The 57,671-nt window shown below is 74.0% G+C and carries 43 protein-coding genes, 1 pseudogene and 1 CRISPR repeat array (2 of these 45 cut by a window edge); of the genes and pseudogenes, 21 read left to right on the top strand and 23 right to left on the bottom strand.

Annotation, left to right across the window (positions count from 1 at the left end; genetic code table 11):
- Both hydA and ACZ4M8_RS24105 read left to right on the top strand, forming a co-directional pair.
- A protein-coding gene (hydA, locus tag ACZ4M8_RS24110) for a dihydropyrimidinase (RefSeq protein WP_467610553.1) crosses the window boundary here: on the top strand, positions 1-984 show its 3' portion. Its footprint begins 408 nt before the window's first position; only the last 984 of its 1,392 coding nucleotides appear in the window; its start codon lies off the left edge, out of view; its stop codon occupies positions 982-984.
- A gap of 84 nt (positions 985-1,068) precedes the next feature.
- Positions 1,069-1,833: a MerR family transcriptional regulator gene (locus tag ACZ4M8_RS24105; RefSeq protein ID WP_467610551.1), complete on the top strand. Its 765-nt coding sequence runs from the start codon at positions 1,069-1,071 to the stop codon at positions 1,831-1,833.
- Between the two features lie 434 nt (positions 1,834-2,267).
- On the opposite strand, the gene ACZ4M8_RS24100 is transcribed toward ACZ4M8_RS24105, so the two are convergent.
- The gene (locus ACZ4M8_RS24100) at positions 2,268-2,801 is read right to left on the bottom strand and encodes a GNAT family N-acetyltransferase (protein ID WP_467610550.1); all 534 of its coding nucleotides are present in this window, start codon (positions 2,799-2,801) and stop codon (positions 2,268-2,270) included.
- 790 nt (positions 2,802-3,591) lie between these two features.
- Here ACZ4M8_RS24100 and ACZ4M8_RS24095 point away from each other — a divergent pair.
- The gene (locus ACZ4M8_RS24095; RefSeq protein ID WP_467610548.1) at positions 3,592-4,914 is read left to right on the top strand and encodes a transferase; all 1,323 of its coding nucleotides are present in this window, start codon (positions 3,592-3,594) and stop codon (positions 4,912-4,914) included.
- Positions 4,915-4,926: 12 nt separating this feature from the next.
- Here ACZ4M8_RS24095 and ACZ4M8_RS24090 read toward each other — a convergent pair whose 3' ends face one another.
- Positions 4,927-5,424 (bottom strand): hypothetical protein, encoded by a 498-nt coding sequence (locus tag ACZ4M8_RS24090; protein ID WP_467610546.1) that lies wholly within the window; start codon positions 5,422-5,424, stop codon positions 4,927-4,929.
- A 41-nt stretch (positions 5,425-5,465) separates the two neighbouring features.
- Entirely contained in the window at positions 5,466-5,984 is a 519-nt protein-coding gene (locus ACZ4M8_RS24085; RefSeq protein WP_467610544.1) for a RipA family octameric membrane protein, read from the bottom strand.
- A 390-nt stretch (positions 5,985-6,374) separates the two neighbouring features.
- Here ACZ4M8_RS24085 and ACZ4M8_RS24080 point away from each other — a divergent pair, with 390 nt between their 5' ends.
- A complete protein-coding gene (locus ACZ4M8_RS24080; protein ID WP_467610542.1) occupies positions 6,375-7,376 on the top strand; it encodes a TIGR03842 family LLM class F420-dependent oxidoreductase in 1,002 nt (333 codons plus the stop codon).
- A gap of 339 nt (positions 7,377-7,715) precedes the next feature.
- Here the strand turns inward: ACZ4M8_RS24080 and ACZ4M8_RS24075 are convergent, their stop codons facing one another.
- The 3 genes from ACZ4M8_RS24075 to ACZ4M8_RS24065 form a co-directional block, all read right to left on the bottom strand.
- Positions 7,716-8,594 carry a hypothetical protein gene (locus ACZ4M8_RS24075; RefSeq protein ID WP_467610540.1) on the bottom strand — a complete coding sequence of 293 codons (879 nt, stop codon included), beginning with the start codon at positions 8,592-8,594 and terminating at the stop codon, positions 7,716-7,718.
- Positions 8,594-9,865, bottom strand: a complete 1,272-nt coding sequence (locus ACZ4M8_RS24070) for a VWA domain-containing protein (protein WP_467610538.1) — start codon at positions 9,863-9,865, stop codon at positions 8,594-8,596. Before ACZ4M8_RS24070 ends, ACZ4M8_RS24075 begins: the two co-directional genes overlap by 1 nt.
- Positions 9,866-10,049: 184 nt before the next feature.
- Positions 10,050-11,114, bottom strand: coding sequence for a lipoate--protein ligase family protein (locus ACZ4M8_RS24065; protein WP_467610536.1), 1,065 nt, complete (start codon positions 11,112-11,114; stop codon positions 10,050-10,052).
- A gap of 237 nt (positions 11,115-11,351) precedes the next feature.
- On the opposite strand from ACZ4M8_RS24065, the gene ACZ4M8_RS24060 reads away from it, so the two are divergent.
- The 3 genes from ACZ4M8_RS24060 to ACZ4M8_RS24050 are packed head-to-tail and all read left to right on the top strand — an operon-like array spanning position 11,352 to position 13,804.
- The gene (locus ACZ4M8_RS24060; protein ID WP_467610534.1) at positions 11,352-12,302 is read left to right on the top strand and encodes a hypothetical protein; all 951 of its coding nucleotides are present in this window, start codon (positions 11,352-11,354) and stop codon (positions 12,300-12,302) included.
- A 19-nt stretch (positions 12,303-12,321) separates the two neighbouring features.
- On the top strand, positions 12,322-12,981 hold the full coding sequence (locus tag ACZ4M8_RS24055; protein ID WP_467610532.1) for a hypothetical protein: 660 nt from the start codon (positions 12,322-12,324) through the stop codon (positions 12,979-12,981).
- The gene (locus tag ACZ4M8_RS24050) at positions 12,962-13,804 is read left to right on the top strand and encodes an inositol monophosphatase family protein (protein ID WP_467610530.1); all 843 of its coding nucleotides are present in this window, start codon (positions 12,962-12,964) and stop codon (positions 13,802-13,804) included. The genes ACZ4M8_RS24055 and ACZ4M8_RS24050 overlap by 20 nt, the downstream gene beginning before the upstream one ends.
- Before the next feature lie 108 nt (positions 13,805-13,912).
- Here the strand turns inward: ACZ4M8_RS24050 and ACZ4M8_RS24045 are convergent, their stop codons facing one another.
- Positions 13,913-15,100, bottom strand: a complete 1,188-nt coding sequence (locus tag ACZ4M8_RS24045; RefSeq protein WP_467610528.1) for an ArsB/NhaD family transporter — start codon at positions 15,098-15,100, stop codon at positions 13,913-13,915.
- A gap of 216 nt (positions 15,101-15,316) precedes the next feature.
- On the opposite strand from ACZ4M8_RS24045, the gene ACZ4M8_RS24040 reads away from it, so the two are divergent.
- The 11 genes from ACZ4M8_RS24040 to ACZ4M8_RS23990 all read left to right on the top strand — a co-directional run bounded on the left by ACZ4M8_RS24040 (position 15,317) and on the right by ACZ4M8_RS23990 (position 37,266).
- Complete coding sequence (locus tag ACZ4M8_RS24040) at positions 15,317-21,142, top strand: WD40 domain-containing protein (protein WP_467610526.1); 5,826 nt, start codon at positions 15,317-15,319, stop codon at positions 21,140-21,142.
- A 490-nt stretch (positions 21,143-21,632) separates the two neighbouring features.
- Positions 21,633-26,906, top strand: coding sequence for a type I polyketide synthase (locus ACZ4M8_RS24035; RefSeq protein WP_467610524.1), 5,274 nt, complete (start codon positions 21,633-21,635; stop codon positions 26,904-26,906).
- 233 nt (positions 26,907-27,139) lie between these two features.
- Positions 27,140-29,026: a gamma-glutamyltransferase family protein gene (locus ACZ4M8_RS24030; RefSeq protein WP_467610522.1), complete on the top strand. Its 1,887-nt coding sequence runs from the start codon at positions 27,140-27,142 to the stop codon at positions 29,024-29,026.
- A gap of 121 nt (positions 29,027-29,147) precedes the next feature.
- On the top strand, positions 29,148-30,044 hold the full coding sequence (locus ACZ4M8_RS24025) for an inositol monophosphatase family protein (protein WP_467610520.1): 897 nt from the start codon (positions 29,148-29,150) through the stop codon (positions 30,042-30,044).
- 51 nt (positions 30,045-30,095) lie between these two features.
- Complete coding sequence (locus tag ACZ4M8_RS24020; protein ID WP_467610518.1) at positions 30,096-31,508, top strand: phytoene desaturase family protein; 1,413 nt, start codon at positions 30,096-30,098, stop codon at positions 31,506-31,508.
- Positions 31,509-31,610: 102 nt separating this feature from the next.
- Complete coding sequence (locus ACZ4M8_RS24015) at positions 31,611-32,564, top strand: NAD-dependent epimerase/dehydratase family protein (RefSeq protein WP_467610516.1); 954 nt, start codon at positions 31,611-31,613, stop codon at positions 32,562-32,564.
- A gap of 106 nt (positions 32,565-32,670) precedes the next feature.
- Positions 32,671-33,222: an O-acetyl-ADP-ribose deacetylase gene (locus tag ACZ4M8_RS24010; RefSeq protein WP_467610514.1), complete on the top strand. Its 552-nt coding sequence runs from the start codon at positions 32,671-32,673 to the stop codon at positions 33,220-33,222.
- 451 nt (positions 33,223-33,673) lie between these two features.
- Complete coding sequence (locus tag ACZ4M8_RS24005; protein WP_467610512.1) at positions 33,674-34,054, top strand: 5-carboxymethyl-2-hydroxymuconate Delta-isomerase; 381 nt, start codon at positions 33,674-33,676, stop codon at positions 34,052-34,054.
- Between the two features lie 27 nt (positions 34,055-34,081).
- Positions 34,082-35,050 carry a prolyl aminopeptidase gene (gene pip, locus ACZ4M8_RS24000; RefSeq protein ID WP_467610510.1) on the top strand — a complete coding sequence of 323 codons (969 nt, stop codon included), beginning with the start codon at positions 34,082-34,084 and terminating at the stop codon, positions 35,048-35,050.
- A 99-nt stretch (positions 35,051-35,149) separates the two neighbouring features.
- Positions 35,150-36,622: an AlkA N-terminal domain-containing protein gene (locus ACZ4M8_RS23995; RefSeq protein ID WP_467610508.1), complete on the top strand. Its 1,473-nt coding sequence runs from the start codon at positions 35,150-35,152 to the stop codon at positions 36,620-36,622.
- Positions 36,623-36,690: 68 nt separating this feature from the next.
- Positions 36,691-37,266, top strand: a complete 576-nt coding sequence (locus ACZ4M8_RS23990) for a methylated-DNA--[protein]-cysteine S-methyltransferase (protein ID WP_467610506.1) — start codon at positions 36,691-36,693, stop codon at positions 37,264-37,266.
- 9 nt (positions 37,267-37,275) lie between these two features.
- On the opposite strand, the gene ACZ4M8_RS23985 is transcribed toward ACZ4M8_RS23990, so the two are convergent.
- The 3 genes from ACZ4M8_RS23985 to ACZ4M8_RS23975 form a co-directional block, all read right to left on the bottom strand.
- Positions 37,276-38,088, bottom strand: a complete 813-nt coding sequence (locus tag ACZ4M8_RS23985; RefSeq protein WP_467610628.1) for a DUF4037 domain-containing protein — start codon at positions 38,086-38,088, stop codon at positions 37,276-37,278.
- A 61-nt stretch (positions 38,089-38,149) separates the two neighbouring features.
- Positions 38,150-38,662, bottom strand: coding sequence for a GNAT family N-acetyltransferase (locus tag ACZ4M8_RS23980; RefSeq protein ID WP_467610504.1), 513 nt, complete (start codon positions 38,660-38,662; stop codon positions 38,150-38,152).
- Between the two features lie 154 nt (positions 38,663-38,816).
- Positions 38,817-39,089: a CRISPR direct-repeat array (repeat unit 29 nt; unit sequence GGGACCACCCCCGCACCTGCGGGGCCCAC).
- An 81-nt stretch (positions 39,090-39,170) separates the two neighbouring features.
- Positions 39,171-39,668 (bottom strand): NUDIX domain-containing protein, encoded by a 498-nt coding sequence (locus ACZ4M8_RS23975; RefSeq protein WP_467610503.1) that lies wholly within the window; start codon positions 39,666-39,668, stop codon positions 39,171-39,173.
- 129 nt (positions 39,669-39,797) lie between these two features.
- On the opposite strand from ACZ4M8_RS23975, the gene ACZ4M8_RS23970 reads away from it, so the two are divergent.
- The gene (locus ACZ4M8_RS23970; protein ID WP_467610501.1) at positions 39,798-40,955 is read left to right on the top strand and encodes a glycerate kinase; all 1,158 of its coding nucleotides are present in this window, start codon (positions 39,798-39,800) and stop codon (positions 40,953-40,955) included.
- Between the two features lie 307 nt (positions 40,956-41,262).
- On the opposite strand, the gene pssA is transcribed toward ACZ4M8_RS23970, so the two are convergent.
- The 8 genes from pssA to ACZ4M8_RS23930 form a co-directional block, all read right to left on the bottom strand.
- Entirely contained in the window at positions 41,263-42,114 is an 852-nt protein-coding gene (gene pssA, locus ACZ4M8_RS23965) for a CDP-diacylglycerol--serine O-phosphatidyltransferase (RefSeq protein WP_467610500.1), read from the bottom strand.
- Positions 42,101-42,748, bottom strand: a complete 648-nt coding sequence (locus ACZ4M8_RS23960; RefSeq protein WP_399083738.1) for a phosphatidylserine decarboxylase — start codon at positions 42,746-42,748, stop codon at positions 42,101-42,103. The genes pssA and ACZ4M8_RS23960 overlap by 14 nt, the downstream gene beginning before the upstream one ends.
- Before the next feature lie 171 nt (positions 42,749-42,919).
- Entirely contained in the window at positions 42,920-44,125 is a 1,206-nt protein-coding gene (locus tag ACZ4M8_RS23955) for an acyl-CoA dehydrogenase family protein (RefSeq protein ID WP_467610498.1), read from the bottom strand.
- A gap of 2 nt (positions 44,126-44,127) precedes the next feature.
- On the bottom strand, positions 44,128-44,652 hold the full coding sequence (locus tag ACZ4M8_RS23950; protein WP_467610497.1) for a MaoC family dehydratase: 525 nt from the start codon (positions 44,650-44,652) through the stop codon (positions 44,128-44,130).
- A gap of 61 nt (positions 44,653-44,713) precedes the next feature.
- Complete coding sequence (locus ACZ4M8_RS23945; protein ID WP_467610495.1) at positions 44,714-46,726, bottom strand: protein meaA; 2,013 nt, start codon at positions 46,724-46,726, stop codon at positions 44,714-44,716.
- 83 nt (positions 46,727-46,809) lie between these two features.
- A complete protein-coding gene (gene ccrA, locus ACZ4M8_RS23940) occupies positions 46,810-48,147 on the bottom strand; it encodes a crotonyl-CoA carboxylase/reductase (RefSeq protein ID WP_467610493.1) in 1,338 nt (445 codons plus the stop codon).
- Between the two features lie 506 nt (positions 48,148-48,653).
- A complete protein-coding gene (locus tag ACZ4M8_RS23935; protein ID WP_467610491.1) occupies positions 48,654-49,454 on the bottom strand; it encodes a TetR family transcriptional regulator in 801 nt (266 codons plus the stop codon).
- Between the two features lie 112 nt (positions 49,455-49,566).
- On the bottom strand, positions 49,567-51,393 hold the full coding sequence (locus tag ACZ4M8_RS23930; protein WP_467610489.1) for a 3-hydroxyacyl-CoA dehydrogenase family protein: 1,827 nt from the start codon (positions 51,391-51,393) through the stop codon (positions 49,567-49,569).
- Positions 51,394-51,826: 433 nt separating this feature from the next.
- Between ACZ4M8_RS23930 and ACZ4M8_RS23925 the strand changes: the two genes are divergently transcribed.
- Positions 51,827-52,441 (top strand): HEAT repeat domain-containing protein, encoded by a 615-nt coding sequence (locus ACZ4M8_RS23925; RefSeq protein ID WP_467610487.1) that lies wholly within the window; start codon positions 51,827-51,829, stop codon positions 52,439-52,441.
- A gap of 103 nt (positions 52,442-52,544) precedes the next feature.
- Here the strand turns inward: ACZ4M8_RS23925 and ACZ4M8_RS23920 are convergent, their stop codons facing one another.
- Together ACZ4M8_RS23920 and ACZ4M8_RS23915 are read right to left on the bottom strand one after the other, a co-directional pair.
- The gene (locus tag ACZ4M8_RS23920) at positions 52,545-53,090 is read right to left on the bottom strand and encodes a GNAT family N-acetyltransferase (protein ID WP_467610486.1); all 546 of its coding nucleotides are present in this window, start codon (positions 53,088-53,090) and stop codon (positions 52,545-52,547) included.
- A gap of 58 nt (positions 53,091-53,148) precedes the next feature.
- Positions 53,149-54,183 carry an Rv2578c family radical SAM protein gene (locus ACZ4M8_RS23915; RefSeq protein WP_467610484.1) on the bottom strand — a complete coding sequence of 345 codons (1,035 nt, stop codon included), beginning with the start codon at positions 54,181-54,183 and terminating at the stop codon, positions 53,149-53,151.
- A 178-nt stretch (positions 54,184-54,361) separates the two neighbouring features.
- Here ACZ4M8_RS23915 and ACZ4M8_RS23910 point away from each other — a divergent pair, with 178 nt between their 5' ends.
- The gene (locus ACZ4M8_RS23910; protein WP_467610482.1) at positions 54,362-54,805 is read left to right on the top strand and encodes an SRPBCC family protein; all 444 of its coding nucleotides are present in this window, start codon (positions 54,362-54,364) and stop codon (positions 54,803-54,805) included.
- Between the two features lie 223 nt (positions 54,806-55,028).
- On the opposite strand, the pseudogene ACZ4M8_RS23905 reads toward ACZ4M8_RS23910, so the two are convergent.
- From ACZ4M8_RS23905 to ACZ4M8_RS23895, 3 genes and pseudogenes are all read right to left on the bottom strand, one after another.
- Positions 55,029-55,700, bottom strand: a pseudogene (locus tag ACZ4M8_RS23905) (dioxygenase family protein); the annotation flags it as partial.
- Between the two features lie 316 nt (positions 55,701-56,016).
- Positions 56,017-57,039, bottom strand: a complete 1,023-nt coding sequence (locus ACZ4M8_RS23900) for a helix-turn-helix domain-containing protein (RefSeq protein ID WP_467610481.1) — start codon at positions 57,037-57,039, stop codon at positions 56,017-56,019.
- A 158-nt stretch (positions 57,040-57,197) separates the two neighbouring features.
- Positions 57,198-57,671, bottom strand: the 3' portion of a protein-coding gene (locus ACZ4M8_RS23895; protein WP_467610479.1) for a CatB-related O-acetyltransferase. It continues 192 nt past the right edge of the window; 474 of the gene's 666 nt are visible here — the last part of the coding sequence; its start codon lies beyond the right edge, outside the window — the gene reads right to left on this strand; the stop codon is at positions 57,198-57,200.

Genomic DNA, 57,671 nt, shown 5'->3' with positions numbered 1-57,671 from the left:
CTGAAGGAGATGGACCGCCTCGTCGAATCCGGCGTCAGCTCCGTCAAACTCTTCACCGCCTACCCCGGGGTCTTCCTCTCCGACGACGGGCAGATCCTCCGCGCCATGCAGCGCGCCGCGGACAACGGCGCGCTGGTGATGACCCACGCGGAGAACGGCCTCGCCATCGACGTCCTCGCCGAACAGGCCCTGGCCCGCGGCGAACGCGACCCGCGCTACCACGGCGAGGTCCGCAAGGCGCTCCTGGAGGCCGAGGCGACCCACCGCGTCATCAAGCTCGCGCAGGTGGCGGGCGCCCCCGTCTACGTCGTCCACGTCTCGGCGCGCGAAGCCGTCGCGGAGATCGTCCGCGCCCGCGACGAGGGGCTGCCGGTCCACGGCGAGACCTGCCCGCAGTACCTCTTCCTGTCGACGGACAACCTCGCCGAACCGGACTTCGAGGGCGCCAAGTACGTCTGCTCCACCCCGCTGCGCCCGGCCGAGCACCAGGAGACGCTCTGGCGCGCCCTGCGGACGAACGACCTCCAGGTGGTCTCCACCGACCACTGCCCGTTCTGCTTCACGGGCCAGAAGGAGCTGGGCCGCGGCGACTTCTCGAAGATCCCCAACGGGATGCCCGGCGTGGAGAACCGTATGGACCTGCTCCACCAGGCCGTCGTCGACGGACACATCGGCCGCCGCCGCTGGATCGAGATCGCCTGCACCGCCCCGGCCCGGATGTTCGGCCTCCACCCCAAGAAGGGCACCCTCGCCCCCGGCTCCGACGCCGACATCGTCATCTACGACCCGCACGCCGAGCAGACCCTGTCGGCCGCCACCCACCACATGAACGTCGACTACTCCGCGTACGAGGGCCGCCGGGTGACCGGCCGTGTCGAGACGGTGCTCTCCCGCGGCGTCCCGGTGATCGAGAACCGCCGCCACACCGGCCGCGCCGGACACGGCGTCTACGTCCCCCGGGGCCTGAGCCACCCCGCGGGCTGACCGCCGCTTGCGGTTGCCGTTACGTCAACTTCTACGGTCTCCACCAGGGCCGGAGAGACCGGCCCGGCGAGGAAGGACACCGCGATGACCTGGTCGATCGCCGAGGTCGCCCGGATGAGCGGGGTGACGGCCCGGACGCTGCGGCACTACGACGGGATCGGCCTGCTGCCCCCGGCCGGTATCGGGAGCAACGGCCACCGCCGCTACGGCGAGCCGGAACTCCTGCGGCTCCAGCAGATCCTGCTCATGCGGGAGCTGGGCCTCTCCCTGCGGGAGATCCACGAGGTGCTGGAGCGCCGCGCCGACCGGATCGCCGTACTCCGCGAGCACCACACCCGGCTGCTGGCGGAGCGGGACCGGCTGACGACGCTGGCCCGTACGGTCGGCCGCACCCTCGCCGCACTGGAGGAAGGCAGGGAACACCCCGACATGAACGGCATCAACCGCCCCGAGAACCTCTTCGAGGGCTTCGAGCACGACCCGGAGATGGAGGCCGAGGTCCGGGAGCGCTGGCCGGCGGCGTGGGAGGAGTCCCGGCGCGCCACCGAGGCGATGACCGGCGAGGAGACCGAGCGGTGGCAGCGGGAGGCGACGGCCCAGATGATCCGCATGGCGGAGTTCATGGTGGCGAAAACACCCGTCACCGACCCCGAGGTGCAGGCCGAGACCGACACCCACTACCGCGGCGTCTGCCGCTTCTGGACCCCGAACGCGCAGGCGTACCGGGGGCTGGCGGCGACCTACACCGACGACCCCCGCTTCCGCGCCAACTTCGACCGGATCGCGGAGGGCCTGGCCGCCTACCAGCGCGCGGCGATGGAGGCGTACGCCGACGCCCGGCTGAGCTGACACCCCGGTGGTCCCGGCATCCGGCCGGGCCCACCGGGCACGGGGCCGGGCGACGCCCGCGTCGGGGTGTCCACGCGCGGCGTGCAGCACCAGCCGGGCACGTACCCGCAGCCGGTGTCCGGTCCTGTGGCCGTACGGCGTCTTCTTCAACCGCACGCGTCCGGCGGCGCTCAAGGCCATGGGACAGGCAGTGCGGACGGGCATGGCGGGCGGACCGACCGGCCGAAGCGGAGCACTGGCGAGCCGCGGTCCGCCCCACCCGCCGCGAGGGCGGCGCCCAGACGCTGAGCGTGGGCCCCATGTCGCTTGCCATGAGCACCTGTTGAGGACGAGACGGATCTGACCGCAGGTGTGCGAAGGCCAGAGCGATGACTGTCCGGACTGTTGGTGTGCGTCGGATTCAGCCACCCTCGCGAACGGCCAATGGGCCTGCTTCAGGGCCGGTAGACGTACTCCGCTAGCGTGGCGTGCTTCTTCCATCCCAGCGTCTCGTACAGCGCGCGCCCGGCGTCGGTCGCACCGAGAACGCCGAGGGCCGCGCCCTCCTTCAGGGCGTGGTCGGAAAGCGTACGCATCACGAAGTTGCCGAGCCCGCGCCGACGATGGGCCTCCTCCGTCACCACCCGATCCATGACCACGACTTCCCCGAGGGACGCCATCTGCCCCTGGGCTGCCTGCTTGCCCGCCGCGTCCAGGACCCGAGCGTGGGTGACGGCTCCAACGGTCTCCACTGTCGCGGTGTACCCCTCAGGAGCGGCCGGGTTCGTGGCCATCAGGTCAACGGCCATCAGATGGCCGTTTTCCTCCCAGACCCACTCCTGGGGGAGCCAGGACTCGATCTCCTCCGGTTCCGCGGGCATCTTCATCCACGTCCGCGGTACGGACACCGAGCCCGCGGCCCTGCGGACCAATGACTCCTCGACCTCGGGCAGGACATGGCGTCCTACTTCGTCGGGGTTGTCGGTCACCTCGACATGGAACCCCCAGGGCTTTTCGACAGGCGGTGGCGTGCGCCGGGACACGGCCCAGCCCGCCACCCAGGTCCTGACCATGTCCGCAACCACCGAACCCTCCCGAAGCTGTGGCCGCACCAACGGCCCAGGTAATAGGCAACATTCGAGAGCACACATTACGTCGATGTGCGTCCCGAGGCACCTGTTCTGCCGAATGCGGGCCTGAAGGACGGTCGGGAAAGATCACAAACACGCAGAACCGCCACCAGCCGGCAAGTATCACGAGGACGCGCCCCGCCCTCCCCGCCGGCACCCTGGACTGCGCCCGCGGCTTCTGCCAGCCGACCCCAGCGCCTGGCACCGCGCGCACGAGACAGGCCCAGGGGGCGTCCCCGAAGGAAATTACGGAGCCGACCGCTGAGACGGGACGCTGGTCAGGGCCGGACGTGAACGGTCCGCCCTCCGGGAGCGGCCCGGTTGGGCACAGGCCCGGCCCTCCTCGGTCACCATCACCCCGGCGTCAGCACTCACCCGCCACCCCGTACCACCCGACGGGCAACGGGCCCCACTTGGCTCAAATTCACCTCATCGGGTGCAACGGCGCCCGCGGCCGACCGCGGCGCACCCCGGACCGGCACGCGCATGGCCCCTGCTCACCCCCGCACGGACACCCGCCCGGTGCTCCGCCCCCGGCTCGCGCGGGCCCGGACGCCCCTCCGGTGCGGGACTAGCCTTCGCTCCGGCCGGGCCGAACCAGCCACCGGCCGCACCGAGTTGACCGCTACCCCGAGGTGTGGTGATCGCCGTGGCCGGGCCCGAGAAGCCCTCCGAACCGCCGCTGCCGTGGTGGACCGTACCGCTGCTGCCCCTCTCGGCCGTGGTGGCCGCGGTGTGGGGACCGGCGTCCGCGTCGGGGTTCTGCGCGGTGGCCGCCGTGGTGGTGCTCTACCGCACCTCCGCCCGGGTCGGCGTATGGCACCTGGGCGCCGGTGCCCTGCTGTGCGCATGCGGCGCCGGAGCCGTCATCCACGCCAACTACCTGCTGATCCGGACCGACACGGCCGACAGGCTCGGCCGTGTCCTGGTACCGGCGGCGCTCCTGTGGTTCCTGGGGCAACGCTGCTTCACGGCCGGGCGGCGGGTACGGCTCACCGCGCAACTCTCGCTCTCCCGGCTGCGGCGGCACCGCGCCGACCACGGACTGCCGCCGCCCGCCGAGGCCCCCGGCGCCCTGCGGCCCGGCCCGCGCACCTCACCGTTCTGGCGGGCGACCGTCCTGGGCGGAGCCCTCTGCGGCCTCGGCTGGCTCTGCTTCTGCTTCGCCCTGCACGCCGCGCGGGAGTTCTGGGCCACCGGCGAGATCCCATGGTGGGGCCCGCCCCTCGCCGCCCTCCAACTGGCGCTGGCCGTCGCCCTGACGGGCCTGGGCAACTCCGTCCTCCGCCTCGGTGTCCAGCACTACGAGAAGGTGATCACCTCCCCGCACGACCTCACCCCCGGCGGCTACGTCCTCTACCTGCGCTCCTTCGGGGACGACCACCGCCTCGCCCGCCCGCACCGCATCCCCCTGGTGGGCGGCTGGCTGAACGGCTGGATCACCCTGGCCGACGGCGAGGAGGAACGCATCGGCGCCGCACTCTCCTGGGCCGGACCGCTCGTCGGCGTGGGCGCCCCGGGGGAGCGGGTGCCCCGCGCCGGGGCACGGCGGATGTATCTGCCGCGCGACGGCTGGCAGGACGACGTCCGCACGATGATGCGCCACGCCACCCTCGTCGTCATCGTCCTCGGCACGGGCCCCGGCACGCTCTGGGAGATCGGCGAGGCGATGCGCGTCCTGCCCCCGGAACGTCTGCTCTTCCTCGTCCCGATGAAGGAGCGGGCGTACGAGGAGTTCCGCACGCTCGCCGCCGACCGGGGGCTTGTCACCCTGCCGCCCTACGAGCGCAGCCGGGTCACCTCCCGGGTGCGGGGCATCGTCCACCTCACCCCCGACGGCCGGCCGCGGTTCGTGCCGCTGCGGTGGCCGCCGCCCCTGGAGGACCGGCTCATGGGCGCCCTCGACCGTGCCCTGTGGCCCGTCGCGGTACAGCTCACCGCACGCGATCTGGCGACAGGCGGTACGGGGTGACCCGCCGCCCGGCTACCGTGCGGCGCCGCGCCGGGCGCCCTCGGGCCAGAGCACCCGGACCGGCAGCCCCGCCTCGCGCGCCTCGGCGACGGTGGTGGCCGTACCGCCGCCCTTCGCGGGCGGTTGCCCGTCCCACACGGCGATCAGGGCGTCCGCCCGCGCCAGCAGCGCGGAATTGGCGGCCTCGAACGCGGCCAGGCTCGCCGCGGCGTAGGGCAGCACCGTCACCTCGGACGCCGCCGCCGTCAGCCGGTCGAACCTCTCCCGTACGGCAGGGTCGGTGAGGGAGCGCCGGTAGTCGCGGAAGGGCAGGATCACCGCCAGGGTGCCCCCGGCGTCGAGCACCGCCTCGGCGAAGACCGAGTCGGCGCCGGGGGCCAGGCAGGACACGCCCGTCACCTCATCCGCTCCGGCGGACAGTTCACGCAGCAGTGCGGGCAGCGCGTCCCGCAGCAGCTTCTCCGTCCCCTCGGCCAGATCCATGTGGCCGGTCACGGCGATCGTCCGCATTCCCACCTCGCCCCTCGGCCCGTGTGCCGGTCCCGGGCGCCTCACGCCACGGTGGCGAGGAACCCTACTACGTAGGCCACGGCGAAGATCGACGGCACCCACTGCTCCACATAGGTCAGCGGCAGGTACCGGCGCCAGTCGCGGCCCTCGCCCAGGGCGCCCCACTCCGCGTCGGAGTAGGCCAGGGCCGGGAGCTTCCGCTCCAGCGCGCCGATCACCGCGAACTTCGCCGCGTTGAGCTGGCGGTAGGAGCGCATGGTCACGAACCACGCCAGGCACTGCGTCAGCAGGATCACCAGCCCGGCCAGCCGCACCCACACCGAGAAGTGGGCGCCACCGCTCCCCGTCGCGGCGCCGCTGGCCGCCGCGGCGGCGACGACCGCGGTGTTGAGCGTCAGGAAGAAGGTGTTGGTGAGATTGCGCCGCGAACTGACCCGGTCGGCCATCTCGACACACAGCTTGTACTGCTCCAGCACCGCCCCCTGATAGGTCTGCTCGCTGCCGGAGTAGTGCGACGGTCCGATGTCCGCGTTCCAGAGGCTTTCGTCCATACCGGTCATGCGTTCATGGTGGCCGAACTCCAGCCATGGAAGGGGGAGTTCCGCACGGACGGAGAGGCGGACGGGAGGCCGCTACCCCACGTCCGCACCGGCCGCCGCAAGCCCTGTGGACAACCCCCGCAGGAGGTCCAACGTCCTTGCGCGGGGCCGGATTCGGCGCAGTCGCGGGGGCGTCTTCGCAGGTACGCGGCCGGATGTGGCGGGTGGCGTCGTACGGGGTTCGGTACGCCCCGTTGTGGAAGGATTCCGGCACCGTCGGCGTCGGGCGGACCGGCGGGCGGCACCGGCCGGTGCCGCCGTGGCCCGGCCGCCGGCCCCGCCCGGCCGGTGCTCCCGGTGCCGCCCGTACGCCGCACAGGCCGCCCGTACGCCGAACAGAAGGAGTGCAGCGTGGACTTCGGAGTCGTTCTGCAGACCGATCCGCCCGCCTCGTCCGTGGTGGAGCTGATGCGCCGGGCCGAGCGGAGGGGGTTCCGCTACGGCTGGACCTTCGACTCCGCCGTCCTCTGGCAGGAGCCGTTCGTCATCCACAGCCGCATCCTGGAACACACCGAACGGCTCATCGTGGGACCGATGGTCACCAACCCCTCGACCCGCACCCCGGAGGTCACCGCCTCCACCTTCGCCACCCTCAACGACATGTACGGCAACCGCACCGTCTGCGGGATCGGCCGCGGCGACTCCGCGATGCGGGTCGCCGGGCGGCCGCCCAACACCCTGGCCCGCCTGGGCGAGGCGATCGGCGTCATCCGTGACCTCGCCGAGGGCCGCGAGGCCGACATCGGCGGCCACCGGCTGCGCATCCCCTGGGTGCGCGAGGGCCGGCTGCCCGTCTGGATGGGCGCGTACGGTCCGAAGGCGCTGGCCATGGCCGGGCGGCTGGCCGACGGCTTCATCCTCCAGCTCGCCGACCCGTTCCTCACCGCATGGATGGTCAAGGCGGTCCGCGACGCGGCGGCGGACGCGGGGCGCGACCCGGCCGAGGTGACGGTCTGCGTGGCCGCGCCCGCCTACGTCGGCGACGATCTCGCGCACGCCCGGGAGCAGTGCCGCTGGTTCGGCGGGATGGTCGGCAACCACGTCGCCGACCTCGTCGCCCGGTACGGCGCGCACTCCGGGGCCGTCCCGGAGGAGCTGACGGCGTACATCGACAAGCGCGCCGGATACGACTACGCCCACCACGGCCGGACCGGCAACCCCGACACCGCGTTCGTGCCGGACGCCGTCGTCGACCGCTTCTGTCTCCTCGGACCGGCCGAGGCCCACATCGAGAAGCTGCGGCACCTGCGGGACCTGGGCGTCGACCAGTTCGCGCTGTACGCCATGCACGACGCGAAGGAAGCCGTCATCGACGCGTACGGGGAGCGGGTCATCCCGGCGCTGAACGGCTGAGCGGGCCGCCCGGTGCGGGGCGACGCACCCGGGGCACGGGGGCGGGGCGCGCGGACCGGGAGCGCGCGCCGCCCGAGACGCCCCGGGAGCCCGCCCCGGGCCGGAAACGCGTCGTACCCGGACCGGCCCGGGTACGACGCGCCACGGGCCCACCTGAAGCACCCGGTTCGCAGGCTCCGGGCACCCGCTCCGTCCCCGGACAACCACGGCCCGCCCGAAGCAGCCGTTCCGCCGCCCCGGCACCCGCCCGCCCGGACACACCACGGGCCCGGCCATGACGGCCGGGCCCGTGGCACGTACGCGGAAGATCCGCTCTGCCGGTCTCTCGCCGGTCTCCCGTCAGACGCCGGGCGGGACCCGGGACGGGCGGCCGCGGCCGGCGGTGAGGCGGTAGCCCGCGATGCCGGCCAGGGCCGCGGCGACGCCGCCCGCCGCGGTCCAGATCCAGCGGTCGGACCACCAGCCGGAGGCCCAGCCGCCGTCCGGCTCGGCTGCCGTGGCGGTGGGGGCCGCGGAGGCCGACGGGCTCGCCGGGGAGCCGTCCGTCCCCTCGTCACCGGCCTCGTCGCGCGCGTCGGAGACGGTCGCCCCGGGGACGAGCGGCGCGGCCAGCGCCCCGTCCACGGCGTGGGCGGCGCCCGCGTCCTTGACATCCGCGGTCACCTCGGCGCGTACCGGCAGGCCCAGGTCCTCCTGGGACAGTTCGGTGGTGGTCAGCCGCAGGTAGTAGCGGCCCGGCAGCGGGTCGTCGGACCACGGCTCGGCCCAGGCGCGGACGGTCCGCAGGGTGCAGGCCAGCTCCACCGACGCGGCGTCGGCGGCCGCCGTCCGCGCCTGCATGCCGTAGCGGCACGCCTGACGGCGCCGCAGCCCGTCGTACACGTCGAGACGCCAGGTGGCCGCGGCGTGCCGGGCCGAGTCGGGCAGCTTCACCTTCGCCCGTACCGTCGCGTCCTGACCCCCGTCGAGGGGGACCGCCCAGTACAGGTAGTCGCCCGTGGAGGCGTCGGCGGTGGCGCGCTGTCCGGGCAGCATCAGGGCGGCCGTACGGAAGGAGGTGCCCGCCTCGGTCGGCGCGGGCGCCGCACCGTCGGAGCCGGGGCTCGGGGAGCCGGCGGAAGCGGTGGGCTCCGGGTCGTCCGCGAGCGCCGGGGCGGCCGAGGTGAGCAGGGCGGCGGCGGTGAGCAGCGCCGCCGTCACGGTGCGCGGGGTCCGCATCAGTTGGTCCTCCAGACGGAGATGCGCCAGCGGGAGATCCAGCCCCACACGAGGCCGCCCACCAGACCGGCGAGGGCGAGGGTGACCAGCAGCCACCAGCCGCGGCCCAGCCCGAAGGCGGCCGGATCGGCGGCGGCGCGCGGCGCGTCCACCAGATCGACGGCCAGCTCGACGGGCAGGCCCGGCTCCCGCTTGACCGACGCCGGGGCGGAGAAGGAGTTGCTGACCTGGAGGCAGACCGTCTCGGCGGGCGGGGTGTCGCTGCCGTCCGGCGCGTCCTCGTCCGGCTTGGGGTAGCGCAGGCCGGTGGAGAGGACGTCGGTGCGCCCGTCACCGGCCTCGGAACCGCGGACGATCTCCCGCCCGTGGACGGTCACCGCCCGCAGCAGCACGCCGTAGTCGTTGTCGACGGCCCGGTCCGCGGCGACGCTCACCGAGGCCCGCAGCTCCTGGCCGGGCCGGACCGCGACGCGGTACCAGCGGTGCTCGGCGAAGCGCTCCCGGTCGCTGTAGAGGCCGGGCTTCAGCTCGGGCGCCTTCGCGCACTGCGCGGCGCCCTCGGTCGCCACCGGCGTCACCACCGGATCGGCCGCCCGGTCCACCAGCTGGTGCACCCGCTTGCCGAGCTGCTCGGTGTGGTGGATGGAGGTGTACGTACCGCCGGTGGCCTCCGCGATGCAGCTCAGCTGCTTACGGGTCTTGGCGTCCGGCAGCAGGCCGAGGGTGTCGACGGTGAGGTGGATGCCCCGGGCGGCGATGTCGCGCGCCACCTCGCAGGGGTCGAGCGGCTGGCAGGTGTCCTCGCCGTCGGTGATCAGAACGATCCGGGCCGAGTCACCGCCCTTGAGGTCGTCGGCGGCGGCCAGCAGCGACGGGCCGATCGGCGTCCAGCCCGTGGGGGCCAGCGTGGCGACCGCGGTCTTCGCGTCGTTCCGGTCGAGCGGCCCGACCGGGTAGAGCAGCTTGGTGTCCTTGCAGCCGACCTTGCGGTCCTCGCCCGGATAGTTCGCGCCGAGGGTGCGGATGCCCAGTTCGACATCGGCCGGCACCGCGTCCAGGACCTCGTTGAACGCGGACTTCGCCGCCGCCATCCGGCTCTGTCCGTCGAGGTCGCGGGCGCGCATGGAGCCGCTGACGTCGAGGACCAGCTCGACCTTCGGGACGGGCTTGGCGTCCGGCTCACCGGCCGCGGCGGGTGTGGGGAGCAGGCCGACGGCCACCGTGGCGAGCAGGCCGCACACCCCGGCCGCCAGCCGCTTTCTTATGATCATCGACGGATCGTATGGAGGATTCACCGCCAGAACAAAACGGCCCGTCAGATACCGGCTGCGGACCGCCGGACGGGCCCGCAGCCGCGTGGCCGGGACCCGCCGCCGGCCCCCCGGTCCCCGTGTCCGGCCGCCGGGGAACCCGCCGGAGCGCCCCGCATCCGAAGGGCCGGGCCCCGCCCGGCGGTTACGGCACCCGCGCCGTCCACTCCTCGTTCGCGAACTTCGTCCGCACCAGCTCCTCGGCGCGCGCCAGCTCCGCGTCGGTGACCGCGCCGCGGGTCAGCCCGTACCGGTCGCGGAACGAGCCGATCATCCGCGTGATGACCTCCTCGCGCGGCAGCCCCGTCTGCCGCCGCAGCGGATCGACCCGCTTCTTGGCACTCTTCGTGCCCTTGTCCGACAGCTTCTCCTTGCCGATCCGCAGCACGTCGAGCATCTTCGCGGCGTCGATGTCGTACGACATGGTGACGTGGTGCAGCACGGCGCCGGGCCCGCCGTCCGGGCCGACCATCCGCTTCTGCGCGGCGCCGGCGACCTTGCCGACCTCGGTGGCGATGTCGTTGAGCGGCTGGTACCACGCCTTGATGCCCATGTCGCCGAGGGCGCCGAGGACCCAGTCGTCCAGATACGCGTAGCTGTCCGCGAACGACAGGCCGGAGACCAGCGCCTCGGGGACGGCCAGGGAGTAGGTGATGGTGCTGCGCGGCTCGGCGAACATCGCGCCGCCGCCGGAGATCCGCCGGACGACCGTGACGCCGTGCCGGGCGGTGCCCTCCGGATCGACCTCGTTGCGCAGCGACTGGAAGCTGCCGATGATCACGGCGGGGGCGTCCCACTCCCAGACCCGCAGCGTCGGCGGACGGCGACCCGCCGCCACCTCTGCGGTGATGACCTCGTCGAGCGCCATGTGCAGGGCGGGCGGCTGCGGTTGGTCGTGGATGAGCTGCCAGTCGTAGTCGCCCCACTCGGTGGCCTGCGCCAGCGCCCGCCGCACCGCGATCGCCACGCCCTCCGCCGTCAGCCCGAACATCACCGTGTCCGCCGGCAGCGCCGCCGTGATCCGTGCGGCGAGCCCCACCGCGTCGGTGGTCGCGGGGGCGCCCTCCAGCGCGTTGTCGATCGCGCCGATCGCCTCGTCCGGCTCCAGGAAGAAGTCCCCGGCCACCCGGACGTGCCGCAGCACACCGCCGGCCACGTCCAGATCGACCACGACGAGCTTGCCGCCGGGAACCTTGTACTCGCCGTGCACCGTGCCGCCTCCACGCCCGCCGTCGGCCGCGCCGGCCGAGATCCGTCCTGATTCGTCCCACCGTAACCGAGGCCACCGACAGCCCGGCGCCGCCCGCGCACGCGCCCCGGGGGCGCCGCTTCGCACCACGTCAGGGGCGCGCCGCGGCAACTCCCCGGCCCGTCAGGGATCTTGGCGGCCCTGGCCAGAGCCCTCCCCGAACTCCTACGATGCGAGGGAACGGGGAGGGGGCTCGACGTGGTGCAGCGAGTGGGACGGGTGGAGTTCGGCGTCGCCTGGGTGATCAGGAACCTGGACGTGCTGATCGCGGTCGGGCTCGGCCTGACCATCGGCATGATGGACGTCTTCGGCGACGTCATCAGCGACGACGTGTCGTCCGGCGCGACGTTGCTGGTGCTCGGCACCCTCGCGGTCGGCTCGATGACGGAGCGGCTGCGCCGCAAGTCCGACATCGAGGAGGCGTCCGCGGACACCCGCCGCGCCCTGGAGGACCTCGCGATGGTCCGCTCCCTGTCCGGCGACGAGGTCGGCGACGCCCTGGAGGAGGCCCGCGCCCAGACCAACCGCTGGTACTTCAAGGGCGGCACCGGCACCTACCTGCGCGCCGTGACCCTGCCGCGCTGCGTGGCGAGCGCCACCCGCCGGCGCGCCCAGCTCAGCGTCAAGATCGACATCATCAACCCGGCGGACGAACGGACCTGCGCCGCCTACGCCCGCTTCCGCCAGACCTTCGCCCGCCGCCGCAACGACGACGCGGCGTACGCCTGGACCGCCGACCGCACCCGCAAGGAGGCGTACGCCACGGTCCTCGCCGCCTGCTGGTACCGCCAGCGGCTCGACACCCTGGAGATCAGCGTCCATCTCTCCTCGGGCGTGCCCACCCTCCGCTTCGACCTCTCCGAGTCCTGCCTGATCATCACCCAGGACGACCCCAACCGCGTCAACCTCCTCGTCCCCCGCGGCCGGCCGCTCTACGACTACTACGTCACCGAGCTGCACCAGAGCCGTGAGCAGGCCGTCCGCCTCGACCTGCGCGGTATCGCCCCGCTCGGCGACGAGCCCACCGTCGACGAGGTCCGCGCGGTCTTCGACGACGTCGCGCTGCCGCTGCCCTCGGTGTTCGGCGACACCGACGTCGCGGAGATCATCGACAAAGCCCTGCACGCTGAGGACCCCTACCGGAGGTGAGACGCCTCGGGCGCGGCTCATGGACTACGACACGCTCGAACGACTGCTCCGGCCCGGCACACCACGGGAGGCGCCCCGCGCCGGGGTCACCGCCGTCCTGGAGGACATCGCCCACGGCCGGCGGGCGATCCGCGCCGTCCACCACCCGCTCGGCTTCCTCTGCCTGCCGCTGGACCGCGACGGCGCCCGCGGCGTCTGCGTCCACCTCTTCGGCACCGGCGCCCGGCCCGACCCCACCGCCGCCCCCATGCACGCCCACAGCTGGGAGCTGCACAGCTACGTCCTCTACGGCCGGGTCGGCAACCTCCCGGTGACCGTGACGGACGCCGCGCACGCCCCCACCCACCGCGTCTTCGAGGTCGCGAGCGCCCCCTCCGGCGTCGACACGCTTCGGCCCACCTCCCGCCTGGTGCGCTGCGAGCCGGGCCCCGCCGCCGCCAGCGGCAGCGGGGAGACGTACCGCCTGCCGGCCGGTGAGTTCCACGCCACCGTCGTCACGCGCGACGAGCCCGCCGCCACGCTGGTGCTCGGCCGGTCGCTGCCCGGCCACACCGACCTCTCCCTGGGGCCCCTGCACGGCCGCGGCCACCGGACGGTGCGCCGGCTGTGCGGCGCGGAACACACCGAACGGACCGTCCGCACAGCACTGAGGAGGATCCATGCCGAGCAGCGCGCATGACCGGGACGCCGCACCGTACGCGCACGAGGCGCGGGTGGCCGTCGCCGCCGCCGAGGAGGCCGGGGCGCTGCTGCGCGGCCGGTTCGGCGCGGCGCGGGCGGTGGGGGTGAAGGACGCCGAGGGCGATGTCGTCACCGATCTCGACCTGGCCGCCGAGAAGATCATCCTGGCCCGCCTCCAGACCCACTTCCCGCACGACCGGATCCTCTCCGAGGAGGCGGGCCTGCTCGACGCTGCCGGCGCCCGCACCTGGCTGGTGGACCCGCTCGACGGCAGCAACAACGTCGCGATCGGCCTGACCGCGTACGCCGTCGGCATCGGGCTGTGCGTGGACGGCGCGCCGGTCGTCGGTGTGGTGCACGAACCGGTCACCGGTTGCACCTGGCAGGCGATCCGCGGCGGGGGCGCCACCCGCGGCCCGGACCGGCTCCCCGGACCGTCCGGCACGGTGCCGCGCAGCGGACCGGTGGTGGCCTGGACGCAGGGGCACGCGGTGGGCCGGGCCGACCCGGTGGCCGCCGGGCTCCGCGGTCAACTGGAGCGCCGGGCCCGGCGGGTGCTCCAGCTGTGGGCTCCGCTGCTGGGCTGGTCGATGCTGGCGCGCGGCGCGATCGACGGTTTCGTCGGCTACCGCGCGGAGGGCATCGACTTCCCCGCGGGCGCGCTGCTGGCCGCCGAGGCGGGCGTGGAGTTCCGCACCCTGAGCGGCGGCCCCTTCACGGTGGGCTCGACCGGCCCGGACACCGACCGCAGTTTCGTCGCCGCCCGCGCCGACACCCTGACGTACCTGCTCGACGTGGTCGCCGGGGCGCGGGCGGCCTGAGGCGCGGCGGGCGGGAAGGCGGCGGCCACGGGGGAGTGGCGGCCGCCGGTCCGTCCCGGTGGGGCCTGCTCCCGGCGGGGCGTCACCGGCCGCTGCGGGGCGCCCCCCTCACCCCACCGCCAGCGCCGCCGTCGCCGCCGCCGTCGCCGTCACGGCCAGGACGAAACCGGTGCCCACGAAGCGCCGCAGCGGGATGACGGTGCCCTGGCCGCGGCACCGTTCGAACCACAGCAGCGTCGCCAGCGACGCCCACGGCGTGACCAGCGGGCCGACGTTGGTGCCGATCAGCAGCGCCAGCAGCTGGTGGTGGTTGCCGACCGGGACCGCCGCCTCGCCCGCCATGTAGACCGGCAGATTGTTGAGGACGTTGGACAGACCCGCGCCGACGCCCGCCGAGCGGAACATGCCGAGCAGCCCGCCGTCCGGCCCCACCGCGGCGGTCAGCAGCGTGTGCAGACCGTGCGCGTTCACCGTCTCGACGACCAGGAACATCCCCGGCACCAGCACCAGCAGCCGCCACGGCACCAGCGACCAGCGCAGTTCGGCGGGGCGCCGCACCGCGAACGCCACCACCACGACCAGCATCGTCGTCAGCGACGCCGACCACAGCGGGACGTCCGCGACGAGGATCGCCACCAGGAATCCGGCACACGCCAGCGCGCACACCCGGAACAGCACCGGATCGGCCGGCGCCGTCCGCTCCGGCGGTACGTACGTCTGCGCGCCCCGTCGCCCGCGCCGCCAGTAGAAGCCCCACAGGCACACCGTCGTGGCGGCGACGGCGGCCAGCTGGGGCAGGCCCATCGTCGCCGCCATCTCGGTGGGGGAGAGGCCGACCCGGTCCGACGCCAGCAGGTTCGTCAGGTTCGACACCGGCAGCAGCAGGCTGGCGGTGTTCGCCAGCCAGACCGTCGTCATCGCCAGCGGCACCGGCGCGATGCCGACCCGCCCGGCCAGCGCCAGCATCACCGGCGTCAGCAGCACCGCCGTGGTGTCGAGGTTCAGTGCGATGGTGATGACGGAGGCGAAGAGCACGCACAGCCCGAACAGCCGCGGATAGCTGCCCCGGCCGGTCCGCGCCACCCAGGACGCCACCGCGTCGAACACCTCGGCCCGGCCGGTCAGTTCGGCCATCACGATCACCGTGGCGAGGAACGCCAGCAGCGGCCCGATGCGCGCCATCGCCTCCCCGGCCGGCGCGGTCGGCAGCAGCCCCGTGACCACGCACAGCAGACCGCAGGCGAGCAGCCCGGCGGCGAGCCAGTCCAGGGGATGCAGACGTTTGAGGAAGCGCACGCCCGACAGCGTCGCACACCCGCCCGGACCGGACGGGGGAGAGGTACGGATCAAGGGCCCCGGCGGAAGGCTCCGGCGCCCGCCGCCCGCCCCCACACGCCGGAGCCCGGCGCCGCCCGGACGGCCCGGCGCCCGCGCCCGGCCCCCGGCACCGGCCCGTACACATGATCCCCTCAACCGCCTGCCCCGCCCGCCGCGACCTCCTACGATGGGCGCATGGTGACTGACGGGGAACTGCTCGGCCGGACGCGCGACTTGGACTTCTTCATCAGCTATTCGCCCGCCGACGAACAATGGGCGTCCTGGATCGCGTGGACCCTGGAGGAGGCCGGGTACCGCACCGTCATCCAGGCGTGGGACTTCGTCGCCGGGACCAACTTCATCGACTTCATGGACCGCGGCGTCAGCGAATCCGTCGCCGTCATCGCCGTCCTCTCCGGCCACTACGGCCGCTCCACCTACGGCCGCATGGAGTGGCAGGCCGCCCTCCGCGCCGAACCGGAGCAGCCCGAACGCAAGCTGCTGACCGTCCGCGTCGAGGACATCCCCATCGAGGGCCTGCTCGCCACCATCACCTACGTCGACCTCGTCGGCGTCACCGACCCCGCGACCGCCCGGAGCATGCTCTTGACCCGCGTCGGCCAGGCCGTCGAGGGCCACGCCCGGCCCGGTCACAGCCCCGGCTACCCCGGCTCCCTCACCGCCACCGGCTCCTTCCAGCTGCCCGCGCCCGCCACCGCCCCCGACGACCGGCAGCGCCCGCTCGGCCGCACCGGCTGGTCCGGCCGCCGCCGCCCGGCCCGCGCCCCGCAGTACCCGCAGGCCCCCGGGCCCGCCCGCGACCAGGGCGCGCTGACGGTGCTGCACCTCGCCGGGCCCGACTTCGGCCGCGGCCGCGAACCGGACGCGCTGCGCCGGGAGATCCGCGGCGACCTCGTCGAGCTGAAGGACGCCGGGGCGCCCTCACCCGACCTCCTCGTCGTCACCGGCGACCTCACCGCCTCCGGCAGCCCCCGCGAGTGCGACCAGGCCCTCAGCTTCCTCACCGGCCTGCGCTCCCAGCTCGACCTGCCGCCGCAGCGTGTCGTCGTCGTCCCCGGCAACCAGGACGTCAGCCAGGCCGCCTGCCGCGGCTACTTCCACACCTGCGAGGCCGACGAGATCCCGCCGCAGCCCCCGTACTGGCCCAAGTGGCGCCACTACACCCGCCTCTTCCGCGGCCTCTACGAGGGCCTGGACACCGTCTTCGACAGCGACCAGCCCTGGACCCTCTTCCCGGTCCCCGAACTCCACACCGTCATCGCCGGGTTCAACTCCTCCATCGCCTCCAGCCACCGCCCCGACGACCAGTACGGCTTCCTCGGCCGCGACCAGGCCACCTGGTTCGCCGAGGCGCTGCGCGGCTACGAGGACGAGGGCTGGCTGCGCATCGGCGCGCTCCGCCACCCGCTCACCGGCCGCCGCCGCCCCCAGGACGCCCCCGGCGGCCCCGGCACCCTCCGCGACGTCGACACCTTCACCCGGCTCGCCGCCCCCCGCCTCCACTTCGTGCTGCACGGCCCCAGCGGCGGCCCCCGCACCACCGGCGGCGAGCCCTCCCACGACCACCTCCCGCTCCAGAACGGCGCACTGCCGCTGTACGGTTCGGCCGCCCCCGCCGGGTTCGAGCTGCTGCACGTCACCGCCGACGGCGTCACCCGCTGGACGGGCGAGGGCGGCACCGAACCTGCCGTCTTCCCGGTCAGCTGGCAGGGCGCCGGCCGGATCTTCGCCCCGCCCGGCGAGCCCGCCGCACCGGGCGCCGCGGCCGCCGTCCCGCCCGCCGACCACCGCGCCGTCGCCGAGCCCGCCGACTCCCTCGCCGAACGCGTCAAGGAGGTCTGCCGCGCCCGCCAGGAAGGCGTCCGCCTGCGCGACGTGCCCCGCACCGCCCCCGACGACCTCACCCAGATCATGGTCACCTGGAGCGACGAGGGCGTCATCCGCCAGCAGCGCGTCGCCGTGCACCCCGGCACCCCCACCGACGCCGAACTCGACCGCTTCCTCGCCCAGGTGCACGCCACCGACACCACCTCCGAGGCCGAGCTGGTCCACGACGGTCCGCCGCCCGAGCAGGCGCTGCGCGAGCGCGCCGGGCGCCGCGGCATCCGCGTCCGCAGCTTCCTCGAATTCCAGGGCCTGCTGGACCTGCGCACCTACGTCACCGCCCAGACCGCCCGGCTGAGCAACGACGACCGCTACGCCCCCGACCTCTACCTCCCGCAGCGCTTCCGCGACGCCGAACGCCCCGACGCCGACGTACGCGACCACCTCGTCGAGGAGATGCTCCAGCTCCTGGAGACCGACCACGGCCGCTTCCTGCTGCTCCTCGGCGACTTCGGCCACGGCAAGACCTTCGCCCTGCGCGAGCTGGCCCGCCGTATCCCCGAACGCCTCCCGCACCTCACCCCGATCCTCATCCCGCTGCACACCCTCGACCGCGCCCACAGCCTCGAAGGGCTCGTCGCCGCACACCTCGCCGGCCATGACGTCGACACCATCGACCTGCGCGCCCTGCGCTACATGCTCGCCCAGGGCCGCGTCGTCCTCCTCTTCGACGGCTTCGACGAACTCGTCAACCGCGTCAGCTACGACCGCGCCGCCGACCACCTCCAGGTCCTCCTCAACGCCGCCGTCGACAACGCCAAGATCGTCGTCAGCAGCCGCACCCAGCACTTCAAGTCCCGCGACCAGGTCCTCACCGCACTCGGCGAACGCGTCGGACTCCTCTCCCAGCGCCGCATCCTCGCCGTCGAGGGCTTCGTCCCCGAACAGATCCGCGCCTACCTCGTCGGCCGCTACGGCGACGAGGAGACCGCCGCCCGCCGCTTCGAACTCCTCGCCGCCATCCCCGACCTGCTCGCCCTGTGCGCCAACCCCCGGCTGCTGAGCTTCGTCGCCGACCTCGACCCCGACCAGCTGCGCGCCGTCGCCGGCGCCGGCCGCGCCCTGAGCCCCGCCCGGCTCTACGAGGACGTCTTCACCGCCTGGCTCGCCCACGAGGAACGCCGCGGCCAGGGCGGCCCCGGCGCCGCCCCCGGCCTCACCCTCGACCACCTCTGGGCCGCCGTCACCGCTCTCGCCCGCCGCCTGTGGGAGACCGGCCGCAGCGCCCTCCACCTCGACGAGCTGACCGACACCGTCGCCACCGCCCTCGCCGGGCTCGCCGGGACGACCCTCACCACCCAGGAGAGCGCCCAGGCGGTCGGCGCCGGATCGCTGCTGATCCGCACCGACGACGGGCTGTTCCAGTTCATCCACGGCTCCGTCGTCGAATGGCTCGTCGCCCGCGAGGCCGCCGACCGCCTCGCCGACGGCGACAGCGCCCTGCTCGCCGCCCGCCCGCTGAGCGCCCTGGCCGTCGAGTTCTTCTGCGACCTCGCCGACCACGACCTGTCCACCGCCTGGGTCCGCACCGTCCTCAACGCCCCCGGGCCCGGCGTCAGCGACGCCGCCCGCGCCAACGCCGTCCGCGTCATCGACCGGCTCCGCGTCCCCGCCGGCGCCGATCTGCGCGCCGCCCGCCTCTCCGGCGAGGACCTCTCCGGACGCGACTTCTCCGGCGTCGACCTCACCGGCGCCGACCTCACCGACACCCGCCTGATCGGCGCCAACCTCTCCGGCGCCGTACTGCGCGACGCCCGCCTCAACGGCGCCCGCCTCGACCACGCCGACCTCTCCGGCGCCGACGTCACCGGCGCCGATCTGCGCGGCGCCCGTCTGACCCGCGCCGATCTGCGCGGCGCCGTCCTGGCCCGCAGCCGCTGGCACCGCGCCGCCCTCATCGACCCGCTCCTCGACCCGCAGGTCCGCGCCGCGCCGGAACTGCGCACCGCCGCCGTCGCCCCCGGTATGCCCGTCGAGGTCGGCTTCCGCCCGGCCGCCGTCGGCGTCCCGTACGGCTTCGACATGCGCACCAGCCGGCTGCCCGAGCCGCTCTCGTACAGCCCCGAGGGGGAACTCCTCGCGGTGGGCAGCGAGGACGGCGGGGTGCTGGTCTGCGCCGCCGACACCGGCCGCGCGCTGCGCACCCTCCACGGGCACGAGGGCCGGGTGTACGCGGTGAAGTTCCGCTCCCGGGTCCTCGCCACCGGCGGCGCCGACGGCACCGTCCGGCTGTGGGACCCGGTCTCCGGACGGCAGATGCACCGCCTGGACATCCACCCCGGCGGCGTCTGGCCGGTCTCCCTCGACGACGCCGGCACGCTGCTCGCCACGGGCGACGCGGACGGTCTGGTCACCCTCTGGGACACCGCCACCGGCGAGCCGCTCCAGCAACTGCCCGGCCACGCCGCCCCCGTCTACACCGCGGTCTTCAGCGCCGACGGCCGCACCCTCGTCACCGGCGACGCCGCTGCCGACCTCCGTATCTGGGACACCCGTACGGGAGAGTGCACCGGCACCCTCGACGGCCACGAACACGCCGTGTTCCGCGCCCGGTTCAGCCCCGACGGGACGCTGCTGGCCACCGGCGACCACGGCGCCGACGGCCACGGCACGGTCCGCGTCTGGGACCTGGCCGGACGGCGGCTGCTGCACACCTTCACCGGCCACACCGGCCGCGTCTACACCCTCGACTTCCACCCCGACGGCAACCTCCTCGTCAGCGGCGACACCGACGGCCAGGTACGGCTGTGGGACCCGGTCGTCGGCGCGCCCGCGGGCGCCCTGGAGCGGTGCACCGGCGCGGTCTACCAGGTGATGTTCGGCAACGGCGGGCGGCTCCTCGCCGCCTGCGACAGCGACGGCACCGTCCGGCTGTGGCGCGTCGCGCTGAGCGGCGGCCACCGCGCCATCAGCCTGCTGCGGCAGCAGCCCGTCGAACACCGCGGCTCCGCCTGGGCCTGCCGGTTCCGCCCGCAGGGCAGCCAGCTGGTGACGGTCGGCAACGACGGCGGCGCGCAGATCTGGGACGCCGACACCGGCCAGGGCCAGCGGATCCTGCGCGGGCACGGCCGCCGGGTCAACACCGTCGCGTTCAGCGCCGACGGCGCCCGCCTCGCCACCAGCGGCAACGACGGCGTCGTCCGCCTCTGGGACGCCCGCACCGGCCGCCGCACCGCCGAACTCACCGGCCGCGGCGACCGGTTGATCTCCGCGGCCTTCAGCCCCGCGGGCCCGATACTGGGCACCGCCAGCAACGACGGCGACGTCTACCTCTGGAACGCCGTCACCGGCGAGTACCTGCGCGAGATCGACGTGGAGACCGACCACACCTGGGCCGAGGCGTTCAGCTCCGACGGCACGCTGCTGGCCACCGCCAACGACGACGACTCCGTCCGCCTGTGGTGGCGCGCCACCGGCGCCCATGTCGCCACCCTCGCCGACCACCGCGGGCGGGTGCGCTCCATCGCCTTCCGCGGCGACGGCGCGGCGCTGGCCACCGGCTGCGACGACGGCCGGGTCCGCCTCTGGGAGCAGGAGAGCGGCCGGATGACCGCCGAACTCGACGGCCACGCCGACCGCGTCTACGCCGTCGCCTTCGGCGCCGACAGCGACTGGCTGGCCAGCGCCTCCTGGGACGGCACCGCCCTGATCTGGCGGGACGGCGCGCCCCGCCACGTCCTGACCGGCCATCACGGCAGGCTCTGGGCGGCGGTCGCCCACCCCCGGCTGCCGCTGCTCGCCACCGCCGGCGACGACCGCGTCATCTGCCTCTGGGACGCCCGCACCGGCACCCGCACCGCCCGGCTCACCGGCCACACCGGCCGGATCTTCTCCCTCGCCTTCAGCCCCGACGGCACCCGCCTGGCCAGCGCCGGTGAGGACGGCACCGTCCGCCTGTGGAACATCCCCGCACCGAACTGCCCGCCCACCCCGCACGCCACCCTCATCGGCGTCTCCGGCGGCTGGGCGGCGCTGACCCCCGAGGGCGGCTACAAGTACGAGGGCGAGGTCACCGGCGAGTTCTGGCACGTCGTCGGCATGGCCCGCTTCACCCCCGGCGAACTGGACGAGTACCTGCCGGGCGTCCACCGGCTGCCGCTCGACGCGGAGTTGTGAGGGGCGGGGTCCGGGCGCCGAGGGCGGCCCGGACCCCGGTGTTCCGCGGGCTCGGGAGTAAAGAAGGAGCGGAAAGCAGAGGCGAGGGGGCGTCGGTCCGGCGTCCCCCGCTTCGTCGTGCCCGCCCGTCGTTCTGCGCACGGGCGGCTTCTCCGCCGTGCCGCCTCCCCGCCGCTCCGGCGCGGTGCCGCGGTGTCGTCTTCCGCCGGGCTCGTGCGGCCTCCTGACCCTGTCCGGGCCGAAAGATTATTTGGCTGATTCTTTGTGGCGCAGGCGCGATCTCGGTCGACATGATCATCACGCTCTGCCGATCTTCTGCTGCATATGGTTATCGGTTCGCGAGGTTGGCGAGCATAACCGCAGGTCGGAGTCGGGTGGGGTGCGGCGGGTGTCCCCGTTCGGGGAGTTCCTGTCATACGGACGTTCCACGGCATCAGGTGGAAATGAGCCGAATGGCCGTGGGTGGACTTGAGGGAAAGTGGACGGTTGAATGGCGACAAAGTCTGATAGCAGGGATTTTGAGCCGGTAGCGGTGATCGGGATGGCGCTGCGGTTCCCGTCAGCCGCCGATTCCCCCGAAGCGCTGTGGCATCTGCTGACGTCGGGAGAGCGGACGGTGGGCCCGGTCCCCCGGGAACGGTGGGAGCCGTATCTGTCGGACAGTCCGGAGGTCGCCGGGCTGCTGCGGCGGACGGTGCAGTACGGGTCGTTCCTGGACGACATCGCAGGGTTCGACGCGAATTTCTTCGGCATCTCCCCGCGCGAGGCCCACGTGATGGACCCGCAGCAGAGGATCGCGCTGGAGGTCTGCTGGCGGGCCCTGGAGCATGCGGGAATCCCGGCCCGCGCCCTCGCGGGCAGCGACACCGGGGTGTTCATGGGGGTGGCGGACAGCGACTACGGCCGGCGCCTCCTGAGCGACATCCCCGGCGTCGACGCCCTGCGGATCTCCGGCGGGATGCACTACGGCGTGCCCAACCGGATCTCCCACCTCTACGACCTCCTCGGCCCCAGCATCTCGGTGGACACGGCCTGCTCGTCCAGCATGGCGGCGATGCACCTCGCGGTGCGGAGCCTGCAGTCCGGCGAGATTCCGCTGGCGCTGGCCGGCGGCTCCCACCTGATGATCGGCCCGGCTCCGCTGCTGGGGCTCACCGACGCGGGAACGACGTCCGCGGACGGGATGAGCAAACCCTTCGACGCCGCGGCCGACGGGTACGGACGCGGCGAGGGCGTGGGCGTTCTCGTCCTGAAGCGGCTGGCGGACGCCCGGCACGCGGGCGACCGGGTGCTGGCGGTGATCGTGGGCAGCGCCGTCAACCAGGATGGCTGGACCCCCGGGTTCATGGCGCCCAGCGACACCGCTCAGGCCCACATGCTGCGGACGCTGTACGCACGGGCGGGGATCGCGCCGTCGGCGGTCGATTACGTGGAGGCCCACGGCACCGGCACCGCGGTCGGCGACCCGCTGGAGGCCGCGGCCCTCGGAGAGGTCTTCGGCCGCGGCCGGACCCCGGACGATCCCTGCCTGATCGGTTCGGTCAAGCCCCACATCGGCCATCTGGAATCGGCTTCCGGGGTGGCCGGTGTCATCAAGACGGTGCTGGCGATGCGGGCCGGAACCATTCCGGCGGCCCCCGGGTTCTCGGGAGCGCTCAACCCGGCGGTGGACTGGGCGGCCTCGGGACTGAGCGTGGTGCGGGAGCCCACGGCATGGCCGGACCGCGGACATCCGCGGCGCGCGGGCATATCCAGCTTCGGAGCCGGCGGCACCATCGGCCACCTCATCCTGGAACAGGCCCCCGAGCCGGCCGCACCCGAGCGTCCGGCGCAGCACGCGAACACGCCGTACCCGCTCTCCCCGGCGGGGGCCGACGGTTCGCAGCGGCGGACACCGCGCCTGTTCCCGTTCTCCTCCATGTCCCGCGAAGGGGTGGCCGCCAATGCGTCCGCCCTCAAGGAATGGCTCGACGGCCACCCGGAAGCGCCGCTGTCCTCGGTCGCCCATACGCTCACCAGGCGCCGGTCCGCGCTGCCGTGGCGCGGGGCCGTCGTCGCCGCCGATCACGCGCAACTGGCCGACCGCCTGGCACGTGCGGCCGAGGACGGTCAGGCGGAGGGCGTCGTGCTGCGCCGCGTGCGGCACGAGGACGCCGACGCCGTCTGGGTGTTCTCCGGGCAGGGCGCGCACTGGCCCGCCATGGGAGCGCAACTCCTGGCCACGGAGCCGGTGTTCGCCGAGGTCGTGGCGGCGCTGACGCCCGTGTTCCAGGAGGAGTTGGACCTCGACCCCAGGGCGGCACTGACCGGCGGCCCGATCGAGGACATCGCCCATGTCCAGGCGCTCACCTTCCTGATGCACACCGCCCTGGCCGCGCTGTGGCGGTCACACGGCGCCCGGCCCGCCGCGGTCGTCGGGCACTCCCTGGGCGAGATCGCCGCGGCCGTCGCCGCCGGGGTGCTGTCCCGCGCGGACGGCGCCCGGCTGGCCTGCCGCCGGGCGCGGTTGATGCGCGCCGCCCAGGGCAAGGGCGCGATGGCGCTGGTGGGACTGGCGCCGGACCGGATCGCCGCCCAGCTGGCGGACGACCCGGCGGTCTCGCTCGCCGTGTACTCCTCCCCGGTCTCCGCGGTCATCAGCGGTGACACCTCCGCCGTCGACCGGTGGTGCCGGCGGTGGGAGGCCGAGGACGTCTTCGTCCGGCGGGTCAAGAGCGATATCGCCTCCCACAGCGCGCACATGGACCCGATGCTTTCCGGTATCGCCGACGCCGTACGCGACCTCACGGTCCATGAGCCGTCAGTGCCCCTGTACAGCACCGCCCTCGACGACCCCCGGTCGGCCGCCCCGAGGGACGGCCGCTACTGGCAGGCGAACCTGCGCAACCCGGTCAGGTTCCGTCAGGCCGTCGAAGCGGCGGCTCAGGACGGGCACCGGGTCTTCCTGGAGGTCTCCAGCCACCCCATCGTCACCCACTCCCTCACCGAGACGGTGGCCGGCGGCTGGGACCTCGACGACTTCACCGTCGCCCACTCGCTGCGCCGCGGCACGGGACCCGAAGCCGTGGTCGCCAACCTGGCAGAGCTGCACTGCGCCGGTATGCGCGTGGACCGGTCCGTACCCCGGTACGACGGCCGGCTGGCCGACCTCCCGGGCATGGTCTGGCAGCACACCCGCTACTGGTGCGACACCTCGCTCCGCCGCGGGGGACACGACCCGGAGGCACACACCCTGCTGGGCTCCGTCACCGCGCTCGCGGGGCAGGCCACCCAGTACCTGTGGGAGACGCTGGTGGACCGCCATCGGCGCCCCTACCCCAAGGAACACACGGTGCACGGCGTCGACATCGTCCCCGCCGCCGTACTCATCAACACGTTCCTGAACGCCGCCCACCACGCCGGTCACCCCCTCGCCCTGCGCGATATCGCGCTGCGTACCCCGATAGCGGTCGATCCGGCCCGGAACGTGCAGGTCACGCTGGGGGAAGGCATGCTCGCCCTGCACTCCTGCCCCAGCGGCACCGAGACCCCGGAGAGCTGGCTCACCCACACCACGGCGTGTCTGGACACGAGCGGCGGGGAGCAGCACCACGCGGCCCCGCGTCTCCGGTCGCTTTGTGACACCCCGCTGGACCCCGCCCGGCTCCTGGAGACGCTCGCCCCGCTCGGAGTGGCGGGATTCGGCTTCGACTGGGAGGTCGGCGACGTGTGGCGGGGCACGCACGACATCCGGGCCCGTTTCCGGACGCCCGCCCCCCTCGTGAACCCCGGGACCGACTGGGCGCCGCTCCTCGACGCCGCGATGACGATCACCACCGTGCTGCTCCTGGACGAGGACGGGCCCCGTATGCCCGCCCACGTCCGCCACGTAGGTGTCCAGGGAAGTCCCCCGGCCGAGTTCGTGGTCCATGCGCGGAGGATTCCGGACGGCGGCGGCATCGACATCCAGGTCACCGGCGTCGACGGGGCGCCGGTCGCCGTCGTCGGCGGCCTCTCCTTCCGGGCCCTCGACGGCGACGGCACCGGCCGGCTCCCCGACCCCCGCCGTATCACCCACCACGTCGTACGGCGTCCCTGGACACCGTCCGGGACGAGGGAGGACCCGTCGCATCTGATCGTCGTCGCCCCCGACGGCGCGGTGCCCCCGTGGCTCGACAAGGTCCTCGCCGCGGCCCCCCTTCCGTATACGCTCGCCGACGGCCCCGACGCGCTCACGGCCCTGGTGCCCGCCGCGGGCGGCCGCGTCGCCGTCGTGGTCGCCGCCGCCACGCCGGACGCACGCCAGGTCGGCCGGGCGGCCGAGGAACGCACCTGGTCCCTCCTGCGCACCGCGCAGTGTCTCGCCGATCTTCCCCCCGGCCACCGGCCGCGCCTGTGGTGCCTGACCGAGGACGCGGCCACCGCGCACACGCTCGACGGCCTGGCGCAGGCCGCGCTGCTCGGTGCCGGCCGCGCCGTCGCCGGCGAACACCCGGAACTGTGGGGCGGGCACATCGATGTCGCCGACCCCGCCGGCCTGGATGCCGCCACCTTGCTGTCCATACTGGGCGATACGGCCGACGAGGACACCTATCTGATCCATGGCGACGGCGTGGGCGTCGCCCGCCTCGCCCCGCTGCCCGGGACGGCGCCACGGCTTCCGGCGCCGTGCCGGCCGGACGGCACCTACCTCATCACGGGCGGGCTGGGGGCCCTCGGCCTCGAAACCGCCCGCCGGCTCGCCCACCGCGGCGCCCGCCGCCTCCTGCTGCTGGCCCGCACCCCGCTCCCACCTCGCGCCACCTGGGGGGACGAGCACCCCACGGCGGTGCGGGACCGTATCGACGCCATCCGCCGACTGGAGGAGCGCGGGGTCACCGTGCACACCGCGGTGGCCGACGTCGCCGACCGCGAGGCGACCTGCCGCGCACTGGCCGACGCCATGGAGCACCTGCCTCCCGTCCGCGGTGTCGTCCACGCCGCCGGCCTCAGCGAGAACCAGCTGATCGCCCGGTTCGACGCGCCCGCCCTGCACCGCGTCCTGGCCCCCAAGGTCGACGGCACCCTCGTGCTCCACGAGCTGTTTCCCCCCGGCAGCCTGGATTTCCTCGTCCTGTTCTCCTCCACCGGTCAGCTCATCCGCAACACCGGACAGGCCGGGTACGCCGCGGCCAACGCCTTCCTCGACGGCTTCGCCCGGTACCGCCGCGCCCAGGGCTGCTCCGGCACACTCACCCTGGCCTGGCCGGGCTGGCAGGGGCTCGGCCTCTACGCCACGGCGACCGGCGTCTTCAGCCAGGAGATGGCCGCGTCGGGCACCGGTGACATCTCGGCCGTCACCGCGTTCCGGTGCTGGGAACACGCCGAGCGGTCCGGGGTGCCGTACGCGGCGGTGCTTCCGCTCACCACCGAGCCGACGGGGACGCCCCTGGCCCTCCTCCGCGACCTGGCCGCACACCACAAGCCCGTGCCCGCTCCCCGCGAGGAGGAGCACGAGGTCACCGACTGGAAGACGCTGCCGGGCGCGGAGCAACGCGCCTACCTGGACCACGTGGTCGCCCAGCACCTCGCCCGGGAACTCCAGATGGCGCCCGACGAGATCGACCGCAGGCGTCCCCTCCTCGACATGGGCCTCGACTCCCGTATGACGCTCTCCCTCCGCGTCCACCTGGAGCAGGCCCTCGGCCTCAAACTCCCCGCCACCCTGCTGTGGCGGCACCCGACCCTCCACGACGTCCTCACCTACCTCCAGCAGACCCAGGAAGCCGCGGAGGTGACGACCTGAGCAGGGGGAGGGGCTGAACGAGGGAAGGAGACGGCTCCGTTGCTGTGCCTGCCTGCCCCGGCAGACACAGCAACGGGCTCGCGCGCAGTCCCGCCCCGGGGCGTACCGCCACCCGGGCCGCGCCCCCTCATTGCGCCCGGCACGCCCCGTGCGCTCTGCTGGCTCCGTCGACCGTCCCGCCGGTCCGGGGTGCGCCCCGGGCGGTGGCCGCCCGCGTCCGGAGGAGTCCGCCCGTGTTCACCACCCGCCCCACTCTCCAAGGCACCTTCGGGATGGCCGCCACCACCCACTGGCTGGCGTCGCAGTCCGCGATGGCGGTGCTGGAGGACGGCGGCAACGCCTTCGACGCGGCCGTCGCCGCCGGGTTCGTCCTCCACGTCGTCGAACCGCACCTCAACGGACCGGCCGGTGAGGTGCCGATCCTCCTCGCCCCGGCGGGCGGACCCGTCCGCGTCCTGTGCGGCCAGGGTCCCGCGCCCGCCGGGGCGAGCATCGCCCACTACACCGGCCTCGGCCTCGACCTGGTGCCCGGCACCGGGCCGCTGGCCGCCGCCGTGCCCGGAGCCTTCGACGCCTGGATGCTGCTCCTGCGCGACCACGGCACCAAACGCCTCGCCGACGTCCTGCGGTACGCCATCGGGTACGCCGAGCACGGCCACCCCGCCGTCGAGCGCATCGGCGAGACCATCGCCGCCGTCCAGGAGCTGTTCACCACCGAGTGGACCACCTCCGCCGCGCTCTACCTGCCCGGCGGCCGTCCCGTCGCCCCGGGCGGACTGCTGCGCAACCGCCCGCTCGCCGCGACCTGGCAGCGCCTCATCGCCGAGGCGGAGGCCGCCGGACCCGGCCGCGAGACGCAGATCGAGGCGGCCCGCCGCATCTGGCGCGAGGGCTTCATCGCCGAGGCCCTCGCCGGCTTCGCCGCCCGCCCGGCCATGGACACCTCCGGGGAACGCCACGCGGGCACCCTGACCGGCGACGACCTCGCCGCCTACGCCGCCGGTTACGAGAACCCGGTCACCCACGACTGGAACGGCTGGACCGTCGCCAAGGCGGGCCCCTGGTCGCAGGGGCCCGCCTTCCTCCAGCAGCTCGCCCTGCTGCCCGGCACCCTGCCGCCCTACGGGAGCGCCGAGTACGTCCACACCCTGATCGAGGGCTGCAAACTCGCGATGGCCGACCGCGAGGCGTGGTACGGCGACGCCGCCGACGTCCCCGTCGCCACGCTGCTCGGCGACGCCTACAACACCGCCCGCCGCGCCCTGATCACCGATACCGCCAGCCACGAGCTGCGCCCCGGCAGCCCCGACGGCCGCGCCCCCCGGCTCGCCCGCCACGCCCTCGCGGCCGCCGCCGGCGCCACCGGGGCGGCCTGGTTCCCGGGCGCCGGCGAACCGACCGTCGGCACGGGCCTGCCCGGTACGGACCTTGCCGGTACGGGGCTTGCCGGTACGGGCCTTGCCGGGGCCGCTCTCCCCGGGGCCACCGACCCGCTGACCGGCCCTGACGGCGCCACCCGGGGGGACACCTGCCACCTCGACATCGCCGACCGCTGGGGCAACCTCGTCTCCGCCACCCCCTCCGGCGGCTGGCTCCAGTCCAATCCGGTCGTCCCCGGCCTCGGCTTCCCGCTCGGCACCCGCCTGCAGATGACGTGGCTGGAGGAGGGCCTGCCGGGCAGCCTCACCCCGGGGCGCCGCCCCCGCACCACGCTCACCCCGTCGATGGCGCTCCGCGACGGGGTGCCCGTCATGGCGTTCGGCACCCCGGGCGGCGATCAGCAGGACCAGTGGCAGGTCCACTTCTTCCTCGCCGTGGCGCTGCGCGCGCCGGTCCGCGCCGGTCTCGACCTCCAGGGCGCCATCGACGCCCCGAACTGGCACAACGACTCCTTCCCCGGCTCCTTCCACCCGCGCACCATGCGCCCCGGCGCCGTCACCGTCGAATCCCGTATCGGCGAGGACGTCATCGCCGGACTGCGCCGCCGCGGCCACCACGTCACCGTCGGCGGCCCCTGGTCCGAGGGCCGGCTCTGCGCGGTGGCCCGCGACCCGGAGACCGGGGTCCTCTCGGCCGCCGCGAACCCGCGCGGAATGCAGGGATACGCGGTCGGACGCTGATCTTTCCGCAGGTCAGCGGCAGACCACGGGCGGGCCGCGGCACTCGCCCGTGGCCTGCCGGGCGCCCGGAATTCACCTGGGGTCCGGCTGCCGTGTCAGTGGGTCGTGGTTCGATGGACGCATGATCGAAGCAGTCGATAACCGCCATCCGGGAGATAACGCACACCGCACCGCCGCGCCCACCCGGCCCCTGACCGCCGTCCCGACTCTCCAGGAGACCGCCGCCGTCGAGGACGCGATCCGCCGTGCCGCGGCCGAGGAGATCCTGCCGCGCTTCCGGCAGCTCGCCGCCGAGGACGTCGTGGAGAAGAACGGCCCGCACGACCTCGTCACCGTCGCCGACCGCCGCGCCGAGGAGCAGCTCACCGCCGCCCTCACCGCCCTGCTGCCCGGCTCCGTCGTGGTCGGCGAGGAGGCCGTCCACGCCGATCCGTCCGTACTCGACGCGCTGCGCGGCGACGCCCCCGTCTGGATCGTCGACCCGGTCGACGGCACCCGCCAGTTCGTCCACGGCGACCCCGGCTTCGCCACCCTCGTCGCCCTCGCCCACCACGGCGAACTCCTGGCGTCCTGGACGTACGCGCCCGCCCTCGGCCTGATGGCGGTCGCCCGCCGCGGCCACGGCGCCACGCTCAACGGCGCCCCGCTCGTCCCGCACCCCCCGGTGCCGGGCGCCGCCCTCGAAGTCGCCATCTCCCACTACGACTTCACCACCGACGACCAGAAGCGGGTGCTCGGCGCCCTCGACACCGAAGGCGTGGCCCCGCGTCCCTGCGGCTCGGCCGGTCTGGAGTATCTGCGCATCGCCCGCGGCGAGATAGCGGCCACGGCCTTCAGCTGGGAGAACGCCTGGGACCACGCCGCCGGGCTGCTGCTCGTCCAGGAGACGGGCGGCGCTTCCGCCACCGTCGCCGGAGTGCCGTTCGCCCTGGCCGGGGGCAACGCCCTGCCCTTCACCGCGGCCCGGGACGGCGAGGTGGCCCGGCGTATCCTCGGACTGCTGGCAGCCGCCAACTGACCCCCGCGGCGGTGGGGGCCGCACACGAGGGGAGTGGCGCAGGTGCCGAGAATGCTGGACGCCGTGGTGATCGGGGCGGGCCCCAACGGCCTGACGGCGGCGGTCGAACTGGCCCGCCGCGGCCTCGCCGTGGAGGTCTTCGAAGCCCGCGACACCATCGGCGGCGGAGCCCGTACGGAGGAGCTGACCCTCCCCGGCTTCCACCACGACCCCTGCTCGGCGGCGCACCCCTTCGGCATCGGCTCGCCGGCGTTCGGCGCGATGCCGCTCGCCCGGTACGGCCTGGAGTGGCTCCACGCCGACCTGCCGATGGCGCACCCCTTCCCGGACGGTACGGCCGCGGTGCTCGCCCGCTCCGCCGCCGAGACCGCCCGCTCCTTCGGCGCCCGCGACGCCGGTACGTACCGCAGGCTCGTCGCCCCGTTCCTCGGCAGGTGGGACACGATGGCGCAGGACTTCCTGCGCACCCAGTGGCTGGGCCTGCCGCGCGACCCGGTGACGTACGCCCGCTTCGGGCTGACCGCGATGCAGCCGGTCACCCTTCTGGAGCGCCGCTTCCACGGGGAGAAGGCCCGCGGTCTGCTCGCAGGTCTCGCCGCGCACGCCATGGCCCCGCTCGGCGGCTTCGGCACCAGCGGTCTGGCCCTGATGTTCGCCCTCGCCGGGCACGAGCGCGGCTGGCCGGTGGCGCGCGGCGGCTCCCAGGCGATCTCCGACGCGCTCGCCGGACTGCTGGGCGACCACGGCGGCACCGTCCACACCGATTTCGAGGTCAAGCGGCTCGATGACCTGCCGCCGGCCCGCGCGTACGTCTTCGACACCTCACCCACCGCGCTCGCCCGGATCGCCGGACTCGGCAACGCCTACCGCGACGTGAAGTACGGCCCCAGCGTCTTCAAGATCGACTACGCGCTCTCCGGGCCGGTGCCCTGGACCGCCGAGGAGGCCCGCCGGGCCGGGAGCGTTCACATCGGCCCGACCAGCGGCGAGATCGCCGCGGCCCTCGATGCCGCGTCCCGGGGCGACGGCCCCACCGTCCCGTTCCTCATCACCACCCAGCCCAGCCTCGTCGACCCCACCCGCGCCCCCGAGGGCAAGCACACCTTCTGGGCGTACGGCCATGTCCCCAACGGCTGGGAGGGCGACGCGACCGAGGCCGTCGAGCGGCAGATCGAGCGGTTCGCCCCCGGCTTCCGCGATCTGGTGCTGGCCCGCGCCGTCGCCGGACCACCGCAACTCGCCGCCCGCAACGCCAACTACGTCGGCGGCGACACCGCCACCGGCTCCGCCGCGGGCCTGCGCCTGCTGATCCGCCCCAAACTCGCCCGTGTCCCGTACGCCACCGCGCACCCCGCCGTCTTCCTCTGTTCCCAGGCGACCCCGCCGGGCCCGGGGGTCCACGGCATGTCCGGCCACCACGCCGCCCGCGTCGTCTGGCGCCATCTGGGCGGCGGGCGGAGCTGAGCGGCGCGCCGTTGCGGCGGGTGCGGGCCCGCACCCGCCGCTGTCCGGCCGGGCGCCCGGGGCCGTGGCGGCGGCGCCCGGGTGCCGCTACGGTCGGGTGCCATGCGCCTTCTCGTCCTCGGCGGTACCTCATTCGTCGGCCGGGCCCTCGTGGCGGACGCCCTCCGGGCGGGAGCCGAGGTGACGCTGTTCGGCCGGGGCCGGACGGGGCCCGGACTGTTCCCGGGGGTGCCCCGGCGGATCGGTGACCGCGACACCGGCGACTACACGGCCCTGCGGAAGGGCAGGTGGGACGCGGTCGCCGACGTCAGCGGCTATGTGCCGCGCCATGTCGGCCAGGCCATGGACGCGCTCGGCGACCGCGTCGGCCGGTACCTCTTCGTCTCCAGCCAGGCCGTGTACGTCCGGACGGGGGTGGCCGCCGGGGCGGACGAGAGCACCCCGCGCCGGCCGCCCGTCCGGGACACCGAGGAGCTGACGGAGGAGACGTACGGGCCTCTCAAAGTGGCGTGCGAGGACGATGTGTTCGCCCGGTACGGCGCGCGGGCGACGGTGGTGCGGCCGGGGAAGGTCGTGGGGCCGTACGACGCGCAGGACGCGGTCACCTACTGGTTGCGCCGGGCCGCACGTGGCGGGCGGGTGGCCCTGCCGGGCCGCCCGGAACAGCCGGTCCAGGTGATTGACGCGCGAGATCTGGCCCGGTTGATGGTGTGCCTGTTGACGGACGGCCGCCCCGGCGCGTTCCATGCGGTCGGCCCCGCCGAGCCGATCACCCTGGCCGGGCTCATCCACACCTGCGCGCGGGTCGCGGGCAGCGCTGTCGACCTCGTCCCGGTGCCCGCCGACCCGGCGGCGCCGCTGCCGCTCGTCCGGCCCGTGCCGCAGTGGCCCACCCAGCAGCGCGACCCGGCGCGGGCGCGGGCCGCCGGGATGCCCGCGACCCCGCTGGCGACGACCCTCGCCGAGGTTCTCGCCTGGGACCGCGGGCGCGGTGAACCACCGCTGGATCACGGCCTGTCCCCGCAGGAGGAGGCACGGCTGCTGGCCCGGGCGTGAGCCGGGCGTCCGCACTCCGGCACCACCGATGTCCGGTGACGGCCCGTCACCCCGACCCGCATCTTTCCCCAAGAGCTCACCAAGACCGGGAACTAAGCTCCCGCCCATGAACGCCGCACCCGATGACTCCCCGGCCCCGTCCGCCCCCGGCCCCCGGCTCGCGCTCGTGCGGGGGGACATCACCGAGCAACGCGTGGACGCGGTGGTGAACGCCGCCAACTCCTCGTTGCTGGGCGGCGGGGGAGTGGACGGCGCGATCCACCGGCGGGGCGGGCCCGAGGTGCTGGCCGCCTGCCGCGATCTGCGGGCCTCGCGGTACGGGCGGGGGCTGCCGACGGGCCGGGCGGTCGCGACCACGGCGGGCCGGCTGCCCGCGCGCTGGGTGATCCACACGGTCGGTCCCCGCTACGCGCGGGACGAGGACCGGTCCGCGCTGCTCGCCTCCTGCTACCGGCAGTCGCTGCGCGTCGCCGATGAACTGGGCGCGCGGACGGTCGCGTTCCCCGCGGTGTCCGCCGGCATCTACGGCTGGCCGATGGCGGACGCCGCGCGGATCGCGGTCGGGACGGTACGGGCCACGCGCACGGCGGTCGAGGAGATCACCTTCGTCCTCTTCGACGACCAGGCGTACGAGGCGTTCGCCGCACAGCTGACCTGACGCCCCCGGACCGGCCGGACCCGGGCGCGCGCTCCCCCGGCTCCGGCCGTCCGGGAAGACCGGGCCGGGCCGCGCGCCGGAGCCCGGCCGGTCCGGAAGCACCGACCACCGGTCCCGTCCGGCCGTCCCGCTCCGAGCCGCCCCGCCCTGCCTCGCCGGACGCGTCGAGCCGCGCCCCGGCCCGGGGTGACACCACGCCTCCAGGCGCGGCGCCCCACCTCCCGGGACGGCGCCCCGCCTCCCGCACGGAACGCCGACGCCGAGCGGCCGCCCCCTGAGCCCCACCGCCGCGCGGCCCGCCTGGCCCGGCCCGCCTCCCGTGCCGAGCGCCCGGCCCCGCCCCCGCCCGGCCGGGCCGCCCACCCGCCTCCGCGATACCACCCCGCCACCCCCGTATGGCAGGGTCTACCTGGCCGTCCACCCGGCCCGTACCGCGATCAGGAGTGTTCCCATGCCGCAGATCCTCGTCTCCTACGACGCGTCCCTGGACGGTGTCCTCGACCGGCGGGCCTTCGCCCGGGAGCTGCACGCGGTGGCGGCGGCGACCGACGACGGCATCACCGTGGGCGGCTGCCGGACCCGTTTCCAGCGCGTCGAGGAGACCGTCGTCGGCGACGACGAGCCCGGACAGGCGCTGGTCCACCTGGAGTTCGCGATCCTGCCGGGCCGTACGGAGGGCGCCAAGCGGGCGCTGGGCTCGGCCGCGCTGGACGTCCTGCGCCGCCACACCGCCGCGGTGCCGCCCGGCACGGTGGTCCACGCCTCGGTCGACGTGACCGAACTGGGCACCGCCTACACCGCCTACAAGGGCCCCGGCGCCGCCGACGCCTGACCCGCCCCGGACCACGAGAGGAACCCGATGGCCGAGCCGTACCCGCCGATCGCACCGTACGACCACGGCATGCTGGACGTCGGTGACGGCAACCTCGTGTACTGGGAGGTCTGCGGCAACCCGCACGGCAAGCCCGCCCTCGTCGTGCACGGCGGACCGGGCTCCGGCTGCACGGAACGCGCCCGCCGGAACTTCGATCCGGCCCGCTACCGCGTCGTCCTCTTCGACCAGCGCGGCTGCGGCCGTTCCACCCCGCACGCCGCCGACCCGGCGACGGACATGCGCCACAACACCACCGCGCACCTCGTCGCCGACATGGAACGCCTCCGCACCCACCTCGCCATCGACCGCTGGCTGCTCTTCGGCGGCTCCTGGGGCTCCACGCTGATCCTCGCCTACGCCGAGCAGCACCCCGACCGCGTCTCCGAGATCGTCATCCCGAGCGTCACCACCACCCGCCGCCGCGAGATCGACTGGCTCTACGGCGGCGTCGGCCGCTTCTTCCCCGAGCAGTGGCAGCGGTTCCGCGCCGGAGTCCCGGCCGCCGACCGCGACGGGGACCTCCTCACCGCGTACGCCGCGCTGATGTCCCACCCCGACCTCGCGGTACGGGAGCGGGCCGCGGCCGACTGGCGCGCCTGGGAGGACACGGTGCTCTCCCTGGAACCGCACGGCGCGCCCGACGTGTACGGCGGCCGTCCCTCCGCCGCCCGGCAGGCGCTCGTACGGATCTGCGCCCACTACTTCGCGCACGGCGCCTGGCTGGCGGAGGGCGCGCTGCTGCGGGACGCGGGCCGCCTCGCCGGTATCCCCGGCGTCCTCATCCACGGACGGCTCGACCTCAGCACGCCCCTGGAGACCGCCTGGGAACTGGCCCGCGCCTGGCCCGGCGCGGAGCTGACGATCATCGACGACGCCGGTCACAAGGGCAGCCTGGCCACCCGGGACGCGGTACTCGGCGCACTGGACCGCTTCGCGGCGGCCGACTGCCGGTAGTGAACGGGCCCGGTCCGGGGGCAGCCCGGTCCCGGGCCCGCCCACCCTCATGTCGGATTTCCGCCAGCGCCGAGCCGCCCGGCGGACAATCCTGGAGCCATGCACACCGACACCCAGAGCTGTCTGCGCGCCGTACGGTCCCGGGACGCCCGCTTCGACGGCCGGTTCTTCACCGCCGTGCTCACCACCCGGATCTACTGCCGCCCCAGCTGCCCCGCGGTGCCGCCCAAACCGCAGAACATGCGCTTCTACCCGAGCGCCGCCGCGGCCCAGCAGGCCGGTTTCCGCGCCTGCAAGCGGTGCCGTCCCGACGCCGCGCCCGGCTCCCCGCAGTGGGACGCCCGCGCCGACCTCACCGCCCGCGCGATGCGGCTGATCGCGGACGGCGTCGTCGACCGTGAGGGCGTCCCCGGACTCGCCGCGCACCTCGGCTACAGCACCCGCCAGATCGAGCGGCAGCTCCGCGCCGAACTGGGCGCCGGACCGCTGGCCCTGGCCCGCGCCCAGCGCGCCCAGACCGCCCGGCTGCTGATCGAGACGACCGCACTGCCGATGGCCGAGGTGGCGTTCGCCGCCGGGTTCGCCAGCATCCGCACGTTCAACGAGACGGTCCGCGAAGTCTTCGCGCTCGCCCCCGGTGACCTGCGGCAACGCGCCGCGCCCGGCCCTCGCCCCGCGCTGCCCGGCACCCTCACCCTCCGGCTGCCGTTCCGCCGCCCGCTCTGCCCCGACAACCTCTTCGGCCACCTCGCCGCCACCGCCGTCCCCGGCGTGGAGGAGTGGCGCGACGGCGCCTACCGCCGCACCCTCCGCCTCCCGTACGGCCACGGCATCGCCGCGCTGACCCCGCGCCCCGACCACATCGACTGCCGCCTCTCCCTCACCGATCTGCGGGACCTGACCGGCGCCATCGCCCGCTGCCGCCGGATGCTCGACCTGGACGCCGACCCGGAGGCCGTCGACGGCCTGCTGCGCCGCGATCCGCTGCTGGCCCCGCTGGTCGACGCGGCGCCCGGACGGCGCGTCCCGCGCACCGCCGACGCCGACGAGTTCGCCGTCCGCGCCGTCCTCGGCCAGCAGGTCTCCACCGCCGCCGCTCGCACCCACGCCGGACGGCTCGTCCTCGCCCACGGCGAAGCGATCGACGACCCCGAGGGCGGCCTCACCCACCTCTTCCCGACCCCCCGGGCGCTCGCCGGACTCGACCCGGAGAAACTGGCGATGCCCCGCTCCCGCCGCACCACCCTCACCGGGCTGATCGCCGCCCTCACCGACGGCACCCTCCACCTCGGCCCCGGCGGCGACCGCGCCGAGGCCCGCGCCCGCCTCGCCGACCTGCCCGGCATCGGCCCGTGGACCGTCGAATGCATCGCCATGCGCGCCCTCGGTGACCCGGACGCCTTCACCCCCACCGACCTCGGGCTGCGCCGCGCCGCCACCGCCCTCGGCCTCCCCGGCACCCCCGCCGCCCTCATCCGCCACGCCACCGCCTGGAGCCCCTGGCGCGCCTACGCCGTCCAGTACCTCTGGGCGACGGAGGACCACCCGATCAACGTCCTCCCGGCCGGCTGACCCCGGCCCCGCACGCCACGGCTCCGGCCACCCCGTACCCCCCGCCCTTCCGACCGAGACGGCACACCATGACCACGCCCCTGGAAAACCCGCCCGCCGACCGCGCCCACACCGTCCTCGACACCAGCCCCGTCGGCCCGCTCACCCTCGTCGCCGCCGGGCCCGCCCTCTGCGGCGTCTACATGACCGACCACCGCCACCGCCCGCCGCTGGAGACCTTCGGCCGCCGCACCGACCCCGGCGAAGCGCCCTTCGCCGCCACCGCCGCGCAGCTGACCGCCTACTTCCGCGGCGACCTGACCGTCTTCGACCTCCCGCTGGCCCTCGGCGGCACCCCGTTCCAACGCCGGGTCTGGGCCGAACTGCTCACCATCCCGTACGGCACGACCCTCACCTACGGGCAACTCGCCGACCGCCTCGGCGCCCCCTCCGCCGCCCGCGCCGTCGGCCTCGCCAACGGCCGCAACCCGGTCAGCATCATCGTCCCTTGCCACCGCGTCATCGGCGCGAGCGGCAGCCTCACCGGATACGGCGGCGGCCTCGACAACAAGCGCCGCCTCCTCGCCCTGGAGACGGCGGGCAAGGACGGCGACGAGGCACTGTTCCCGGCGGCGGCGGAGGTGGGCCGGGCGAGCCGGCCGTAGGGGCGGCCGTCACCCGCCCACGACTTCCCGCACCTCCGCCACCAACCGCCGCGCCCGCTCCAGCGACCGGCGCAGCGGCTCCTCCTGTGTGCCGAGGCCGCCGAGCAGCGCGGCGGCGTCGCGGGCGAACTCCGGCGGGGTGCCGGGCAGCGCCGCGACCGCCGCGAGCGCGCCCTTCTCGTTGACGCACCAGACCCGGTGGTGCGCGTGCAGCGCCTGGACGAGGGCGCCGACCGCCCGCGACAGACAGAGCGCCGCGTGCAGCACGTCCCCGCGTCCGGGCGCCTTCGCGGCCATCGCCACCGAGAACTCCGCGTCCCCCACGGCCCGCCCGGACAGCGCCGCCCGCAACGCCTCCGGATACTCCCGCACCGCGCGCCGCAGCTCCGTCAACTCCCCGGCGGGATCGGCCAGTACCCGCCCCAGCGCGACCTCACCCGGATACGCGGGGGACCAGAACCCGAGCGGGTGCCCGAGCTGTTCGCCGATCTCGTACCGCCCCTCCCGGCACTCCCGCCACACCCGCCGCACCCGGTCCACGTCCCGCAGAATCCAGTCCACCGACGCCCCGCCCCCGGCCGGCGTCAGCCACGCCCCGCCGTTGACCCACGCGCCCCACGCCCCCGGCGGAAACACCTCGACGGGCTCGCCGGCGACCTCGGCGGCCAGCGCCTCCAGCGCCGGTACGTCCACCTCGCCCCGGTAGTACACCCCCAGATCCCAGTCGGAGTCCGCCCGCTCCGCGCCCCGCGCCCGGCTCCCGCCGAGCATCACCCCGACCACCCCCGGCACCCCGGCCAGACGTACGGCGATCTCTTCCATCTTTTCGCTCTCTTCCACGGCAGCTCCTCGTTCACGGGTAGGGGGAAGGGCAGGCCGGACGTCAGCCGGCGGCGCGCAGCGGTCCCCGCGCGCCGCTCCGGTCCCCGCCCAGGGGGCACTCCGCGACGATCTGATCCCCGCTCAGCTCCCCGGTGGGCCGGAACCCGAGCTTCAGATAGAACGGCTCGGGCCCGCCTTCCCCGACACCCCAGGTCACCGTCATCGTCTGCGCCCCGCGCTCCCGCAGCATCCCCCCGACGGCCCGCACGGCGAACGTCCCGTACCCCTTGCCCTGCTCACCCGCCGCGATGTTCAGCCGCCACAACCCGCTCCGCGGCCGGTCCCCGGGCTCGTCCGGCCGGAACCGCACATCCAAGAATGCCATCACGAACCCGACGGCCCGCCCCTCGTCCACGATCAACCGGGGCCAGGCCCGCTCCGGCCGCACATAAGCCTCCGCCAACGACACCGCCACCGGCCGCACGAACTCTTCCTGCTCGGGCCGCACCCGCAGCTCACAGGCAGCCTCGACGTTCTCGTGGGTGACCGGCACCAGCCGGGGAGATCGCACCATGCGGGGCACGGTACGGGCGGGCGCGGGAGTGCTCAACGGGATTTCTCGGCGCCCGGGTTCACGGCCTGACAGGCAGTTGTTGCGGAGTGGGGCCGGGAGATCCCCGCACCCGCGGGGCCCACCCGAGAAGTTCCCATGCGCCGGGCTGCCAGATGGGACCACCCCCGCACCCGCGGGGCCCGCCTCGCCTCCGCAGTCGAAGTCGGCCCACTGGTGGGACCACCCCCGCACCCGCGGGGCCCACCTCGGCGACCCTGGCCCCGGCCAGGGCCTGGCGGGACCACCCCCGCACCCGCGGGGCCCACTTCGACGTGCCCGCCGAACCGTTCACCGAAGCGGGACCACCCCCGCACCTGCGGGGCCCACTCCTCGACCAGTGCGACCGCCGCGCTGTTCCAGGGACCACCCCCGCACCTGCGGGGCCCACCCTCCGACCTGGCTAAACGCTCACCCAACCCACCACCCCCGACCATCTGAGCCCCCGTCACAGGACCGGGAAAAACCGCCCTCAACCCCCCACCGGGACCCGCCCATCCTCCAGCTCCACCGTCCCCGTCCCCCTCTCCAGCGCGTCGAGCGCGGCCCGTACCCGTAGCGCCAGCTGCGGATCCAGCAGTCGGGCGGCCTCCTCCCACGGGGCCATGCGCCAGGAGAGCAGTTCGTCCTCCTGGAGGCGGATCGAGGCGAGTGCCGTTTCGTCGAGGACGCCGCCGTCGAAGAGGTACGAGACGACGGGGGGCCAGCCGGGGCTGCGGACCCAGTCGACGGCGAGCAGCGGGCCGAGTGGGAGGTCCAGGCCGATCTCCTCCGCCGTTTCGCGGCGCGCGGCCTGGCGGGGGGATTCCCCGGTGTCCGATTCGACGGTGCCGCCGGGCAGCAGCCAGCAGTCCCGGTAGTCCGGCTCCACCAGCAGGATCCGGCCCGCCGCGTCCCGCAGGACGGTACCGGCGCCGGAAAGCACCCGCGGCAGGCTCGCGATGTAGGTCGCCTCATCCATGGTCGTCATGGCGGCGAGCATAGGAGAGCCGGGCCCCGCGCGGCCGTGCCGTCGCCACGGGAAGCCCTGTTCGTGGTGGCTTTCCCCGGATAGGGTCGCAGCGGCGCGACTGCCAGTTCGAACGCAAGGGGAAACACGATGGCGGACGCAGCAAGGACACGCGCGGCACATGTGCTGATCGCCGCGGACAAGTTCAAGGGCTCCCTCACGGCCGTCGAGGTCGCCGCGCACGTCACGGCGGGCCTGCGCCGCGCCGTCCCGGACCTCGACGTGACGGCCGTGCCGGTCGCGGACGGCGGTGACGGCACGGTCGCCGCCGCGCTGGCGGCCGGTTTCGCCCGGCACGAGGCGCAGGTCACCGGCCCCACCGGCGCCCCGGTCACCGCGACCTTCGCCCTGCGTGACGACGGCACCGCGGTCGTCGAGATGGCCGAGGCGTCCGGTCTCCAGCATCTGCCGCCCGGCGTCTTCGCCCCGCTGACGGCGACCACGTACGGCACCGGCGAGCTGCTGCGGGCGGCGCTGGACGCCGGGGCCACCTCGATCGTCTTCGGGGTCGGCGGCAGCGCCACCACCGACGGCGGCGCGGGCATGCTGGCCGCGCTCGGCGCCCGCCTCCTCGACGCGGACGGCGTGCCGGTCGGCCCCGGCGGCGGCGCCCTGCACACCCTGGCCACGGCCGACCTCTCCGGCCTCGACCCGCGGCTGGCCTGCACGGACCTCGTCCTCGCCAGCGATGTCGACAATCCGCTCACCGGCCCCAAGGGCGCGCCCGCGGTCTACGGCCCGCAGAAGGGCGCGAGCGAGGCGGACGTCGCGGAGCTGGACGCGGCGCTCACGCATTACGCCACCGTCCTGGAGCGGACGCTCGGCTCCCGGGCCGCAGAGTGCGCCCAGGCGCCCGGCGCGGGCGCGGCGGGCGGTATCGGCTACGGCGCGCTGGTCGGTCTGGGCGCCACGTTCCGGCCCGGTATCGACGTGATGCTGGAGGTGCTGGGCTTCGCGCCCGCGCTGGCCGGGGCGACCTTCGTGATCACGGGTGAGGGCTCCCTCGACGAGCAGACCCTGCACGGCAAGGCGCCCGCCGGCGTCGCCGCGGCGGCCCGCGCCGCCGGTCTGGAGGTCGCCGCGGTCTGCGGGCGGCTGCGCCTGCCCCCCGAGGCACTGGCCGCCGCCGGTATCCGCCGCGCCTACCCCCTGACGGCCCTGGAGAGCGACCCGGAACGCTGTATGGCCCAGGCGGGCCCCCTCCTGGAACGCGCCGCGGAACAACTCGCCCGCGACCTGCTGAGCTGAGCCCCGGAGCAGCCACACGGCGGACCACCCGTACGGGGCCGGGCGCACGGGCCCCGTACGGGCCGCCCGGCCACCGGCGAGCGCCCGGGGCCACCGGGTCCTTCGGCCACCGGCGAGCGATCGGACCACCGGCCCCGTCCCGCCCGCCACCGACCGCACCCGCCCCCGAGGGGGAACTCCTGGCCACCCGGCGAGCGCCCGGCCACCGGCCCGGAGCCGCCCCTCAGGAAGTACCCGGCCCCCACACGCGCCGAGAGCCCCGAGCGAGGGATTCGCTCGGGGCTCTCGGCGTAGGTCGTACGGGCCGTTACGGCAGCTGGGCGGCGCGGGCCTCGCGGCGGTTGTCGCGGAAGGTGTTCACCCGCCGGGCCGTCGCGAAGAGCGGGATCATCGCACCGAGGACGATCTGGAGGGCGCAGCCGGTCTGCAGCAGCCGCTGACCGGCGGGGGCGTCCAGCGCCCAGGCGGCGAGCATGCCCATGCTCAGCACGATCCAGCTGAGCATCGCCACGGCGAGGCGGCCGCGCGGCTTCGGGTACTCGACCCGGCTCACCATCAGCCAGGCCACCCCGATGATCGCCAGCAGCGTCGGCAGGAACGGCAGCTCCAGCAGGACGATGGCGACGACGGTCAGCGCGCCGAACGGTCCGGGCATCCCCTGGAACATCCCGTCCCGCATCGGTACGCAGGAGAAACGCGCGAGCCGCAGCACCACGGCGAGCAGGACCACCACCGCGGCCACCACCGATACCTGCTGGTTGGCGTCCTGGGCGACCATGCCCCAGGTGACGACGAAGTAGGCGGGGGCGAGACCGAAGCTGATCAGGTCGGAGAGGTTGTCGAGCTCGGCGCCCATCGCGGAGGCCCGCAGCTTGCGCGCCACGAGTCCGTCGAAGAGGTCGAAGACCGACGCGAGCAGCATCAAGATCACGGCCATCGCCGCGCTGTGCCGCGCCATACCGCCGTCGTCCATGCCCGTCAGATGCGGGATGAGGACACCGGTGGTGGTGAAGTAGACGGCCATGAAGCCGCAGATGGCATTGCCGAGGGTGAGGGTGTCCGCTATCGACAGCCGCGTGGACAGCGGAATGTCGACGTCCCCCTCCTCCTCGTTCTCGGGAGCCCAGCCGGCCTGGGTTTCGGGATCAGTCACGGTCAAGTCGAGTCACCCCCGCGGTGGTGGCCTGTCCGACCTCGACCGCCGCCTCGACGCCTTCCGGGAGGTAGACGTCGACGCGGGAGCCGAAGCGGATCAGACCGATGCGTTCGCCCTGCTCCACCTTGGTGCCCTGCGGCACGTAAGGCACGATGCGGCGGGCCACCGCACCGGCGATCTGGACCATCTCGACGTCACCGATCTCGGTGTCGAAGTGCCAGACGACGCGTTCGTTGTTCTCGCTCTCCTTGTTGAACGCCGGGACGAACCCGCCGGGGATGTGCTCCACGGACGTCACCGTGCCGGCCAGCGGCGCGCGGTTGACGTGGACGTTCAGCGGGCTCATGAAGATCGCGACGCGGGTGCGTCCGTCCTTCCACGGCATGATGCTCTGCACCACACCGTCGGCCGGGCTGATCACGCGGCCCGGCGCGATCTCGCGCTCGGGGTCGCGGAAGAACCACAGCATGCCCGCCGCGAGAGCGGTGGTGGGCACGGCGACGGCGGCCCAGCGTCCCGAGCGACGGGAACGGGCCAGGCTGACCGCTGCCGTTGCCACGGTCGGGAGGAGCCACGGCGACGCTCCGCGCGCGAGGCGGACGCGACCGCGTGGTGCAGAGGATTGGCTGTGGGGCATGGATGACCTTCGTAGCGGAGGATGCCGCGTAGGAGTTACGGGGGACGGCGGCTTTCCGGGGATGCTATCGGTTACGAGCGGCAACTGGCCAAGAGCCAGAGCCAATCCGTGGCCGAACAAGCATGACGCGGTGTGATCTTCGTCTAGGTGAAATCCGGGCAAAGGGGAATTTCACCCCTGGATTCGGTACTCCTCCAGTAGCCGCCGACCGATGATCATTTTCTGGATCTCGGCGGTACCTTCACCGATCAGCAGCATCGGGGCCTCGCGGTAGAGGCGCTCGATCTCGTACTCCTTCGAGAAGCCGTAGCCACCGTGGATGCGGAACGCGTCCTCCACCACCTCCTTGCAGTATTCGGAGGCCAGGTACTTCGCCATGCCCGCCTCAAGGTCGTTTCGTTGCCCTGAGTCCTTTTTGCGTGCGGCATTCACCATCATTGCATGGGCGGCTTCGACCTTTGTTGCCATTTCGGCCAATTTGAACTGGATCGCCTGGTGCTGCGCGATCGGCTTGCCGAAGGTGTGGCGTTGCTGGGCGTAGTCGATGCCCAGTTCGAAGGCGCGCCGTGCGACGCCGCAGCCGCGCGCGGCGACATTGACCCGGCCGACCTCGACGCCGTCCATCATGTGAGAGAAGCCACGTCCGGTCTCGCCGCCGAGCACCCGGTCGGCCGGGACGTGCAGGCCGTCCATGATCAGCTCGGTGGTGTCGACCCCCTTGTACCCCATCTTCTCGATCTTGCCGGGAATGGTCAGACCGGGACGCACCTCACCGAAACCGGCCTCCTTCTCCACGAGGAAGGTCGTCATCGACTTGTGCGGGGCGGTGCCCTCCGGGTGGCCCTCGTCGGTCCGGCAGAGCACCGCGACCAGCGTCGACGAGCCGCCGTTGGTCAGCCACATCTTCTGACCGGAGAGGACGTACGCGTCACCGTCGCGGACGCCCTTGGAGGAGATCGCGGCGACGTCCGAGCCGAGCGCCGGCTCCGACATCGAGAAGGCGGCGCGGATCTCGCCCGCCGCCATCTTGGGCAGGAAGTACTCCTTCTGTTCCTGCGTGCCGTGCTGCTTGAGCATGTACGCGACGATGAAGTGGGTGTTGATGATGCCCGACACGCTCATCCAGCCGCGGGCGATCTCCTCCACGGTCAGCGCGTACGTCAGCAGGGACTCGCCGAGACCGCCGTACTCCTCGGGGATCATCAGCCCGAAGACGCCCAGCTCCTTGAGGCCCTCGACGATCTGCGTCGGGTACTCGTCGCGGTGCTCCAGCTCCGTGGCGACGGGGATGATCTCCTTGTCCACGAAGTCGCGGACGGTGGCGAGGATCTCCCGCTGGATGTCGGTCAGGCCCTCGGTCTGCGCGAGACGGGACATGTCTACTTCTCCTTCCGGGCCGCCGGGGCCTTCAGCTCGGGGCGGCCGGGCTGTTCGCCGCCGCGCTCCGCGATGTACTGGGCGGTCGGCACCATGACCTTGCGCCGGAAGACGCAGACGAGGGTGCCGTCCTGGTTGTAGCCCTCCGTCTTGACCTGCACGATGCCGCGGTCGGGCTTGGAGCGTGACGGCGTCTTGTCGAGCACCGTCGTCTCGCCGTAGAGCGTGTCGCCGTGGAACGTCGGCGCCACGTGCCGCAGCGATTCGACCTCCAGGTTGGCCAGCGCCTTCCCGGAGACGTCCGGCACCGACATGCCCAGCAGCAGGGAGTAGACGTAATTGCCGACGACGACGTTCCGGCCGAAGTCGGTGGTCTCCCCGGCGTAGTGGGCGTCCAGGTGCAGCGGGTGGTGGTTCATCGTCAGCAGGCAGAAGAGGTGGTCGTCGTACTCGGTGACGGTCTTGCCCGGCCAGTGCTTGTAGACATCGCCGACGGTGAACTCTTCGTAGGTACGGCCGAACTGCATCGTGGTCACTCCTCGGGGGCTTCGGACGGGGACGTACGGGGTGCGCGGGACGGCGCCGGGGTCATGCGGGGACCTCCAGAGGGGCGAGCCGGTGCGCCGTGCGGATCTCGTCGACGATACGGCCGATGATCTCGGTGATACCGAAGTCCTTCGGCGTGAACACCGCGGCCACCCCGGCCGCGCGCAGCGCCGCCGCGTCGGCGGACGGGATGATCCCGCCGACGATCACGGGCAGCTCCTCGGCCCCGGCGCGTTCCAGCCGGGCCAGCACGTCCGGAACCAGCTCGGCGTGCGAGCCGGACAGGATCGACAGGCCCACACAGTGCACGTCCTCGGCGACCGCCGCCGCGACGATCTGCTCGGGCGTCAGCCGGATGCCCTGGTAGACCACCTCGAAGCCGGCGTCCCGGGCGCGCACCGCGATCTGCTCGGCGCCGTTGCTGTGACCGTCCAGACCGGGCTTGCCGACCAGCAGCCGCAGCTTGCCGGTGCCCAGCTCGGCGGCGGTCCGCGCGACCTTCTCGCGGACGGCGGCGAGCGGCGTACCGGCCTCGGCGGCGACCGCGAGCGGCGCGCCGGACACCCCGGTCGGCGCCCGGAACTCCCCGAAGACATCGCGCAGCGCCCACGCCCATTCGCCGGTCGTCACCCCGGCGCGGGCGCACTCCACGGTGGCGGGGAAGAGGTTGGCGTCGCCCGCCGCGGTCTTCTTCAGCGCGGCCAGCGCGTCCTGGGCCCGCGTCTCGTCCCGCTCGTCCCGCCAGGAGTGCAGGGCCTTCACCACGCGCGCCTCGTTGGCCGGGTCGACCGTCATGATCGCGGTGTCGAGGTCGGCGGTGAGCGGGTTCGGTTCGGTGGACTCGTAGCAGTTGACGCCGACGATCTTCTCCTCGCCGGACTCGATCCGCCCGCGGCGCTCGGCGTGCGAGGAGACCAGCTGCGCCTTGAGATAGCCGGACTCGACGGCGGCCATCGCGCCGCCCATCTCCTGGATGCGGTCGATCTCCGCCCGGCATTCCGCGACGAGCGCGTCCACCTTGGCCTCGACGACGTGCGAGCCGGCGAAGAGGTCCTCGTACTCCAGCAGGTCGCTCTCGTGGGCGAGGACCTGCTGGATGCGCAGGGACCACTGCTGGTCCCAGGGGCGGGGCAGGCCCAGCGCCTCGTTCCACGCCGGGAGCTGGACGGCCCGCGCGCGGGCGTCCTTCGACAGGGTGACCGCCAGCATCTCCAGGACGATCCGCTGGACGTTGTTCTCCGGCTGCGCCTCGGTCAGGCCCAGCGAGTTGACCTGGACGCCGTAGCGGAAGCGGCGCTGCTTGGGGTTCTCGATGCCGTACCGCTCACGGGTGATCGCATCCCACAGGCGGCCGAACGCCCGCATCTTGCACATCTCCTCGACGAAGCGGACGCCCGCGTTCACGAAGAAGGAGATCCGCGCGACGACATCGCCCTTGCGCTCCTCGGGCACCTGCCCGGAGGCGAACACCGCGTCCAAAACGGCGATGGCGGTGGACAGCGCGTACGCGATCTCCTGGACGGGCGTGGCGCCCGCCTCCTGGAGGTGGTAGCTGCAGATGTTGATCGGGTTCCACTTGGGGAGGTGGTTGACCGTGTACGTGATCATGTCGGTGGTCAGCCGGAGGGAGGGGCCCGGCGGGAAGACGTGGGTGCCGCGCGAGAGGTACTCCTTGACGATGTCGTTCTGCGTCGTCCCCTGGAGCTTCGCGAGGTCCGCACCCTGTTCCTCGGCGACCACCTGGTAGAGCGCCAGCAGCCACATCGCGGTGGCGTTGATGGTCATCGAGGTGTTCATCTGCTCCAGCGGGATGTCCTGGAACAGCCGCCGCATGTCGCCGAGGTGGGAGACGGGGACCCCGACCCGGCCGACCTCACCGCGGGCGAGGACGTGGTCGGGGTCGTACCCGGTCTGCGTCGGGAGGTCGAACGCGACCGACAGTCCGGTCTGGCCCTTGGCGAGGTTGCGCCGGTACAGCTCGTTGGACGCCTCGGCCGTGGAGTGCCCGGCGTAGGTCCGCATCAGCCACGGACGATCCTTCTGACGCTCAGTCATTTTTGCAGCCGCCTATCGGTTCGGACGTTGCGACGGTGTGGCCCGCAGGCCCCGGGACCGCGGGGCCCGCCGGTCGCGTGCGGTCATGCGTCGCGGAAGAGGTTGATCGCGTCGAGGTGCTTCGCGCGCATCTCCGTGTCGCGGACGCCGAGCCCCTCCTCGGGGGCGAGTGCGAGGACGCCGACCTTGCCCTGGTGGAGGTTGCGGTGGACGTCGTACGCGGCCTGGCCGGTGTCGTCGAGGGCGTACACCTTGGAGAGCGTCGGGTGGATCTTGCCCTTGGCGATCAGGCGGTTGGCCTCCCACGCCTCGCGGTAGTTGGCGAAGTGCGAGCCGATGATCCGCTTCAGCGACATCCACAGGTAGCGGTTGTCGTACTCGTGCATGTAGCCGGAGGTCGAGGCGCAGGTGGTGATGGTGCCGCCCTTGCGGGTGACGAACACGGAGGCGCCGAAGGTCTCACGGCCCGGGTGTTCGAAGACGATGTCGATGTCCTCGCCGCCGGTCAGCTCGCGGATGCGCTTGCCGAACCGCTTCCACTCCTTCGGGTCCTGGGTGCTCTCGTCCTTCCAGAACCTGTAGCCCTCGGCCTTGCGGTCGATGATCGCCCCGGCGCCCATCTTCCGGCAGATCTCCGCCTTGTCCTCGCTGCTCACCACGCAGATCGGGTTGGCACCGCCGGCCAGCGCGAACTGGGTGGCGTAACTGCCCAGGCCGCCGGACGCGCCCCAGATCAGGACGTTGTCGCCCTGCTTCATGCCGGCGCCGTTGCGGGAGACCAGTTGGCGGTAGGCGGTGGAGTTGACCAGGCCCGGAGCCGCCGCCTCCTCCCAGCTCAGGTGGTCCGGCTTGGGCATCAGCTGGTTGGACTTGACGAGCGCGATCTCGGCGAGCCCGCCGAAGTTGGTCTCGAAGCCCCAGATGCGCTGCTCGGGGTCGAGCATCGTGTCGTTGTGCCCGTCGGAGGACTCCAGCTCCACGGAGAGGCAGTGCGCGACGACCTCGTCGCCGGGGTGCCAGGAGTTGACGCCGGGGCCGGTGCGCAGGACGACGCCCGCCAGGTCGGAGCCGATGACGTGGTAGGGCAGGTCGTGGCGCTTGGCGAGCGGGGAGAGCTTGCCGTAGCGCTCCAGGAAGCCGAAGGTCGACAGCGGCTCGAAGATCGAGGTCCAGACGCTGTTGTAGTTCACGGAGGACGCCATCACGGCGACCAGCGCCTCGCCGGGGCCCAGTTCGGGCAGCGGGACGTCCTCGACGTGCAGGGACTTGCGCGGGTCCTTCTCGCGGGTGTCGAGCCCGGCGAACATCTCGGTCTCGTCCTTGTGGACGGTGACCGCGCGGTAGGACTCGGGCAGCGGCAGGGCGGCGAAGTCGTCGCGGGTGGTGTCGGGCGCGAGGATCGCGTCCAGGATTTCGTTCACGGTGTGCCTCCGGCGAAGCTCGTTCGGGAACGGCTTGAGGGAACGTCGGGGGTGGTGCGGGGTGCGGACGGAAGATCCGCGGGGCGGCGCCGGTGAGCGCGGGAGTGCCTGTGACGCAGGCGCCGAACGGACGGACGGGATACGGCCGTTGGGACATCCGGCAGGCGCTGGGGGGCGCGCGCCGGCCGCTCGGACCCCCTCAACGTATGACACCGCGTGCCAACGAACAAGACACTGAGTGCCATGAATTTCTCTCAGGTGAAAGAAAGTCGTCACATCTGAGCGATGATCGTTCAAAGGGCCGCGAGGGGCGCCGGATGATCGTTCAAAGGGTCCGGATGAGCGATCATCGCGCGGAACCGGGGTGCGATCCGCGCGGACGCCGGTGCCGGGATCCGGACATGCCGCGGCCCCCGAAGGCCGGACGCGCGACGGCGTCGGGCTCCCGGGGGCCGGGGGTACGGGCCCGTGGTGCGGGCGGGGGAGCGGTGGGCGGTGGCCGGGGGTCAGCGCTTCTTCAGTGCCCGTTCGATCGTCCGCATGACCTCGTCCAGCGGGGCGTCCGTGCGTGCCACCGTGACCAGCACCTCGCCCTCGCGGGAGACCGCCGCGGGCGCCGGCTCCCCGGCGGTGCCGTGGCCCGCGCCGATGCCCTTGCCGAAGGTCTCCCGGACGATCTCGAAGGCGCGGTCCAGCTGGCTCTCCACATCGCCCTGGGCGTCCGCCCGCAGCCACCGCCGCAGGACGTGGTTGTGCGCGGTGACCACCGCGGAGGCGGCGACCTCGGCGAGCAGCGGATCGTCATCGCCCTCGCGGTGCGCGCCCTCGTCGAAATGGCCCAGGAGATAGCGGGTGAACAGCCGCTCGTAGCGGGCCACGGACGCGATCTCGGCCTCCCGGAGGGTGGGTACCTCACGGGTCAGGCGGTAGCGGGCGACGGACACCGCGGGGGACGCCGCGTACATCCGCATGACTTCCTTGATGCCGCGGCAGACCGTATCGAGCGGGTTCTCGTGCGCCGGCGCCGCGTCGAGGACCGCCTCGGCGCGGACCAGGGTGTCGTCGTGGTCGGGGAAGATCGCCTCTTCCTTGGAGCGGAAGTGGCGGAAGAACGTCCGCCGGGCGACACCGGCGGCCGCAGCGATCTCGTCGACCGTGGTCGCCTCGTAGCCCTTGGTCGCGAACAACTCCATGGCCGCGGCCGAGAGTTCGCGGCGCATCTTGAGGCGCTGGGCCGCCGCGCGGCGGGCGCCGGGAGTGGCGGTGTCCGGGGTGTCGGGGGACGGGGAACGAGCGGGCTGGGACATGTGGGGACGGTACTTCATATTCCCGCCGCCCGTGGCATGCGGTGCCCTCCGCACCCCGCTGACCTGGGGCGGACCGCCCGAAGGCGCCAGCAGCCCGCCCCACCGGCCCCGGTCAGCGCCGGGCGTACTCACGGAAGCCGCGGCCGGTCTTGCGGCCCAGGCAGCCCGCGGCGACGAGATGCTCCAGCAGCGGCGCCGGGGCCAGCCCCGGATCGCGGAACGCCTCGTGCAGCACCCTCTCGATCGCCAGCGAGACATCGAGCCCGACGACGTCCAGCAGTTCGAACGGGCCCATCGGGTAGCCGCCGCCCAGCTTCATCGCGGTATCGATGTCGTCCGGCGTCGCGTAGTGCTCCTGGACCATCTTCACCGCGTTGTTCAGGTACGGGAACAGCAGCGCGTTCACGATGAAACCGGCGCGGTCGCCGCAGTCCACCGCGTGCTTGCCCGCCCGCGCGCACACCTCGCGGACGGTGGCGTGCGCCTCGTCGGCGGTCAGCACCGTCCGCACCACCTCGACCAGCTTCATCGCCGGCGCCGGGTTGAAGAAGTGCATCCCGATGACGTCCTGCGGCCGGGAGGTCGCCCGCGCGCACGCGATGACCGGCAGCGACGAGGTGGTGGTCGCAAGGATCGCGCCCGGCTTGCAGACCGCGTCCAGCGCCGCGAACAGCTCCTGCTTGACGGTCAGGTCCTCGGCCACCGCCTCGACCGCGAGATCCACCCCGGCCAGCGCGTCCAGGGTCCCCGCCGGGGTGATCGCGGCCAGCGCGGCGTCCCGCTCCCCGGCGGTCAGCCGCCCCTTCCCCACCGAACGGTCCAGCGACTTCGCGATCCGGGCCACCGCCCGCTCCGCCTTCTGGGGGGTGCGGGCCGCCAGCACGACGTCGAAGCCCGCCTTCGCGAAGACCTCGGCGATCCCGGACGCCATCGTCCCCGACCCGGCGACACCGACGGCACGCACCGGACGCCCGGCGCCGCGCCCGCCGCCGTCCGCCGGCGTCAGCGCGTCCGGTACGACGGTGGCCGAGCCCGGCGCCTGGTACGTGTAGAAGCCGCGGCCCGCCTTCCGGCCGGTCAGCCCCGCCTCGGCGAGCTGGCCGAGGACCGGCGCGGGCGCGTGCAGCCGGTCGCCGGAGGCGGCGTACATCGCCTCCAGGACGGTACGGGCGGTGTCCACGCCGATCAGGTCGAGCAGCGCCAGCGGGCCCATCGGCAGACCGCAGCCCAGCCGCATCGCGGCGTCGATGTCCTCCCGCCCGGCGTACCGCGACTCATACATCGCGGCCGCCTGGTTGAGGTAGCCGAACAGCAGGCCGTCGGCGACGAAACCGGGCCGGTCGCCCACCGCGATCGGGTCCTTGCCCAGCTCCCGGGCGAGCTGGGTGACGGCGGCGACGGCGGTCGGCGCGGTCAGCACCGAGGAGACCACTTCGACCAGTTTCATCGCCGGCGCCGGGTTGAAGAAGTGCAGCCCGAGGACGCGTTCGGGGCGCCGGGAGTCGGCGGCGAGCCGGGTCACCGACAGCGCGTTGGTGCCGGTCGCGATGATCGCCTCCGGCCGCACCACGTCGTCCAGCGCGGCCAGCACCTCCCGCTTCAGCGCGGGATCCTCGGGCACCACCTCGATGACGAGATCGGCGTCGGCGGCGGCCCGCACGTCCGGGAAGGTCCGAAACCGCGCCAGCACCGACTGCCGCTCCCGTTCGGTGAGCCGGCCGCGCGCGACGGAGCGGGCGGTGGTGGCGGCGAGGGTCTTTGCGGCGGTGCGGGCGGCCGCGTCATCGGTGTCGACACCGATGACCTCCCGCCCGGAGCGGGCGAGGAGCCCGGCGATCTGGGTGCCCATCGTGCCGAGGCCGATCACGGCCACGGTCGGCAGGGCCGGTGCGGTGCCGGCGGGGTCGGAGGAGAGATCTGGGGTGGACTGACGGTCCATCGAAGGCTCCAGGAAGTGTTCCCCTACGCGCAGGGGAGAGGTGACGACTGAGGGTGGGGCGCACCGCCGTGCGGCGGCCGCCGCGGCGGGCGTGCGCCGGGGAAGGCCGGGCACCGCGGGCGGTGCGGAAGGTGCGGGTGCGCGAAGAGGCGGGCGGCGGGCCCTGTCCCGGGGCCGTGCCGTGCTCTTCCGTAACGGTGTCGCGTGGAGAACCGGACCGGACGCGTGGACCGGACCGGGCCGGGCTCACCGGACCGACGTACTGCGGGCGGCTGCGTCACCAGGCCGCCGGAGCAGGGGTACTGCTCGTCCCCCGAGGTTAACCGGTGGGTAACGCCGGGTCCAGGGGTAGGGCGGGGCTTGAGACATGGCGCGGGCCACAGTGGGCGGGCCCGGCGGGTGATGGCCCGGTCGGCGGGAGAGAAGGCGGCAAATGGAAGAAGAATTCCACGATTTGACGGACCGGGTGCGCGCCGAACTGCGCACCGCGGACGATCTGGCGGCCTACGAGCGGCTCCTCGGCCTCGCCCGCCGCGGCAGCCCCGCCGGACGCGACGAACTCGCCGCCGTACTGGTCGCGGTGGAACGCCCGCTGTGGGCCCGGGAGATCGCCGCCTTCACCCTCGGCTGCGCGGGCGACACCCGCGCCTTCGAGACGCTGGTCCTGCTGCTCAACTACCGCGACCCGGTGCGCTGCGCCACGGCCGCACACGCCCTGGCCCGGCTCGGTGACCCGCGCACCGCCCGCGCCGCCGCCGCCCTCGCCACCAATCCGCTGCGCACCGCCTATGCCCTGCACCCCGTCCGGCTCCTGGCCGAACTCCGGGCCCCGCAGTCCGTACCGGCCCTGATCACCACCCTGGAACGGCTGACCGCCCCCCACACCCCGTACTGGCGCGTCGCCCTGGCCTGCGTCGAGGGCCTCGGCGCCCTAGGCGACCGCCGCGCCGTTCCCGCCCTGACCGCGGCGTCCGGCCATCCCCGCCTGGCGGCCGCGGCGGCGGCGGCGCTGGCGCGGTTGGGGGTGCCGGAGGAGCCGGGCCGCTAGATACGGCACCGGGTGCCGTACGGAAGCGGGTGCCCGTACGGGCCGGGCGTCGGACGGGCCGGGCGCCGGGGCCCTGTCTCCCCGGCGCCTCCGTCCGGCGCCCTCACCCCACCGTCCGCCGGTACCGCAGCTCGGGGACGGGCACGCCGTCGACCTCGTCCGTCTGTTCCGTGCCGTCCGGGGTGAAACCCGCGCGGGCGTAGAACCGCCGGGCGCGGGCGTTGCCGCGCACCACCCACAGGCACAGTTCGCCGAAGCCGGACCGCCGGGCGTGTGCCAGTGCGGCGGCCATGAGGGCGCGGCCGATTCCCGTGCCGATCAGCTCGGGCGTGACGTACAGGGCGAAGAGTTCGGCGACGGGGGCGGGTGCCGGAGCGGCCGGGGTGCCAGGCGCGGGGCCCACGCACGCCCAGCCGACGACCGTGCCGGACCGCTCCGCGACCAGATCGCGGACCCCGGGCGGCCGTCGCCGCAGCCGGGCCCGCTGCGCCGCGGCCTGCTCCGGTACATCCAACGCGTCCAGATACGTCCGCGGCATCAGCCCGTCGTACGCCGCCCGCCAGCCACGCACCCGCACCGCGGCGACCGCCTCGGCGTCGTCCTCGGCCATCTCCCGGATGTGTACCGGTGGCCTGTCCGTTCTTGTCATGCGGGGACGGTAGGGGGCGCCGGGCGGGGCGGGCAGGTGCTTTTCCGGGGCGGCGAGCTCACATCAGCGTCAGCTGCGTCGGCTGCGAGGAGGGCCCGGGAGAGGGTTCACTCCCGCTCCGCGGGCGTCCCGGGCGCATGCGGCGGGCCTCGCCGGAGCGGGCCGGGCCGATGCCGTACTCGGCGGCGAACTCGTGGACCTGGCGGGTGATGCGGCGTTGGTACCAGGTGGGGGCGTAGGCGCCGCCCGCGTACATCCGCTCGTAGCGCGGGACCAGGTGCGGGTGGTGGTGGCCGAGCCAGGAGAGGAACCATTCGCGGGCGCCGGGGCGCAGGTGGAGGGCGAGCGGGGTGACGGATTCGGCGCCCGCCTCGGCGAGGGCGCGGACCGTGGCGCGCAGCTGCTCGGGGGCGTCGCCGAGGAACGGGATCACCGGGGCCATCAGCACCCCGCAGCCGATGCCGTGCGCGCGCAGGGTGCGCACCACGTCCAGGCGGCGCTCCGGGGCGGGGGTGCCCGGCTCGACGGTGCGCCACAGCTCGCGGTCGAGGAAGCCGACGGAGACCGAGACGCCGACGTCGGTGACCTCGGCCGCCTGCCGCAGCAGCTCCAGGTCGCGCAGGATCAGCGTGCCCTTGGTGAGCACCGAGAACGGGTTGGCGCGGTCGCGCAGCGCGGTCAGGATGCCGGGCATCAGCGCGTACCGGCCCTCCGCCCGCTGGTAGCAGTCGACGTTGGTGCCCATCGCGATGTGCTCGCCCCGCCAGGTGGGCCGGGCCAGCTCGCGGCGGAGGAGTTCGGGGGCGTTGACCTTCACCACGATCTGCGAGTCGAAACCGTGGCCGGTGTCGAGGTCCAGATAGCTGTGGGTCTTGCGGGCGAAGCAGTACACACAGGCGTGGCTGCAGCCGCGGTAGGGGTTCACCGTCCAGGCGAACGGCATCCGGGAGCCGCCGGGGACGCGGTTGACGAGTGAGCGGGCGCGGACCTCGTGAAAGGTGATCCCGCGGAATTCCGGGGTGTCGAACGTCCGGCTGACGACCTCCGTGCCGAACAGCGCCGACGGGCCGTCGCCCAGATGGTCCCAGCGCATCGTGCCTCCTTGGCTGTCCTTCCGTTCCCCCGCACCCAGAATAGAACACTTGTTCGTTCGGTGGGGGATGCGGGGGACCGCGCCGGATTTTGGGCGGGCGGTGCCGGGATGGTTGGCTTGGCGCGCATCGCAGGACCGCGCCGAGTTGGACCGCGCCGAAAACTGGAGGACAGCACACATGGGTCAGGTCGAGGCCGTCACCGAACGGGAGATCGCTGCGGACCCGGAGGACGTGTTCGACGCGCTCGCCGACTACACCGGCACCCGCGGCAAGCTGCTGCCCGAGCAGTTCAGCGAGTACGAGGTCCGCGAGGGCGGCGACGGCAAGGGCACGCTGGTGCACTGGAAGCTCCAGGCGACCAGCAAGCGGGTCCGCGACTGCCTGCTGGAGGTCGACGAGCCGACCGACGGGCAGCTGGTGGAGAAGGACCGCAACTCCTCCATGGTCACCACCTGGGTGGTCACCCCGGCGGGCGAGAACCGCGCCAAGGTCGTCGTCACCACCACCTGGCAGGGGGCCGGTGGTATCGGCGGCTTCTTCGAGCGGACCTTCGCACCCAAGGGCCTCGGCCGGATCTACGACGCGATTCTCGCCAATCTCGCCGCCGAGACGGAGAAGTGAGCCGTACGGCGTCCGGCGGCGTACGCTGCCGCTGATCGGGCGGGCCCGCGCACGGGCCCGCCCGGACACACCGCTCCGGCGGTGGGCTCCCGCGCCTCGTGCAGGGCGCGGGAGCCCACCGCCGGTTCTTGTTCTCCGGGATGTCCGGGATCTCCCGGGGGTCCGGCGCCCGGCCGACCGGGCGCCCGCGGGATCAGCCGCGCGGCCGGGGTGCGGCCCCCGACACCTGGAGGGCGAAGTCGAACGTCGCCTCCTTGCCGCCGCCCGCGTCCCGCACGTTCATCAGCAGCGCCGGGTCGAAGATCGGGTCGGTGTTGTTGCGCGGCTCGCCCGGGAAGTACAGCTGCGTGGTGAGGATCGGGCCGCCGGGCGCCTGGACCTTCACGTGGAGGTGCCGGGTGCGTCCCGGGTAGAGCCCCGGCACGATCGTCGTCAGCGTGAACGCGCCGCGCTCGTCGGTGAACTGGTGGCCGCGGAAACGGAATCCGGTGTTGTCGTACGCGCCGTCGTCGTCCGCCTGCCACCAGTCCAGCAGGACGCGGGAGAGCGGGGTGCAGCTCAGCCCGAAGACGAAACCGCTCACCGTCAGCGGGGTGCCCTGGGTGCCGGGCTCGACGAGCGAGTCCCGCAGCGGGGAGTTGGGCTTGAAGTACGGGCCTTCGATCTGCGGAGGCGTCGGATCGTCCCCGTCGTCGCAGTAGGGCGTCGGGGTCAGGGGCCCGTCGGACGGCTTGCGGTCACGGGCCAGGGCGACGCCGCCGAGCAGCATCGTCGCGGGTACGGCCGCGGCGGCGGCTCTGAGCACGTTCTTCCGGCTGATCAGCCGCGGGGGCCGGGCGGCCGAGCTGTCGGGCTCCGCGTGCGGCCGGAGGTCCGGACTGCGGTCGTCTTCCATCGCGCGCTCCTGTGGGGAGAGAGGGGAGTTCGGGCGGGGGGTGACGGGCGAGGGGCGTTCTCCGAGGGGAAGGCACCCCTTGAGGAACCCGTACGGGAACGGCTCACCCGGGCGGCGGGCGTCCCCGCCGCCCCGCCACATGGTCCGGACCATGTGGTGCGGGCCGATGACGACAGACGGTAGGGCAGGCGGCGCGGGCCGTTCGAGGGACTGGACGCGGGGGTCATGGTGAATTCCGCGGCTCGGGTGGCGGGCCCGCCCGGACGGCCGGCCGCCGGGGGTGCCGGGGCCGGTGCGCGGTTCCGTTCCGCCGCCGCTACGCCCCCGCGCTCTCCCGCGCCGCCGTCTTTCCGGTGGCCCGCGCCCCGGCCGTCCCGTTCGCCGTCGCCGTCCCGTTCGCCGACCGGCGGAAGTCGCCGGGGCTCACGCCCGTCTCGCGGCGGAAGAAGCGGGAGAAGTACGCGGGGTCGGCGAAGCCCAGGCGGGCGGCGATCTGGGCGATGCTCAGACCGCTGCCGGACAGCAGGCGTTTGGCCTCCACGGTCTGCGCGTGCCGGATCAGGCCGCCCGGGGTCCGGCCGGTGCTCCGCTTGACCACCTCGGCCAGGTGCCCGACGGAGACGCCCAGTTCGTCGGCGCAGGAGCGGACGGTGCGGGCGGCGCCGGGACGGGCCAGCAGAGCGGTGAACTCGCGGGCCAGCGGCGGCATCCGGCCGGCGGCGGGCGCCGGTCCGGGCGTGCCGGGCAGCCGCAGCGCCTGGGCGATGAGGATGTGCAGCTGCGCCTGGAGCACCGAGACGAACCCGTCGGCCCGCTCGCCGTACTCCCGGACCATCTCCGCCACCAGCGACGCGAACCGCGGCGCCGCCGTGGCCGTCACCCGCCGCCCCGGGCAGCCGCCGAGCGCCGCCAGCGCGTCCCGGTCGCCGGGGTGAGCCAGCAGGAAGTCGTCGGTGAAGAGGACGACCCAGCCGTGCAACTGCGTGGCCTGCTCCCAGTGGTGGACCTGGCCCGGCACGATCACGCTCAGCTGCGGTGGCCGCAGCGGGCGCCGGGCCTGGTCCACGACGTGGGCGCCGTGGCCCGCGGTGACGTAGACGATCTCGTAGAACGAGTGGCGGTGCGGGAAGTTCGCCCGGGAGAGCGGGCCGATCGTGTCGAACGAGCCGATCGCGAAGGGGAGCAGATGCGGCGCGGGTACGTCGAGGCGGTGCAGGGGCACCGGATCGTCGTTGCGGGGGCCGTCGTTGCCCCCGCCGCGCGGGACGAAGACATCGGGCGCGGGACCCGCCGCGCGGCCGCCGCGCGCCGGCCGTGACTGTTCGCTGCGTCTGGGCACGCCCTCACCCTACGAACCGCCGCAAGACCCGCCCTCCGGCCAGAAGGCCACCATCGCCCGGCCAAGAGGGCGTAAAGATACGGGAGTTGGGGCCACGCCGGGTGGGCCGTCCGGGGAGTCGCGACCCGGGGCGTGCCAGGCCGGCCGGGCCGGGACGGTCACCGTGCGGCGGGTGGCCGGGGGAGTCCGGCCGCGGCCCGCTCCAGTGCGTCGACGTCGCCGGACATGACCGTGCGCAGCTGCTCCGTGAGGTACGGCAGCGGCCAGTCCCACCAGGCCAGGGCCAGCAGGCGGTCGATGTCGGCGGCGTCGAAGCGGCGGCGGACGAGGCGGGCGGGGTTGCCGCCGACGATGCCGTAGTCGGGGACGTCGGCGGCGACGACGGAACCGGCGGCGACGATCGCTCCGTGGCCGATGCGGACGCCGGGCAGCACCGTGGCCCGGTGGCCGAACCACACGTCATGGCCGACCACGGTGTCCCCCCGCCCGGCCAGCCCGGTGATGAGGTCGGTGTGCTCGGCCCAGGCGCCGCCCATGATGGGGAAGGGGAACGTCGAGGGGCCGTCCATACGGTGGTTGGCGCCGTTCATCAGGAACCGCACGCCCGCGCCCAGTGCGCAGAACTTCCCGAT

It is taken from the genome of Streptomyces sp. NPDC027185, assembly GCF_055567035.1.
Note: the sequence above shows the minus strand (reverse complement) of the source record. Positions and strands in the feature narration are given on the sequence as shown.

What these genes read in the sequence shown, in the direction of transcription:
- ACZ4M8_RS23980 (WP_467610504.1), bottom strand. Translation starts at nt 38,662, where the DNA reads ATGGTGCGATCTCCCCGGCTGGTGCCGGTCACCCACGAGAACGTCGAG.
- ACZ4M8_RS24020 (WP_467610518.1), top strand. Translation starts at nt 30,096, where the DNA reads ATGCTGGACGCCGTGGTGATCGGGGCGGGCCCCAACGGCCTGACGGCG.
- ACZ4M8_RS24050 (WP_467610530.1), top strand. Translation starts at nt 12,962, where the DNA reads ATGCCGAGCAGCGCGCATGACCGGGACGCCGCACCGTACGCGCACGAG.
- ACZ4M8_RS23955 (WP_467610498.1), bottom strand. Translation starts at nt 44,125, where the DNA reads ATGTCCCGTCTCGCGCAGACCGAGGGCCTGACCGACATCCAGCGGGAG.
- ACZ4M8_RS23970 (WP_467610501.1), top strand. Translation starts at nt 39,798, where the DNA reads ATGGCGGACGCAGCAAGGACACGCGCGGCACATGTGCTGATCGCCGCG.
- ACZ4M8_RS23990 (WP_467610506.1), top strand. Translation starts at nt 36,691, where the DNA reads ATGACCACGCCCCTGGAAAACCCGCCCGCCGACCGCGCCCACACCGTC.
- ACZ4M8_RS23950 (WP_467610497.1), bottom strand. Translation starts at nt 44,652, where the DNA reads ATGCAGTTCGGCCGTACCTACGAAGAGTTCACCGTCGGCGATGTCTAC.
- ACZ4M8_RS24070 (WP_467610538.1), bottom strand. Translation starts at nt 9,865, where the DNA reads ATGATCATAAGAAAGCGGCTGGCGGCCGGGGTGTGCGGCCTGCTCGCC.
- ACZ4M8_RS23935 (WP_467610491.1), bottom strand. Translation starts at nt 49,454, where the DNA reads ATGTCCCAGCCCGCTCGTTCCCCGTCCCCCGACACCCCGGACACCGCC.
- pip (WP_467610510.1), top strand. Translation starts at nt 34,082, where the DNA reads ATGGCCGAGCCGTACCCGCCGATCGCACCGTACGACCACGGCATGCTG.
- ACZ4M8_RS24010 (WP_467610514.1), top strand. Translation starts at nt 32,671, where the DNA reads ATGAACGCCGCACCCGATGACTCCCCGGCCCCGTCCGCCCCCGGCCCC.
- ACZ4M8_RS24075 (WP_467610540.1), bottom strand. Translation starts at nt 8,594, where the DNA reads ATGCGGACCCCGCGCACCGTGACGGCGGCGCTGCTCACCGCCGCCGCC.
- ACZ4M8_RS24035 (WP_467610524.1), top strand. Translation starts at nt 21,633, where the DNA reads ATGGCGACAAAGTCTGATAGCAGGGATTTTGAGCCGGTAGCGGTGATC.
- ACZ4M8_RS24055 (WP_467610532.1), top strand. Translation starts at nt 12,322, where the DNA reads ATGGACTACGACACGCTCGAACGACTGCTCCGGCCCGGCACACCACGG.
- ACZ4M8_RS23975 (WP_467610503.1), bottom strand. Translation starts at nt 39,668, where the DNA reads ATGACGACCATGGATGAGGCGACCTACATCGCGAGCCTGCCGCGGGTG.
- ACZ4M8_RS24085 (WP_467610544.1), bottom strand. Translation starts at nt 5,984, where the DNA reads ATGACCGGTATGGACGAAAGCCTCTGGAACGCGGACATCGGACCGTCG.
- ACZ4M8_RS23915 (WP_467610484.1), bottom strand. Translation starts at nt 54,183, where the DNA reads ATGCGCTGGGACCATCTGGGCGACGGCCCGTCGGCGCTGTTCGGCACG.
- ACZ4M8_RS23985 (WP_467610628.1), bottom strand. Translation starts at nt 38,088, where the DNA reads ATGGAAGAGATCGCCGTACGTCTGGCCGGGGTGCCGGGGGTGGTCGGG.
- ACZ4M8_RS24025 (WP_467610520.1), top strand. Translation starts at nt 29,148, where the DNA reads ATGATCGAAGCAGTCGATAACCGCCATCCGGGAGATAACGCACACCGC.
- ACZ4M8_RS23960 (WP_399083738.1), bottom strand. Translation starts at nt 42,748, where the DNA reads ATGCCCCACAGCCAATCCTCTGCACCACGCGGTCGCGTCCGCCTCGCG.
- ACZ4M8_RS24015 (WP_467610516.1), top strand. Translation starts at nt 31,611, where the DNA reads ATGCGCCTTCTCGTCCTCGGCGGTACCTCATTCGTCGGCCGGGCCCTC.
- ACZ4M8_RS23925 (WP_467610487.1), top strand. Translation starts at nt 51,827, where the DNA reads ATGGAAGAAGAATTCCACGATTTGACGGACCGGGTGCGCGCCGAACTG.
- ACZ4M8_RS23910 (WP_467610482.1), top strand. Translation starts at nt 54,362, where the DNA reads ATGGGTCAGGTCGAGGCCGTCACCGAACGGGAGATCGCTGCGGACCCG.
- ACZ4M8_RS24105 (WP_467610551.1), top strand. Translation starts at nt 1,069, where the DNA reads ATGACCTGGTCGATCGCCGAGGTCGCCCGGATGAGCGGGGTGACGGCC.
- ACZ4M8_RS24005 (WP_467610512.1), top strand. Translation starts at nt 33,674, where the DNA reads ATGCCGCAGATCCTCGTCTCCTACGACGCGTCCCTGGACGGTGTCCTC.
- ACZ4M8_RS23995 (WP_467610508.1), top strand. Translation starts at nt 35,150, where the DNA reads ATGCACACCGACACCCAGAGCTGTCTGCGCGCCGTACGGTCCCGGGAC.
- ACZ4M8_RS23920 (WP_467610486.1), bottom strand. Translation starts at nt 53,090, where the DNA reads ATGACAAGAACGGACAGGCCACCGGTACACATCCGGGAGATGGCCGAG.
- ACZ4M8_RS23930 (WP_467610489.1), bottom strand. Translation starts at nt 51,393, where the DNA reads ATGGACCGTCAGTCCACCCCAGATCTCTCCTCCGACCCCGCCGGCACC.
- ACZ4M8_RS24090 (WP_467610546.1), bottom strand. Translation starts at nt 5,424, where the DNA reads ATGCGGACGATCGCCGTGACCGGCCACATGGATCTGGCCGAGGGGACG.
- ACZ4M8_RS24040 (WP_467610526.1), top strand. Translation starts at nt 15,317, where the DNA reads ATGGTGACTGACGGGGAACTGCTCGGCCGGACGCGCGACTTGGACTTC.
- ACZ4M8_RS23945 (WP_467610495.1), bottom strand. Translation starts at nt 46,726, where the DNA reads ATGACTGAGCGTCAGAAGGATCGTCCGTGGCTGATGCGGACCTACGCC.